The sequence below is a fragment of the Pseudomonas sp. D(2018) genome (assembly GCF_005502555.1).
In the GTDB taxonomy this organism is placed as follows: domain Bacteria; phylum Pseudomonadota; class Gammaproteobacteria; order Pseudomonadales; family Pseudomonadaceae; genus Metapseudomonas; species Metapseudomonas resinovorans.
Window position 1 is genome coordinate 55,229 of the sequence record NZ_SCOK01000002.1, and the last position, 55,332, is coordinate 110,560.

The 55,332-nt window shown below is 64.3% G+C and carries 55 protein-coding genes (2 of these 55 only partly in view); 27 read left to right on the top strand and 28 right to left on the bottom strand.

Annotated elements, in window-relative coordinates:
- Both FFS60_RS01925 and FFS60_RS01930 read right to left on the bottom strand, forming a co-directional pair.
- Window positions 1-711 carry the 5' portion of a C13 family peptidase gene (locus tag FFS60_RS01925; RefSeq protein ID WP_137820978.1) on the bottom strand. 1,017 nt of this gene lie to the left of the window's left edge, so 711 of the gene's 1,728 nt are visible here — the first part of the coding sequence; the start codon lies at window positions 709-711; the stop codon falls past the left edge of the window.
- An 84-nt stretch (window positions 712-795) separates the two neighbouring features.
- Window positions 796-1,251, bottom strand: coding sequence for a MaoC family dehydratase (locus FFS60_RS01930; RefSeq protein WP_028631394.1), 456 nt, complete (start codon window positions 1,249-1,251; stop codon window positions 796-798).
- 213 nt (window positions 1,252-1,464) lie between these two features.
- Between FFS60_RS01930 and FFS60_RS01935 the strand changes: the two genes are divergently transcribed.
- The 3 genes from FFS60_RS01935 to FFS60_RS01945 are packed head-to-tail and all read left to right on the top strand — an operon-like array spanning window position 1,465 to window position 3,140.
- The gene (locus FFS60_RS01935; RefSeq protein WP_028631395.1) at window positions 1,465-1,827 is read left to right on the top strand and encodes a CidA/LrgA family protein; all 363 of its coding nucleotides are present in this window, start codon (window positions 1,465-1,467) and stop codon (window positions 1,825-1,827) included.
- The gene (locus FFS60_RS01940) at window positions 1,824-2,540 is read left to right on the top strand and encodes an LrgB family protein (RefSeq protein ID WP_028631396.1); all 717 of its coding nucleotides are present in this window, start codon (window positions 1,824-1,826) and stop codon (window positions 2,538-2,540) included. Before FFS60_RS01935 ends, FFS60_RS01940 begins: the two co-directional genes overlap by 4 nt.
- A gap of 9 nt (window positions 2,541-2,549) precedes the next feature.
- Window positions 2,550-3,140, top strand: coding sequence for an LON peptidase substrate-binding domain-containing protein (locus tag FFS60_RS01945; RefSeq protein WP_028631397.1), 591 nt, complete (start codon window positions 2,550-2,552; stop codon window positions 3,138-3,140).
- 15 nt (window positions 3,141-3,155) lie between these two features.
- Here the strand turns inward: FFS60_RS01945 and FFS60_RS01950 are convergent, their stop codons facing one another.
- A complete protein-coding gene (locus FFS60_RS01950; RefSeq protein WP_028631398.1) occupies window positions 3,156-4,472 on the bottom strand; it encodes a bifunctional DedA family/phosphatase PAP2 family protein in 1,317 nt (438 codons plus the stop codon).
- Entirely contained in the window at window positions 4,469-5,179 is a 711-nt protein-coding gene (locus FFS60_RS01955) for a DNA-3-methyladenine glycosylase (RefSeq protein WP_137820979.1), read from the bottom strand. The genes FFS60_RS01950 and FFS60_RS01955 overlap by 4 nt, the downstream gene beginning before the upstream one ends.
- 115 nt (window positions 5,180-5,294) lie before the next feature.
- Here FFS60_RS01955 and FFS60_RS01960 point away from each other — a divergent pair, with 115 nt between their 5' ends.
- The gene (locus FFS60_RS01960; protein ID WP_137820980.1) at window positions 5,295-6,140 is read left to right on the top strand and encodes a class I SAM-dependent methyltransferase; all 846 of its coding nucleotides are present in this window, start codon (window positions 5,295-5,297) and stop codon (window positions 6,138-6,140) included.
- A gap of 4 nt (window positions 6,141-6,144) precedes the next feature.
- On the opposite strand, the gene FFS60_RS01965 is transcribed toward FFS60_RS01960, so the two are convergent.
- Entirely contained in the window at window positions 6,145-7,374 is a 1,230-nt protein-coding gene (locus tag FFS60_RS01965) for an alpha/beta fold hydrolase (RefSeq protein WP_137820981.1), read from the bottom strand.
- Between the two features lie 270 nt (window positions 7,375-7,644).
- Between FFS60_RS01965 and FFS60_RS01970 the strand changes: the two genes are divergently transcribed.
- From FFS60_RS01970 to lipB, 11 genes are all read left to right on the top strand, one after another.
- Window positions 7,645-8,910: a glutamate-5-semialdehyde dehydrogenase gene (locus tag FFS60_RS01970; protein WP_137820982.1), complete on the top strand. Its 1,266-nt coding sequence runs from the start codon at window positions 7,645-7,647 to the stop codon at window positions 8,908-8,910.
- The gene (nadD, locus tag FFS60_RS01975) at window positions 8,910-9,554 is read left to right on the top strand and encodes a nicotinate-nucleotide adenylyltransferase (RefSeq protein WP_137820983.1); all 645 of its coding nucleotides are present in this window, start codon (window positions 8,910-8,912) and stop codon (window positions 9,552-9,554) included. Before FFS60_RS01970 ends, nadD begins: the two co-directional genes overlap by 1 nt.
- A gap of 22 nt (window positions 9,555-9,576) precedes the next feature.
- Window positions 9,577-9,930: a ribosome silencing factor gene (gene rsfS, locus FFS60_RS01980; protein WP_028631404.1), complete on the top strand. Its 354-nt coding sequence runs from the start codon at window positions 9,577-9,579 to the stop codon at window positions 9,928-9,930.
- A gap of 12 nt (window positions 9,931-9,942) precedes the next feature.
- Complete coding sequence (gene rlmH, locus FFS60_RS01985; protein WP_028631405.1) at window positions 9,943-10,410, top strand: 23S rRNA (pseudouridine(1915)-N(3))-methyltransferase RlmH; 468 nt, start codon at window positions 9,943-9,945, stop codon at window positions 10,408-10,410.
- 9 nt (window positions 10,411-10,419) lie between these two features.
- Window positions 10,420-12,318, top strand: a complete 1,899-nt coding sequence (mrdA, locus tag FFS60_RS01990) for a penicillin-binding protein 2 (RefSeq protein ID WP_028631406.1) — start codon at window positions 10,420-10,422, stop codon at window positions 12,316-12,318.
- A complete protein-coding gene (gene rodA / locus FFS60_RS01995) occupies window positions 12,315-13,460 on the top strand; it encodes a rod shape-determining protein RodA (RefSeq protein ID WP_028631407.1) in 1,146 nt (381 codons plus the stop codon). The genes mrdA and rodA overlap by 4 nt, the downstream gene beginning before the upstream one ends.
- A gap of 35 nt (window positions 13,461-13,495) precedes the next feature.
- Window positions 13,496-14,485, top strand: a complete 990-nt coding sequence (mltB, locus tag FFS60_RS02000) for a lytic murein transglycosylase B (protein WP_171016474.1) — start codon at window positions 13,496-13,498, stop codon at window positions 14,483-14,485.
- A gap of 3 nt (window positions 14,486-14,488) precedes the next feature.
- A complete protein-coding gene (locus FFS60_RS02005) occupies window positions 14,489-15,499 on the top strand; it encodes a septal ring lytic transglycosylase RlpA family protein (protein ID WP_137820984.1) in 1,011 nt (336 codons plus the stop codon).
- A gap of 61 nt (window positions 15,500-15,560) precedes the next feature.
- Window positions 15,561-16,724, top strand: a complete 1,164-nt coding sequence (locus tag FFS60_RS02010; RefSeq protein ID WP_137820985.1) for a D-alanyl-D-alanine carboxypeptidase family protein — start codon at window positions 15,561-15,563, stop codon at window positions 16,722-16,724.
- A gap of 73 nt (window positions 16,725-16,797) precedes the next feature.
- The gene (locus tag FFS60_RS02015; protein WP_028631411.1) at window positions 16,798-17,079 is read left to right on the top strand and encodes a DUF493 domain-containing protein; all 282 of its coding nucleotides are present in this window, start codon (window positions 16,798-16,800) and stop codon (window positions 17,077-17,079) included.
- Window positions 17,079-17,705, top strand: coding sequence for a lipoyl(octanoyl) transferase LipB (gene lipB, locus FFS60_RS02020; protein WP_137820986.1), 627 nt, complete (start codon window positions 17,079-17,081; stop codon window positions 17,703-17,705). The genes FFS60_RS02015 and lipB overlap by 1 nt, the downstream gene beginning before the upstream one ends.
- Window positions 17,706-17,855: 150 nt before the next feature.
- Here the strand turns inward: lipB and lipA are convergent, their stop codons facing one another.
- The 6 genes from lipA to leuS all read right to left on the bottom strand — a co-directional run bounded on the left by lipA (window position 17,856) and on the right by leuS (window position 25,030).
- A complete protein-coding gene (lipA, locus tag FFS60_RS02025; RefSeq protein ID WP_028631413.1) occupies window positions 17,856-18,908 on the bottom strand; it encodes a lipoyl synthase in 1,053 nt (350 codons plus the stop codon).
- Between the two features lie 141 nt (window positions 18,909-19,049).
- A complete protein-coding gene (locus FFS60_RS02030; RefSeq protein WP_028631414.1) occupies window positions 19,050-20,366 on the bottom strand; it encodes a lytic murein transglycosylase in 1,317 nt (438 codons plus the stop codon).
- A gap of 65 nt (window positions 20,367-20,431) precedes the next feature.
- Window positions 20,432-20,590, bottom strand: coding sequence for an alternative ribosome rescue factor ArfA (arfA, locus tag FFS60_RS02035; RefSeq protein ID WP_036997976.1), 159 nt, complete (start codon window positions 20,588-20,590; stop codon window positions 20,432-20,434).
- A 71-nt stretch (window positions 20,591-20,661) separates the two neighbouring features.
- A complete protein-coding gene (gene holA / locus FFS60_RS02040) occupies window positions 20,662-21,699 on the bottom strand; it encodes a DNA polymerase III subunit delta (RefSeq protein ID WP_137820987.1) in 1,038 nt (345 codons plus the stop codon).
- Between the two features lie 40 nt (window positions 21,700-21,739).
- Complete coding sequence (lptE, locus tag FFS60_RS02045) at window positions 21,740-22,348, bottom strand: LPS assembly lipoprotein LptE (RefSeq protein ID WP_028631416.1); 609 nt, start codon at window positions 22,346-22,348, stop codon at window positions 21,740-21,742.
- A gap of 60 nt (window positions 22,349-22,408) precedes the next feature.
- Window positions 22,409-25,030, bottom strand: coding sequence for a leucine--tRNA ligase (gene leuS, locus FFS60_RS02050; RefSeq protein ID WP_028631417.1), 2,622 nt, complete (start codon window positions 25,028-25,030; stop codon window positions 22,409-22,411).
- A gap of 253 nt (window positions 25,031-25,283) precedes the next feature.
- On the opposite strand from leuS, the gene FFS60_RS02055 reads away from it, so the two are divergent.
- Both FFS60_RS02055 and FFS60_RS02060 read left to right on the top strand, forming a co-directional pair.
- Window positions 25,284-25,721: a hypothetical protein gene (locus FFS60_RS02055; RefSeq protein WP_028631418.1), complete on the top strand. Its 438-nt coding sequence runs from the start codon at window positions 25,284-25,286 to the stop codon at window positions 25,719-25,721.
- A gap of 24 nt (window positions 25,722-25,745) precedes the next feature.
- Window positions 25,746-26,507: a YdcF family protein gene (locus FFS60_RS02060; RefSeq protein WP_028631419.1), complete on the top strand. Its 762-nt coding sequence runs from the start codon at window positions 25,746-25,748 to the stop codon at window positions 26,505-26,507.
- Window positions 26,508-26,569: 62 nt separating this feature from the next.
- Here the strand turns inward: FFS60_RS02060 and lnt are convergent, their stop codons facing one another.
- From lnt to miaB, 5 genes are all read right to left on the bottom strand, one after another.
- Window positions 26,570-28,090: an apolipoprotein N-acyltransferase gene (gene lnt / locus FFS60_RS02065; RefSeq protein ID WP_137820988.1), complete on the bottom strand. Its 1,521-nt coding sequence runs from the start codon at window positions 28,088-28,090 to the stop codon at window positions 26,570-26,572.
- Window positions 28,091-28,199: 109 nt separating this feature from the next.
- Entirely contained in the window at window positions 28,200-29,039 is an 840-nt protein-coding gene (locus FFS60_RS02070; protein ID WP_028631421.1) for an HlyC/CorC family transporter, read from the bottom strand.
- Between the two features lie 21 nt (window positions 29,040-29,060).
- The gene (gene ybeY, locus FFS60_RS02075; protein WP_137820989.1) at window positions 29,061-29,525 is read right to left on the bottom strand and encodes an rRNA maturation RNase YbeY; all 465 of its coding nucleotides are present in this window, start codon (window positions 29,523-29,525) and stop codon (window positions 29,061-29,063) included.
- A complete protein-coding gene (locus tag FFS60_RS02080; protein WP_028631423.1) occupies window positions 29,518-30,534 on the bottom strand; it encodes a PhoH family protein in 1,017 nt (338 codons plus the stop codon). Before FFS60_RS02080 ends, ybeY begins: the two co-directional genes overlap by 8 nt.
- Window positions 30,535-30,626: 92 nt before the next feature.
- Window positions 30,627-31,967: a tRNA (N6-isopentenyl adenosine(37)-C2)-methylthiotransferase MiaB gene (gene miaB / locus FFS60_RS02085; RefSeq protein ID WP_028631424.1), complete on the bottom strand. Its 1,341-nt coding sequence runs from the start codon at window positions 31,965-31,967 to the stop codon at window positions 30,627-30,629.
- A gap of 134 nt (window positions 31,968-32,101) precedes the next feature.
- On the opposite strand from miaB, the gene FFS60_RS02090 reads away from it, so the two are divergent.
- Window positions 32,102-32,425, top strand: coding sequence for a DUF1820 family protein (locus FFS60_RS02090; protein WP_028631425.1), 324 nt, complete (start codon window positions 32,102-32,104; stop codon window positions 32,423-32,425).
- A 28-nt stretch (window positions 32,426-32,453) separates the two neighbouring features.
- Here the strand turns inward: FFS60_RS02090 and FFS60_RS02095 are convergent, their stop codons facing one another.
- From FFS60_RS02095 to FFS60_RS02115, 5 genes are all read right to left on the bottom strand, one after another.
- Window positions 32,454-33,002, bottom strand: a complete 549-nt coding sequence (locus tag FFS60_RS02095) for a tetratricopeptide repeat protein (protein WP_137820990.1) — start codon at window positions 33,000-33,002, stop codon at window positions 32,454-32,456.
- Between the two features lie 93 nt (window positions 33,003-33,095).
- The gene (locus tag FFS60_RS02100; RefSeq protein WP_137820991.1) at window positions 33,096-33,743 is read right to left on the bottom strand and encodes a hypothetical protein; all 648 of its coding nucleotides are present in this window, start codon (window positions 33,741-33,743) and stop codon (window positions 33,096-33,098) included.
- A complete protein-coding gene (hemL, locus tag FFS60_RS02105) occupies window positions 33,743-35,032 on the bottom strand; it encodes a glutamate-1-semialdehyde 2,1-aminomutase (RefSeq protein ID WP_028631428.1) in 1,290 nt (429 codons plus the stop codon). Before hemL ends, FFS60_RS02100 begins: the two co-directional genes overlap by 1 nt.
- 32 nt (window positions 35,033-35,064) lie before the next feature.
- Window positions 35,065-35,694: a thiamine phosphate synthase gene (gene thiE / locus FFS60_RS02110; RefSeq protein WP_137820992.1), complete on the bottom strand. Its 630-nt coding sequence runs from the start codon at window positions 35,692-35,694 to the stop codon at window positions 35,065-35,067.
- Window positions 35,691-36,488, bottom strand: coding sequence for a hydroxymethylpyrimidine/phosphomethylpyrimidine kinase (locus FFS60_RS02115; protein ID WP_028631430.1), 798 nt, complete (start codon window positions 36,486-36,488; stop codon window positions 35,691-35,693). Before FFS60_RS02115 ends, thiE begins: the two co-directional genes overlap by 4 nt.
- 252 nt (window positions 36,489-36,740) lie before the next feature.
- Here FFS60_RS02115 and FFS60_RS02120 point away from each other — a divergent pair, with 252 nt between their 5' ends.
- The 4 genes from FFS60_RS02120 (at window position 36,741) to amn (ending at window position 43,159) form a co-directional block, all read left to right on the top strand.
- Window positions 36,741-39,137 (top strand): hybrid sensor histidine kinase/response regulator, encoded by a 2,397-nt coding sequence (locus FFS60_RS02120; RefSeq protein WP_137820993.1) that lies wholly within the window; start codon window positions 36,741-36,743, stop codon window positions 39,135-39,137.
- Between the two features lie 121 nt (window positions 39,138-39,258).
- Entirely contained in the window at window positions 39,259-39,912 is a 654-nt protein-coding gene (locus tag FFS60_RS02125) for a TetR/AcrR family transcriptional regulator (protein WP_137820994.1), read from the top strand.
- The gene (locus FFS60_RS02130) at window positions 39,909-41,558 is read left to right on the top strand and encodes an acyl-CoA dehydrogenase family protein (protein ID WP_137820995.1); all 1,650 of its coding nucleotides are present in this window, start codon (window positions 39,909-39,911) and stop codon (window positions 41,556-41,558) included. Before FFS60_RS02125 ends, FFS60_RS02130 begins: the two co-directional genes overlap by 4 nt.
- Window positions 41,559-41,677: 119 nt before the next feature.
- On the top strand, window positions 41,678-43,159 hold the full coding sequence (amn, locus tag FFS60_RS02135; protein ID WP_036997565.1) for an AMP nucleosidase: 1,482 nt from the start codon (window positions 41,678-41,680) through the stop codon (window positions 43,157-43,159).
- 84 nt (window positions 43,160-43,243) lie between these two features.
- Here amn and FFS60_RS02140 read toward each other — a convergent pair whose 3' ends face one another.
- On the bottom strand, window positions 43,244-44,290 hold the full coding sequence (locus FFS60_RS02140) for an MBL fold metallo-hydrolase (RefSeq protein WP_137820996.1): 1,047 nt from the start codon (window positions 44,288-44,290) through the stop codon (window positions 43,244-43,246).
- Between the two features lie 165 nt (window positions 44,291-44,455).
- Here FFS60_RS02140 and FFS60_RS02145 point away from each other — a divergent pair, with 165 nt between their 5' ends.
- Window positions 44,456-45,022, top strand: coding sequence for a pseudouridine synthase (locus tag FFS60_RS02145; protein ID WP_171016475.1), 567 nt, complete (start codon window positions 44,456-44,458; stop codon window positions 45,020-45,022).
- A gap of 46 nt (window positions 45,023-45,068) precedes the next feature.
- On the opposite strand, the gene FFS60_RS02150 is transcribed toward FFS60_RS02145, so the two are convergent.
- The 6 genes from FFS60_RS02150 to FFS60_RS02175 form a co-directional block, all read right to left on the bottom strand.
- Complete coding sequence (locus FFS60_RS02150; RefSeq protein WP_028629709.1) at window positions 45,069-45,272, bottom strand: DUF2788 domain-containing protein; 204 nt, start codon at window positions 45,270-45,272, stop codon at window positions 45,069-45,071.
- A 175-nt stretch (window positions 45,273-45,447) separates the two neighbouring features.
- On the bottom strand, window positions 45,448-45,939 hold the full coding sequence (locus FFS60_RS02155) for an Lrp/AsnC family transcriptional regulator (RefSeq protein WP_171016472.1): 492 nt from the start codon (window positions 45,937-45,939) through the stop codon (window positions 45,448-45,450).
- 325 nt (window positions 45,940-46,264) lie between these two features.
- A complete protein-coding gene (locus tag FFS60_RS02160) occupies window positions 46,265-46,684 on the bottom strand; it encodes an MAPEG family protein (RefSeq protein WP_028629707.1) in 420 nt (139 codons plus the stop codon).
- Between the two features lie 59 nt (window positions 46,685-46,743).
- On the bottom strand, window positions 46,744-47,631 hold the full coding sequence (locus tag FFS60_RS02165; RefSeq protein ID WP_028629706.1) for a cation diffusion facilitator family transporter: 888 nt from the start codon (window positions 47,629-47,631) through the stop codon (window positions 46,744-46,746).
- Window positions 47,628-48,131: a DinB family protein gene (locus FFS60_RS02170; RefSeq protein WP_137820998.1), complete on the bottom strand. Its 504-nt coding sequence runs from the start codon at window positions 48,129-48,131 to the stop codon at window positions 47,628-47,630. Before FFS60_RS02170 ends, FFS60_RS02165 begins: the two co-directional genes overlap by 4 nt.
- A gap of 1 nt (window position 48,132) precedes the next feature.
- Complete coding sequence (locus FFS60_RS02175) at window positions 48,133-48,552, bottom strand: polyribonucleotide nucleotidyltransferase (RefSeq protein WP_137820999.1); 420 nt, start codon at window positions 48,550-48,552, stop codon at window positions 48,133-48,135.
- Window positions 48,553-48,679: 127 nt separating this feature from the next.
- On the opposite strand from FFS60_RS02175, the gene hrpB reads away from it, so the two are divergent.
- The 4 genes from hrpB to FFS60_RS02195 form a co-directional block, all read left to right on the top strand.
- Window positions 48,680-51,202, top strand: a complete 2,523-nt coding sequence (hrpB, locus tag FFS60_RS02180) for an ATP-dependent helicase HrpB (RefSeq protein WP_137821000.1) — start codon at window positions 48,680-48,682, stop codon at window positions 51,200-51,202.
- A gap of 369 nt (window positions 51,203-51,571) precedes the next feature.
- Window positions 51,572-53,089 (top strand): glycosyltransferase, encoded by a 1,518-nt coding sequence (locus tag FFS60_RS02185; protein ID WP_256658024.1) that lies wholly within the window; start codon window positions 51,572-51,574, stop codon window positions 53,087-53,089.
- Window positions 53,086-54,627 carry a glycosyltransferase gene (locus FFS60_RS02190; RefSeq protein ID WP_137821001.1) on the top strand — a complete coding sequence of 514 codons (1,542 nt, stop codon included), beginning with the start codon at window positions 53,086-53,088 and terminating at the stop codon, window positions 54,625-54,627. The genes FFS60_RS02185 and FFS60_RS02190 overlap by 4 nt, the downstream gene beginning before the upstream one ends.
- 110 nt (window positions 54,628-54,737) lie before the next feature.
- A protein-coding gene (locus FFS60_RS02195) for a class I SAM-dependent methyltransferase (protein ID WP_256658025.1) crosses the window boundary here: on the top strand, window positions 54,738-55,332 show its 5' portion. The gene runs 167 nt beyond the window's last position; 595 of the gene's 762 nt are visible here — the first part of the coding sequence; the start codon lies at window positions 54,738-54,740; its stop codon lies beyond the right edge, outside the window.

Genomic DNA, 55,332 nt, shown 5'->3' on the forward strand with positions numbered 1-55,332 from the left:
ATCGGCACCGATGAACTCGCCCTGGCCAATCAGGTTGCCTTCCTTGAAGGTACCGCTCCAGACATCGCCATCAGCACTGGTGAAACGCCCCTTGCCGTCGAACAGGCTGTTCTTGAATTCGCCGATGTAGTGGGAGCCGTCTTCGCCCTGGTAGGCGCCCTGTCCTTGCAGTTGTCCCTTCTTGAAGCGTCCGCTGAAGCGGTTGCCAGCCTCGTCGGTACGAACGCCTTCGCCGTCCGGCTGACCGGCGCGGAACAGGCCCTGGTAGTTGCTGCCGTCTGGCCATTCGAGGCTGCCGAAGCCTTGGTACTTGTCGTTGCGGAACTGGCCGCGATAGGTCACGTCACCCTGGCGCAGGGTGCCTTCGCCATCGAACTGGTTGCGGGCGAAACCGCCTTCGTAGGTGGTGCCATTGCCGTAGCCGAGGCGCCCTTGGCCGTGAAACAGGCCGGCCTTGAATTCGCCGGAATAGACCAGGCCGTTGGGGCCGTGCCATTCGCCCCGACCTTCCGGCTGGCCGTCCTTGAACTGACCTTCGAACCAGGTGCCGTTGTTGTAATCCAGGCGCCCAGGCCCCTGCAGTAGACCGTTGACCAGTTCGCCGCGATAACGGGAGCCGTCCGGCAGGCGGGCGTCCGGCGGGGTCAGTGGCTCTCCCTCTCCGCAGGCCGTGAGCAGCAGGGCGAGGGTCAGGGGCAGAAGCGGTTTCATTGGGTGTCCTTGTCCAAGCATCTGCCTTTCAGTGTGGCGCAAAAAAGCCCGCGATTGCGGGCTTTTTTACCGTTGGTCTCTGGCTCAGACGAAGCAGAGGCTCAGGGATTCGGCGATGTAGGCGGGCTTCTGCTGGCCTTCGATTTCGAGGGTGCAGAGGGCTTTGATCAGCCACTGGCCGGGGTTCTTCTCGGTGATGTCGATGACCTTCACGGCCAGTCGCACGCGGGAGTCCACCTTCACCGGCTGGATGAAGCGCACTGTGTCCAGGCCGTAGTTGACCACCATCTTCACGCCTTCGGGCAGGACCAGCAGGCCGTCGATCAACTTGGGAATCAGCGACAGGCTGAGGAAGCCGTGGGCGATGGTGGAGCCGAAGGGCGTCTGCTTGGCGCGCTCCGGGTCGACATGGATGAACTGGTGGTCTTCGGTGCACTCGGCGAACTGGTTGATGCGGTTCTGGTCAATGGTCACCCAGTCCGAGTGGCCCAGTTCCTTGCCAACGTAGTTCTTCAGTTCAGCTACTGGTACGAACGCCATGCGTCATCCTCCGTGGATGCAGTGTTGTAATTTTTGTAATCCGGGGGCTTTGCCCCTCCCTTGCGTGCAGGGCGTAGATCAGCATGTCGGGCGGGCCCGGTCAAGACGGCATGCCCCCTGCGAATGGCGGGTTATAGCGTGAGGGCAGGCAAGCCTATAATGCCCCGTCCCGGCCGAAGCCCGCCCGACCGGACCTGACCCATGGAGATTTTCATGCTGTTGCGCGGACTGACCTTGCTGGTGCTGTTCCAGCTGATCGGTAGCGGGCTCAATGCCCTGTTCCTGTCCATGCTGCCCGGGCCCATCATCGGCCTGGTGCTGCTCTTTCTCTATTTACTGGTGCGTGGCGAGGTGAGCGAGCCTCTGAGCCTGGCCGCCAGCAGCCTGTTGCGATACCTGCCGCTGCTGCTGGTGCCGCCGGCGGTGGGCGTGATGGTTTATGCCCAGGCCATCTGGGCGGACTTCTGGGCCATAGCCGGCGCTCTGGTGCTGTCGCTGCTGGCGGCGTTCCTCTTCTGCGGCTGGTTGATGCAGAAGCTGATCGATCGCCAGGTGCGCCGCCGGGAGGACGCATGAACCTCGACTGGCAAGCCGCGGTGCAGGCGGTGGTGCACCATCCGTTGTTCGGTTTCGGCGTGACCCTGGCGGCGTACCAACTGGCCCTGGCCGCCTACGAGAAGACCCGCTGGGTGTTCTTGCAGCCGGTGCTGCTGTCCATGTTGCTGCTGATCGGCGTGCTGCTGGCCTTCGGCATCAGCTATCAGGAATACCGTGAGAGCACCCAGTTGCTGACGGTCTTCCTCGGCCCGGCCACCGTGGCGTTGGCGGTGCCGCTATTTCTCAACCTGCGGCGGATTCGCCAGTTGTTCTGGCCAACCCTGCTGACGCTGGTGTTCGGCGGGCTCTTCGCTACGCTGTCGGTAGCTGCGCTGGGCTGGTGGTTCGGCACCGAGCGCATGGTGCTGATGACGCTGTTGCCGAAGTCGGTGACTTCGCCCATCGCGATGCTGGTGGCCGAGCAGCTCGGTGGGGTAGCGGCCCTGGCGGCCGTGTTCGTGCTGATCACCGGCGTGCTGGGCGCGATCCTCGGACCGGAACTGCTGCGCCGCTGTGGCGTGCGTCATCCCGCTGCCCAGGGCATGGCACTGGGGCTCACTGCCCATGCCGTGGGTACTGCGCGGGCATTGCAGGAAGGCGAGGAGTGCGGTGCTTTCGCCGCCCTGGCAATGAGCCTGATGGGCGTTGCCACTGCGGTATTGCTGCCGCTCGTCGTTGCCATGATTGCTTGAGGTCGATGCATGAAGTTGCCGTTGTTTCCGCTCAACACTGTGCTGTTTCCGGGCTGCGCGCTTGACCTGCAGATATTCGAAGCACGCTACCTGGACATGATCGGGCGCTGCATGAAGCAGGGCGAGGGCTTCGGCGTGGTCTGCATTCTCGAAGGCCAGGAGGTCGGCGAGGCGGCCAGCCGCTTCGCTGCCATCGGTTGCGAAGCGTTGATCCGCGACTGGCAGCAGCGCCCCAACGGCTTGCTGGGCATCCGCGTAGAGGGCGGCCGGCGTTTCCACGTCGGCAAGGCGGAGGTGCTACGTGATCAGTTGACCCTCGCCGAGGTGGAGTGGCTGGATGATGAGCCCGAGCGGCCGCTGCGTCCGGAACATGCTGACCTGGCGGCATTGCTCAATGCCCTGGCCGAGCATCCCATGGTCCAGGGGCTGGGCATGGGCGGAGTGGTGGAAGGGCAACAGGCGTTGGCTAACCAGCTGTCGTACCTGTTGCCGTTCCACATCAAGGAAAAACTGCACCTGCTGACCCTGGCCGATCCCGTTGAGCGCCTGGACTTCCTCCAGGGCTTGCTGGACCAGTTGCAGGGTGAGTCCATCGCTTAGGCGCTTGCCTGTCCCTCAATAGCTGTAGCGCGCCAGCGCATCCGGCAGGGCCCAGGTTGCGATGCCGCCCAACAGGGCCAGGCAGGCTGGCAGGATCAGCACCCATACACGTGGGTTCATGGCCGTCAGGGGCGCCGCGCGTTGCATCAGCGCCAGCCCGGCGGCCGCGATTCCGCCTGCCAGCAGACCGCCGGCGAGGATGTCCGTGGGCCAGTGCACGCCGAGATAGACCCGAGACAGGGCGATGGCCAGGGCCGGCAGGCTGGCCAGCAGGAGCCAGGTCAGGCGTAGTCTCCCGGGCTGGCCGCGGCCAGCGAGAATGCCCAGCACCAGGAAGAAGGCGAAGGCCGCTGAGCTGTGCCCGCTGGGGAAGCTGAAAGTGTTCAGCGGCTCGGCGAGAACCTCCGGCCGAGCCCGCGCAAAGAGATGCTTGAGTCCGGTGTTGGCCAGTGCCGTGGTCACCAGGGTGCCGATGGCGAAGCAGGCCGGGCGCCATTGACGCAGTACCAGCAGCAAGGTCGCGAGCAAGGCGCCGGCAAGGAGCTGGGTCTTGAAGTCGCCCACGCGGGTGACCAGCACCATCAGTTGGTCCAGGCTGGTGTGACGCTGTTCCTGGACCAGAGACATCAGCCCCTGATCCAGCGCTTGCAGATGTGGCCAGCCGATCAGCAGGGCGGCCAGGGCCAGCAGGCAGAGCCCAGCCGCCAGTGGATTGGCCGAGCGTTTCTCGCGCAGGGTGCTGTGAACGATCAGCCCGAGCATGGCCAGTACCACGACAATCACCACCCCCGCTTCGCCCCAGAAACCCTCCGGCAGCGGCAGACGCAGGGCCGCACCCGTGGCCCAGCCGGGCAGGAGGTAGGCCACCGCCCAGCCGGCGGCGGCGAGCATGCTGACGGCAATGAAGCGCGGGAAGGGCATGTCGAGCATGCCGGCCACCATCGGCAACATGGGACGCAGCGGGCCGATGTAACGGCCCACCAGCAGGCTGGCGACGCCGTATCGCTGAAAGTAATTCTCCGCGCCGCTGATCCACTCCGGGTGGTCGCGCAGCAGCGGTAGCCCGCGGATGTTCTGGTGGAAACGCCGGCCCAGGCCGTAGGAAATCAGGTCGCCCAGCAGGCCGCCGGTGTAGGCCAGGAGCAGGGTTTCCCAGAGTTCCAGGGCGCCGCTGCCGGCCATCACGCCGACGGCAAACAGCAGGGCGACGCCGGGCACCACAATGCCGGCGATGGCCAGGCACTCGATGCAGGCGATCAGGAAGATCGCCAGGCCCAGCCATTCCGGGTTGGCGCCTAGCCAGGTGGTGACCTGGTCGAACCATTGACTCATGGGTGTTTGTCCTCGATCAGCAGGTAGTCGCGTCCTTCGACCTGTCCGCGGCGCAGTGGGTTGCGCGAGCAATGGCGGGCGTAGGCAGCATCGACGAAGCGGTAGGGCAGGTGTTCATCGCGGCCGTGGGGAATGCCCAGGCGCGCGGTCTGGATGATGCGTGTCGGGCGCTCGCCAACGTCTTCGACGAACAGGCGTTGCCAGTCGAAGCGCTGGCCGTCCCAGACCGGTACCTTGAGGCCGAGAGCCTTGCACAGCAGGGTCTGGCCGGCGCAGAGGCGTTCGGCCGGGCGCGCCTGGCCCTGGGCGTCGGGGTTGTTGTGTTGCATGGTGGCCAGGGCGTCGGCGGGGGAAATGGCGTCGACCCACGGGTGGCCGGATTTGATCAGCACCGCGTTACCGGCGCCATGGGCGCTGAAGTTCAGTGAGTCGCCGCCACGGGCGTAATACATATAGATGTGTCCGCCATCGAGGAACAGCGCGCGGCGCTTGTTGGTGTAGCCGAGGGATGCGTGGCTGCCCTTGTCCACCAGGTAATAGGCCTCGGTTTCGATGATGCGTGCCGACAACCAGCGCCCGTCGACCCGGTGACGGATGACTTTGCCCAGCAGTTCCCGCGCGACGTGCTGGGCGTCGCGGTCGAAGAAGGCGTCGGGCAGTGGACGGGCGCCGGGCCAGGGCAAACTTAGGATGGGATCGCGGGACATGGGGCTGTCGCAGGGTCACGGGTCGGAATAGGCTCGCGATTATACGGAAGCATGCTGAGCCGAAGCTGAACGCCGGCGTCGGAATCGTCACGCAAAATAACAAGAGCCCGTTGCCATGTCCCGAGCTGCCCGTCTTGACAGTGCCCACATCACCCCCAGTGCGCACTACACCGGTTACGTGTGGTATCGCCACCACTTGGCCGAAGAGCCTTTCGTCACTTCATTTGGGCGATTTGCCCATGGCGTGCTGACGCCCATCAGTTGGGGGGCGCGGGTGGCGTTCGGGCTGGATGTCGAGCGTTTCCTCCTGCAGCGTCACCTGCTGATCGATGCTTTGTTGCGCGAGGCCATCGAGCAGCGTGGCGTGCGCCAGGTGGTGGAGATTGCCTGCGGCCTGTCTCCTCGGGGGCGGCGTTTTTGCTCCCGCTACCCGGAGCTGCGTTACCTGGAGGCCGACCTGCCGCCCATGGCCGCCCGCAAGCGCCTGCTGTTGCACGAGGAAGGCTGGCTGGATTCACGGCATCAGGTGCGCCCTGTGGATATCCTCGCCGAACAGGACGCGAACGACCTGCAGGCACTGTTCTCCGGGCTGAATCGTGACGAGCCGGTGCTGGTCATCACCGAAGGGCTGGTGAACTACTTCGAGCTGCCGGTGATAGAGGCCTTCTGGAGCCGGCTGGCAACGCAATTGCGCCAGTTCCCATCGGCCACTTACCTCACTGACCTCTATCCCGACCTGCGCGAGCATCCGCGTTACCGTCAGTTGCGTTGGGGCATCGACCTCGTCGGCCGTCTGACCCGGGGCCGGTACTACCTGCACTACCGGGGAGACGCCGCCATAGTCGAGGGGTTCGAAGGCTGTGGTTTCGGCAAGGTGAATGTGCATGACCCGAAGGAGCTTGAGTCGGCCCCGCTGGATGCCTGGCCTGCGCTGGTGCGGGTGGTGGAAGCTCGTACCTGATGTCTCAGGCATAGGCCACCGCCCGTGGTTCCGTTTGGACCACCTGGGATGCCAGCGCGTCGCTGGCCTGCGCGTCGGTGTGGGGAAAGACCAGGGCCAGGCTATCGCCTTCATGGCGCAAGGGAAGCGCATCCAGCGACGGCAGGTCGCCAGCTTGCAGTCGCCAGCCCCGATTCGGTAGATCGGTCGGCAGTTCGCCGCGCACCAGCCCGCCAAAGAAGCCCAGTTCGCTGACCTCCACATGGAACTCGCCAGCCTCGGCATGCAGCAGTCGGCCGCGCCGGTTCAGTGGTGCTACGCGTGCCTCCTGGCGTCGTTCCAGGTGATCCAGGCGGTTGCGTGCCAGGCGGGTCGCGCCGGGGTTCGCCAGCGGCAAGGCTACGCCCTGGAGAAAGGGGCGATAGAAGCTGGCGCAGGCTTCGCGTTGTTCGAACTGGGCCAGGTGATCGCCGTTGTGGATAAGGGCGCAGTCGGCATCGGCGCAGGCGGCGGCAAAGCCAGCATGTTCCCAGGGCTGGGTGAAATGATCGTATTCGCCGGCCAGGACCAGGGTAGGGCAGGCTGGGTGGTGATCGAAGCCGGAGAAGTCCAGCAGACGGCGGCTGTTCTGCCGGTAACGTTCGAGTTCCAGCGGTGAAAGGCGCTGCATCTGCCGCAAAAGAGCCTTTCGGAACACCAGCGAGATGCCGGTTTCCTCCAGGCGCAACGGGTTGATCAAACCGGTCAGGGCGCCTTGGGCGAAGTGCAGCACCTGGCCCTCGGACAGCAGTTCGAGTCCTTCTTCCAGCATGCGCCGGGCGCCAGGACGGCCGAATGCGGTGATCCCCGCGAGCAATAAGCGTGCGCAGCGTTGCGGATGGCGTACCGCGAACAATGCCGCCAGGGCCGAGCCATAGGACAAGCCAATGGGCATCAGCGGCGGCAGTTGGAATTCTTCGGCAAAGGCGGCGATCAGGTCGGCCAGTTGTTCAAGAGAGAGCTCCGGCGCGAGTTGCAGATTGCCGCCCTGGCTCGGCAGGTCGAGGAGGACCACCGGGTGGCGCGGCAGCAGCTCCTGCACCTCGGCACCGAAGGAGCGGAAGCTCTGGAAGGCGCCGCCAAGCATCAATATGGGTTCGCGCTTGTCCGTAACGTGCTGCGAAAAGGCCTGATAGTGCAGGGTCCAGGGGCCGATCTGGATGGTGCGGGGCGCGTCGGCCAGTTGTTGGGCGGCGAAGTCGGTCTGGTAACGCATGGCGGATTCTCCGGCGCCGGGGCGCTTCTTGTTCTTCTGCGACGACTGCAATTGGAAGGTAAACAGCGGAGACACTTTTGTTTACCCAACCTTCGGGCGGGCGTGTTTTCCGGGTGTCACCGTCCCAGCCGCGGCCCGCCTGGGCCGCGGCCTGCACCGTTACCGGTAAGGCCCGTGGAATGACCTGTCTACCATCCGCCCGGCGCCGCTGGGCGCGGGCGAGCGCGACCGCTATAATCAGCCGCTTTCCTTTCGCCAGAACCCGAGACCATGACCGAGTCCGTTCTCGATTACATGACCCGCCTTGGCCGCGCCGCCCGCGCCGCCTCGCGTGTGGCCGCCCGCGCCAGCACCGCGCAGAAGAACCGCGCCCTGCTGGCTGCCGCCGATGCCCTGGATGCAGCTCGTGCCGAGCTGACCGCCGCCAATGAGCAGGACCTGGCCAACGGCCGCGCCAATGGCCTTGACCCCGCCATGCTCGACCGCCTGGCACTGACCCCGGCACGCATCGACGACATGATCGAGGGCCTGCGCCAGGTCGCCACCCTGCCGGACCCCATCGGCGAGATCCGCGACATGCGCTATCTGCCGTCCGGCATCCAGGTGGGCAAGATGCGCGTGCCGCTGGGTGTGATCGGGATCATCTACGAGTCGCGGCCGAACGTGACCATCGATGCCGCCAGCCTTTGCCTTAAGTCCGGCAACGCCACCATCCTGCGCGGCGGTTCCGAGGCGATCCATTCCAACCAGGCGATTGCCATCTGCATCCAGAAGGGCCTGGCTGAAGCCGGCCTGCCGAGCGAGCTGGTGCAAGTGGTGGAAACCACCGACCGTGCCGCCGTTGGCGCGCTGATCAGCATGCCGGAATACGTGGACGTGATCGTTCCGCGCGGTGGCAAGGGCCTGATCGAACGCATCAGCCGCGAGGCCAAGGTGCCGGTGATCAAGCACCTGGACGGCATCTGCCACGTCTACATCGACATTGCCGCCGATCTCGACAAGGCCATTCGCGTGGCCGATAACGCCAAGACCCAGCGTTACGCGCCGTGCAACACCATGGAAACCCTACTGGTGCATGCCGGCATCGCCGCACGCGTGCTGCCGCCGCTGGCCGCCATCTACCGCGACAAGGGTGTTGAACTGCGCGGTGACGCCGCCACTCGTGCGCTGCTGGGCAATGATGTGCTGGAAGCGACCGAGGAAGACTGGCGCACCGAGTACAACGCGCCCATCCTCTCGATCCGCATCGTCGACGGCCTGGACCAGGCCATCGAGCACATCAATGCCTACGGCTCGCAGCACACCGACGCCATCATCACCGAGAACTTCAGCGATGCGCGGCGCTTCCTCACCGAGGTGGATTCCGCTTCGGTGATGGTCAACGCCTCGACCCGCTTTGCCGATGGTTTCGAGTACGGCCTGGGCGCTGAGATCGGCATTTCCACCGACAAGCTGCACGCCCGTGGCCCGGTCGGTCTGGAAGGCCTGACCAGCGAGAAGTATGTGGTCTTCGGCGACGGTCACGTACGCACCTGATGGGCAAGCGCATCGGCCTCTTCGGCGGCACCTTCGATCCCGTGCATATCGGCCACCTGCGGAGTGCCGTTGAAGTGGCCGAGCAATTCGGTTTCGACGAGTTGCGCCTGATTCCCAGTGCGCGCCCGCCGCACCGGGAAACACCTCAGGTGTCGGCATCCCAGCGCCTGGCGATGGTGCAGCTGGCAGTGACAGGTGTCGCGCCATTGGCAGTGGATGATCGCGAGCTCAAGCGCGAGCGGCCATCCTGGACCATCGAAACGCTGGAGTCCCTGCGCGCCGAGCTGGATGCCGAAGATCAATTGTTCCTGCTGGTCGGCTGGGACGCGTTCTGCGGTCTGCCGAGCTGGCACCGTTGGGGCGAGCTGCTGGACCATTGCCACATCCTGGTCCTGCAGCGTCCGGACGCCGACAGCGAGGCGCCGGAAACCCTGCGTGACCTGTTGGCCGCACGCAGCGCGGTCGATCCGCATTCCCTGCAGGGGCCTGCCGGGCAGATCGCCTTTGTCTGGCAGACGCCCCTGGCGATTTCCGCCACCCAGATTCGCCAATTGCTGGGGGAGGGGCGCTCGGTGCGCTTTCTCGTGCCCGACGCCGTATTGGCCTATATCCATGCGCACGACTTGTACCGTGCGTCGAACTGATTCACTGAGGTAGTTGAACCCGATGCAAAACGAAGAACTCGTCAAGGTCGCCATTGCGGCCCTGGAAGACCTGAAAGGTCAGGAAATCACCACCATCGACGTGCGTGGCAAGACCAGCATCACCGACTTCATGGTGATCGCCAGCGGTACCTCTGGCCGTCATGTCAAATCCCTGGCCGAAAACGTGCTGGAGAAGGTCAAGGAGCAAGGCGTCCGCGCGCTGGGTAGCGAAGGCCTGGACGGCGGCGAGTGGGCCCTGCTGGACCTGGGCGACGTGGTGGTGCATGTGATGCAGGTCGCCACCCGCCAGTTCTACGACCTGGAGCGCCTGTGGCAGGGTGCCGAGCAGAGCCGCGCCCACCACAGCCACGAGTAAGCGGGGCATCCCTTGCGTCTACGTCTGATTGCTGTTGGTACGCGGATGCCGCGCTGGGTGGAAGAGGGATGGCAGGAGTACGTCAAACGCCTGCCGTCCGAGCTCAGCCTGGAACTGGTGGAAATTCCCCTGACCACGCGCGGCAAGAATGCCGACGTGGCGCGGATGATCCGCCAGGAAGGCGAGGCGATGCTGGCCAAAGTGCAGCCGGGGGAACGCATTGTCACCCTGGAAGTCGAAGGTCGACCCTGGAGCACCGAGCAACTGGCGGTTGAACTGGACCGCTGGCGCCTGGATTCGCGCACTGTCAACCTGATGGTCGGCGGCCCGGAAGGGCTGGCGCCGGAGGTCTGCGTCCGTAGCGAGCAGCGCTGGTCGCTGTCGCCGCTGACGTTGCCGCATCCGCTGGTCCGCATCCTTGTTGGTGAACAGATCTACCGTGCCTGGACTGTGCTGTCCGGCCACCCTTATCACAAGTAAACCCTGTCCATGCCGCAACCGATCCGCCTGAAAGACCACGAGAAAGATGCCCGCCTGGTGCGTCAGCGCGTGATCGTGGGCGCCGTGGCAGTGCTGTTGCTGACTTGCGTGCTGATTGCCCGTCTTTATTACCTGCAGGTGATCCAGTACGAGTACCACTCGACCCTTTCCGAGAACAATCGCGTCCACGTGCAGCCGATACCGCCCACCCGTGGGCTGATTTTCGATCGCAATGGCGTAATCATCGCCGACAACCGGCCCAGTTTCAGTCTCAGCGTTACCCGCGAGCGGGCTGGCGACTGGAAAGCAACGCTCGATGTGATTGTCGAAGTGCTGCAGCTGACACCGGATGACCGTGCCCTGTTCGAGAAGCGCATGAGGCAGGGGCGGCGGCCGTTCGAGCCGGTGCCTATCCTTTTTGAACTGACCGAAGAGCAGATCGCCCGAGTGGCGGTGAACCAATTCCGCCTGCCCGGCGTAGAAGTGGTGGCGCAGTTGGTGCGGCACTATCCGCAGGGCGCGCACTTTGCCCACTCGGTGGGTTATGTCGGCCGCATCAATGAGAAAGAGCTGAAGCAGCTCGATCCGGTCAACTACAGCGGCACCCACCATATCGGCAAGACCGGGATCGAGCGCTTCTACGAAGACCAGCTGCATGGCGAGGTGGGTTACGAAGAAGTCGAAACCAACGCTCGCGGCCGCGTACTGCGCGTGCTCAAGCGCACCGACCCGAAACCTGGAAAGGACCTGGTGCTGACCCTCGACGTGCGTCTGCAGGAGGCCGCCGAGCAGGCCCTGGCGGGGCGTCGTGGTGCCATCGTCGCCATCGAGCCGTCCAGCGGCGACGTACTGGCGATGGTCAGTCAGCCGAGCTTCGACCCGAACCCGTTCGTCACCGGCATCAGCTTCAAGGCTTACGCCGAGCTGCGCGATTCCATTGACAGACCCTTGTACAACCGCGTGTTGCGGGGCCTCTACCCGCCAGGTTCGACCATCAAACCGATGGTGGCGGTCTCCGGCCTGGACTCGGGGGTGGTGACGCCGGCTTCGCGAGTCTTCGATCCGGGCTTCTACCAACTGCCGAACTACGACCACAAATACCGCAACTGGAACCGTTCCGGTGACGGCTGGGTGAACATGGAAACCGCGATAATGCGGTCAAATGACACCTACTTCTACGATCTTGCCCACAAGATGGGGATCGATCGTCTGCATGACTACATGAGTCGCTTCGGTTTTGGCCAGCGTGTGGCGCTGGACATGTTCGAAGAATCCGCGGGCCTGATGCCCTCCCGCGACTGGAAGCGCGCCCGCTACCGCCAGGCCTGGTACCCGGGGGAAACGCTGATCCTCGGTATCGGTCAGGGGTACATGCAGGCAACGCCGCTGCAACTGGCTCAATCGGTGGCGCTGATGGCCAACCGCGGCAAGTGGATCCGCCCGCACCTGGCCAAGACCATCGAAGGCCAAAGGCCGCTGGACCCCAATCCGATGCCGGACATCATCCTGCGTGACCCGAAGTTCTGGGATGCCGGGCGTATCGGTATGGAGCAGGTAGTCCATGGTGCCCGCGGCACGGCGCATAAGGTCGGCGCTGCGTCGGTCTACCGCATCGCCGGCAAGTCCGGCACCGCGCAGGTCGTAGCGATCAAGCAAGGCGAGAAGTACGACCGCTCCAAGGTCCAGGAACGGCATCGCGACCATGCGCTGTTCGTCGCCTTCGCCCCGGCCGAAGACCCGAAGATTGCCGTTGCGGTAATGGTGGAGAACGGCGAGTCCGGCTCGGGCGTTGCCGCACCTGTGGTCAAGCAGGTCATGGACGCCTGGCTCCTCGGTGAGGACGGCCAGCTGAAACCCGAGTTCCGCCCGCCGCAACCGCTGGCGGACCAGCAGAGCGCCATTCGATGAACAGCAACTTCGATCGCACCATCTCCCAGGAGGACGTGCTCAAGCGCCGAGCCACCCTCCTGCAGCGCCTGCACATCGACGGCTGGCTGCTGCTGATCATCCTGATGCTGGCGGCCGGTAGCCTGTTCGTCCTCTATTCAGCGAGCGGCAAGCACTGGGATCTGTTGATGAAACAGGCGAGCTCCTTCGGCCTGGGGATCGGGGCGATGATCGTCATCGCCCAGTTCGAGCCGCGCTTCATGGCGCGCTGGGTGCCGCTGGCATACGTGGTCGGTGTGGCCCTGCTGATAGCAGTGGAGGTCATGGGCCACACGGCCATGGGCGCTACCCGCTGGATCAATATTCCCGGGGTGATCCGCTTCCAGCCCTCGGAATTCATGAAGATCATCATGCCGGCGACCATCGCCTGGTACCTGTCTCGACACAACCTGCCGCCCAAGCTCAAGCACATCACCGTCAGCCTGGTGCTGATCCTGGTGCCTTTCGTGCTGATCCTGAAGCAACCGGACCTCGGCACCTCTCTGCTGATCCTCGCCTCCGGTGCCTTTGTGCTGTTCATGGCCGGCCTGCAGTGGCGCTGGGTCTTCGGCGCGGTGGCGGCGGTGGTGCCCGTGGCAGTGGCCATGTGGTACTTCGTGTTGCACGACTACCAGAAGCAGCGAGTGCTGACCTTCCTCGATCCGGAGAGCGACCCGTTGGGTACCGGCTGGAACATCATTCAGTCCAAGGCAGCCATCGGCTCGGGTGGGGTATTTGGCAAAGGCTGGCTGCTGGGCACCCAGTCGCACCTGGATTTTTTGCCCGAAAGCCACACGGACTTTATCATTGCGGTCCTCGGTGAAGAGTTCGGCCTGGTGGGCGCCTGCCTGCTGCTGTTGGTCTATCTGCTCCTGATCGGCCGCGGCCTGGTGATTACCGCCCAGGCCCAGACCCTGTTCGGCAAGCTGCTGGCGGGCAGTCTGACCATGACCTTCTTCGTATACGTGTTCGTTAACATCGGCATGGTCAGTGGACTATTGCCGGTCGTGGGGGTACCCCTTCCCTTCATTAGCTACGGCGGAACCCATCTGGTGACGCTGCTGTCAGGGTTTGGGGTGTTGATGGCGATCCATACCCATCGCAAATGGATCGCCCAGGTTTGAATCGAGTGAATGACTTGAAAGCACTGCGCAAGTTGATGCAGTTCGGGGCCACCGGGGTGGCCTTGGTCGGACTGCTGGGGGCAGCCGCACCGGCACTTTCCGGGGACTACGAAGGTTCGCCGCAGGTGGCCGAGTTTGTCGCCGAGATGACGCGCGACTACGGCTTTGCCGGCGAGCAACTGGTGGACCTGTTCCGTGAGGTGAATCGCAAACAGTCCATCCTCGATGCCATCTCCCGGCCCGCCGAACGGGTCAAACCGTGGAAGGAGTACCGGCCGATCTTCATCACCCCGGCGCGTATTCAGAAAGGCGTGTCCTTCTGGAACCAGCACGCCGAGGCACTGGCTCGCGCCGAGAAGGAATATGGCGTACCGGCCCAGGTGATCGTCGCAATCATTGGCGTCGAGACCTTCTATGGTGGGAACACCGGCAACTTCCGCGTGATCGACGCCCTGTCTACCCTGGGTTTTGACTACCCGCCGCGGGCCGATTTCTTCCGCAAGCAGTTGAAGGAGTTCCTCTTGCTGGCGCGCGAGGAGCAGGTCGATCCGCTGATGCTCAAGGGCTCTTACGCCGGGGCCATGGGGCTGCCTCAGTTCATGCCGAGCAGCTTCCGCGCCTATGCTGTGGACTTCGACGGCGACGGCCATATCGACATCTGGAAAAACCCGGTGGACGCCATCGGCAGCGTTGCCAGCTACTTCAAGCGCCATGGCTGGACAGCCGGTGGCCCGGTGGTCAGTCGTGCCCAGGTTCGCGGTGATCGAATCGACGAAGGGTTGACCCAAGGGCTGGACCCGGTGAAGAACGTCGGCGATCTTAGGACGCTGGGCTGGGCAAGCAGCGCCGCACTGCGCGATGATGTGCCGGTGACGGCCTTCAAGCTCGAGGGGGATGAAGGAGCGGAGTACTGGATGGGATTGCCGAACTTCTACGTCATTACCCGCTACAATCGCAGCGTGATGTACGCAATGGCAGTGCATCAGCTTTCCGAATTGCTGGTCAACGCAAGGGGCGGGCGTTAACCGATGCCACAACCGATAAGAGTCGCCGTTTACGGCGCCGTAGCATTGTTGCTGGCGAGTTGCTCGAGCAGTCGCGCACCCGAGCCGGTCCAGCCTGGCGGCCCGATCTCCGGCCCCGGTGATTATGCGCGCCCGCACAAGGATGGCGCGCCTTGGTGGGAGGTCGACGTCTCGCGCATTCCCGATGCCGTCCCCATGCCGCACTATGGCTCGTTCAAGGCCAACCCTTACACGGTACTTGGCAAGACCTACTACCCGATGAGCGACGCGCGTCGCTATCAGGCAGTGGGCACTGCCTCGTGGTACGGAACCAAGTTCCACGGCCAGGCCACGGCCAACGGCGAGGCCTATGACCTCTACGGCATGACCGCTGCACACAAGACCCTGCCACTGCCCAGCTACGTGCGGGTTACCAACCTGGATAACGGTCGCACGGTGATCCTGCGGGTCAACGACCGCGGGCCGTTCTACTCCGACCGCATCATCGATCTGTCCTTCGCCGCGGCGAAAAAGCTCGGTTACGCCGAATCGGGTACCGCCCGAGTCAAGGTGGAAGGAATCGACCCTCACGAGTGGTGGGCCGCTCAGGGGCGTCCGGTGCCGATGGTCCTCGCGCAACCGAAGATGGTTGCCCAGCCACAGCCGCAAGCCAAACCCCAGTCGGCCGTCCAGGTGGCCAGCGCGCCGATCGAGCAGTACACCCCGCCGCCGCAGCAACACGCCGCCGCGGTTCTGCCCGTGCAGATCGACGCAAAAAAAAACGATTCACTCGCAGCGTCTGGCCTGTATCTCCAGGTGGGCGCCTTCGCCAATCCGGACGCTGCGGAGCTTCTCAAGGCCAAGCTGAGCGGGACGGTGAGTGCGCCGGTCTTCATCAGCTCGGTCGTGCGCAACCAGCAGATACTGCACCGGGTACGCCTGGGGCCGATCGGAACTCAGGGTGAGGCCCAGCAGCTGCAAGACAGCCTGCGCCTGGCCAATCTCGGCCAGCCTACCCTGGTGAAGCCGGACTGACGGCTTCCTCAATTAGCCTGCAAGGGCCTGTTAGACCATTAGCTACTTCTCAGAGAGACGGATGAACATCTTCAGCTTCGCCAAACGCCTTTTACTGCCCGCAGCCCTGCTCATCGTCGCGCCGGCCTCCATGGCGACCCAGCAGATCGTCCCGTCGCCGCCCCAGTTGGCTGCCAAGTCCTATGTGCTGATGGACGCCCAGAGTGGCCAGGTGCTGGTCGAAAACAACGGTGACCAGCGTCTGCCGCCGGCCAGCCTGACCAAGCTGATGACCGCTTACATCGCCACCCTGGAAATTCGCAAGGGCCAGATCGGCGAGAACGATCCGGTCACCATCAGTGAGCACGCCTGGCGTACCGGTGGTTCGCGCATGTTCGTCCAGGTCAATACTCAGGTGTCCCTGAGCGACCTGCTGCACGGCATCATCATCCAGTCGGGCAACGACGCCAGCGTGGCCGTGGCCGAGCACATCGCCGGCAGTGAAGACGCCTTCGCCGACATGATGAACACCACTGCCGAGAAGCTCGGCATGACCAACAGCCACTTCATGAATGCCACCGGCCTGCCCAACCCGGAGCACTACTCCACCTCCCATGACATGGCGACCCTGGCCCGCGCGATCATCTACGAAGACCCGGCCCACTACGCCATCTACTCCCAGAAGGAGTTCTTCTGGAACAACATCAAGCAGCCCAACCGCAACTTGCTGCTGTGGCGAGACAAGACCGTCGACGGCCTGAAGACCGGCCACACCGACGAAGCCGGCTACTGCCTGGTGGCTTCCGCTGTGCGTGACAACATGCGCCTGATCGCTGTGGTGTTCGGTACCAACAGCGAGCAGGCCCGTGCCGCCGAGACCCAGAAACTGCTGACCTACGGCTTCCGTTTCTTCGAAACCCAGACCTTCTATCAGAAGGGCGCCGAGCTGGCGAAAGCCCAGGTGTGGAAGGGCGCTACCCGCGAAGCCAAGGCGGGCCTGGCCCAGGACCTGACCCTGACCCTGCCGAGGGGCCAAGCGAAGAAGCTGCAGGCCAGCATGACCTTGAATCCGCAGCTGATCGCCCCCATCAAGCAGGGTGACGTGATCGGCAAGGTGGAGGTCAAGCTGGAAGACCAGGTAGTCCACAGCGCCGACCTGATCGCCCTCGAGACCGTTGAGGAAGGTGGTTTCTTCCGCCGCCTGTGGGATAGCATCCGCCTGTTCTTCTTCGGCCTGTTCAATTGACCTACTGAGCCGCCGCCTCGTGCCTTACCAAGCCCGGGGCGTCCGCATCGCGGATCACGAGTCCGCCGCCGCCATGACCGACACTCCTGACGTACAACCTCCAAAAATCGAGTTCCCCTGCGAGCGTTACCCCATCAAGGTAATCGGCGATTCAGGCGAAGGCTTCGCCGACCTGGTGATCGAGGTCATCCAGCGCCACGCTCCTGACCTCGACTCCACCACCCTGGTGGTGCGTGACAGCCGCAATGGTCGTTTCCTCTCGGTACAGGTGCTGATCACCGCCACCGGCGTCGACCAGCTGCAGGCGATCCACATCGACCTGCGTGCCACCGGTCGTGTGCACATGGTGCTCTAGTGGCATCTGCCGAACTTGTCGTGCGCCATCTGGGGTTGGTGGACTATCTGCCGACCCTCGAAGCGATGCGACGCCTGACTGCCGAGCGCGACGAACGGACACCTGACGAAATCTGGCTGCTGCAGCACCCCCGGGTATTTACTCAGGGTCAGGCTGGCAAGGCCGAACATCTGCTCGCACCGGGAGACATCCCGGTGGTGCAGGTTGATCGCGGCGGCCAAGTCACCTATCACGGCCCCGGGCAACTGGTGGCCTACCTGATGCTCGACCTGCGCCGTCTCGGACTGGGCGTACGCGAGCTGGTCACGGCCATGGAGCAGAGCCTGGTCGATGTCCTGGCTGCCTATGGCGTCGAAGCCGCGCCCAAGGCGGATGCGCCCGGTGTCTATGTCGACGGCGACAAGATCGCCTCGCTGGGGCTGAGGGTCAGCCGTGGCTGCTCCTTCCACGGCCTGGCGCTCAATGTGGACATGGACATGTCGCCCTTCTGGCGGATCAATCCCTGCGGCTACGCCGGGTTGAAGATGGTGCAGCTCAAGGACCTGCTTGAGACGGCACCACCCTTCGAAGAGGTGGCTCAGCGCCTGGAACGTGCTCTACGCCAGCGGCTGGGCTACGCCAGCTAGGCTGCGCGAGGCGTCTCGAACACGCGGAAATGAAACGCCCCCCTCCCTTTGGGAGGGGGGCGAGTCTTTTATGGGCTTTCGGATGGCGCCTGATTGCTGGGTGAAAACACCCTTTCGCCGACTTGCCGTAGCGGGCGGCGAATCGCCAGCTCAGCTCAGGTTGAGTGCCGGAATGATGCTGACGTCGAGGGGCTGGCCCGGCACCGGAACCGGCGCTGCCAGGCCCAGGTTGTTCTTCTCGAACACCCGGTCTGCCCGGTAACTGGAGCGCACCAGCGGGCCCGCCGCGACTTCCATGAAACCCTTCTGCAGGCCGATATCACGGAAGCGGTTGAACTCCTCCGGGCTGACCCAGCGCTTGACCGGCAAATGGTTGCGGGTGGGCTGCAGGTACTGGCCGAGGGTGAGGATGTCCACGCCAATGGCGCGCAGGTCATCCATGGTCTCGATGACTTCCTCGTCAGTCTCACCCAGTCCGAGCATCAGGCTAGTCTTGGCCAGCACGTCAGGACGGTGACGCTTGGCATGCTCCAGCACGCGCAGGGTCTTCTCGTAGCCGGCGCGCGGGTCGCGCACCACATGGGTCAGCCGCTTGACCGTTTCGACGTTCTGCGCGAAGACCTCAAGGCCGGAGTCCACGACCCGTTCGATGGCCTGAAGGTCGCCGTTGAAGTCCGGGGTCAGGGCCTCCACGACCACTTGCGGCGTGCGCTCCTTGATCGCGCGCACGCAGGCGGCGTAGTGACTGGCGCCGCCATCATGCAGGTCGTCGCGATCCACCGAGGTCAGCACGATATAGCGCAACGCCATCAGCTCGACGGATTTGGCAGTGTTCTGGGGTTCTTCCTGGTCCAGCCAACCGTTGGGGTTGCCGGTGTCCACGGCGCAGAAGCGGCAGGCGCGGGTGCACACCGAACCCATCAGCATGATGGTGGCAGTGCCGTTGGACCAGCACTCGCCCATGTTCGGGCAGTGCGATTCCTGGCACACGGTGCTCAGGCGATGTTCACTGACATTGCGCTTGACCGCCTCGAAGCGGCTGCCGCCCGGCGCCTTGACCCGCAGCCACTTGGGCTTGGGTTCGAATACCTGCGCCTCGGCCGAGGTTCGGCGCTTCTGGCCATCCTTGATCGCGGTGATGCCCTGCGCAGTACGGAACTTTTCGCCGCTGGCGACGGGTTTGGAGGTGTCTGTATCGGACATGGGAAAACTGGCTCCGCTAGAGGCTCCGTGGGCTGCCGCAGGGGCAAAAAAGGGTGGCGCAGTGTATCACAAAGGCTTCTGCACGAACTGGCCGCCGTCCGGAAGCGAGCGCGCCGGAGGCTGCGAGGAAGGCGGGGGGGCTTAGCGCCCCTCGCGCAACTGCATGAGCAGTTCCAGGTTGGGGTAGCCGTCCGCTGGCCAGCCCAGGCGCTGCTGGTAGCCGCGAATGGCCTTGCGGGTGTTGGCGCCGATGATGCCGTCCGGCGCACCCGGGGAGTAGCCGGCGGCCGTCAGCGATTCTTGCAGTTCCACGCGCTCGCTGCGGCTCAGCGGGCGTTCGTCGCGAGGCCAATTGGCAGTGAGTTCGCCACGACCATCGAAGCGTTCGCCCAACAGGCTCACGGCAAGGGCGTAAGACGAAGAGTTGTTGTACTTGAGGATGGCGCGGAAGTTATCCAGCACCAGGAAGGCGGGGCCGCGATAGCCGGCAGGGAGCAACAGCGAGGCGGACTCCCCGGACAGGGATGCTGCTTGTGCGCCGGTCTGTACGCCCAGGGCTTGCCACTGTGCCACGGGCCTGCGGATGTCGGCGTCGGCCTGGGCATAGTCGAAGCCTTGGGGCAGTTGCACCTGCAGCGCGGCAGGCTGGCCCTTGCGCCAGCCGGAGGCTTGCAGGTAGTGCGCGGCAGAGGCCAGGGCATCGGCCGAGGAGCTCCAGATATTGCGGCGGCCGTCGCCATCGAAGTCCACCGCGTGACTGTTATAGGTGGTGGGGATGAATTGGGTCTGGCCCATGGCGCCGGCCCAGGAGCCCAGCATATTGGCGGGCTGGATATCGCCGTGCTGGAGGATCTGCAGGGCAGCGAGCAGCTGTGCGTGAGCGAACGCCGGGCGACGACCTTCGTAGGCCAGTGTCGCCAGGGAGCGGATTACCGACTTGTCGCCCATGAACTGGCCGAAGCTGCTTTCCATGCCCCAAATGGCGACCAGGGGCTCGCGGTCCACCCCGAAGCGCTGTTCGATAGCGTCCAGCGTGGCTGCGTGTTCGGTCATCAGGGCCTGGCCCTTGCGCACACGGTAGGGCGAGATGGCGCCTTCCAGATATTCCCAGACCGGCCGAGTGAACTCGGGTTGGCTGCGATCGGCGGAAATCACGCTGGGGTCTGGGGTGATGCCGGCAAAGGCTCGATCGAAAGTGTCGGGGTCTATGCCGCTGGACAGGGCTTCGCGACGAAAAGCGTCACGCCAGGCACTGAAGCTGACGGCCGGCATCACTATCGGGGCCTGGGCGGATAGTGCCGAGGTTGTGATGGGGGCGCTGGCGGGTTGGCTGACCTGGGGCTGTGGAGCGGAAGCGGGCTTCTGTGCCGGGGCGTCGGCGCAAGCGCTGAGCAGAGTGAAGGCAGAGGTCGCGGCCAGGCTGCGAAACATCAGGCTGGTGGCGGGAGCATCGAACATACGCGAGTCTCGAGGCAGACGAATCAAGCCGCGACCTTAACACGTCCGAGCCGATTTACGCCTACTCAGGCGGCCATAAGCGACGAAGCCTCCCAATCTTGGGAGGCTTCGCGGCGGTAACTTCCTTTGCCTTTCTGGGGCTTCTCCCGACGGCAGCGGAAGAGTGGCTGGGCTACCAGGGACTTTGCGCGTTCGGGCGCGCCTTGCTTGCGTTTCTTGGCCATGGCCGATCCTCGATTGCACCCGCACCACTGCGGGCGCGCGCATCATCGGCTTCTGTTCAGAAAATGTCCAGCTACTCGGCGGCCAGGGGCAGGCGTTGGCCGGCCAGCAGCAAGGCGAGACGGGCGAGGCCGTTCCAGGGATCACCTGGTGCCTGGCCCTTGATCTGCGCGTCAATGCGCTGGGCGTCCTGCAGCAATTGATTCCAGCGCGACGCCGGATGGCGCTGCAGGGCGCGGGTAACCAATGGGCGGCGTTTGTCCCACACGGGGGGGCGCGCGGCGGCAAAGGCCTTTTCCAGGGGGACGCCCTGGCTGTATTGCTGGGCCAGGCCAGCGAGCAGGCGCAGTTCGCGGGCCAGTGCCCAGAGGATTACCGGTGGCTCGACACCCTCGCCGCGCAAACCTTCCAGGGTGCGTAGGGTATGAGCGGGCTCGCCGTTGAGGGCGGCGTCTATCAGGCCGAAGACATCGAAACGGGCACTGTCGGCCACTGCTGCCTGGACGGTAGCGGCATCGATCTGCCCACCTTCGGCCACCAGCTTGAGCTTTTCGATTTCCTGGGCGGCTGCCAGCAGGTTGCCTTCGACCCGTGCGGCTATCAGGTCTACCGCTTCCTGGTTGGCGGCAAGCCCGGCCTGGGACAGGCGCTGGCGAATCCATTGCGGGAGGTTGTGCGCGTCGATGGGCCAGATCTGGATGAACTGGGTATCCGGCCCGTCGATCAGTGCCTTGGCCCACTTGGTCTTCTGGGTGCTGCCGTCGAGCTTGGGCAGGTTCAGCAGGAGAACGGTGTCTTCCGGCGGTCGTGCCAGGTATTCCAGCAGTGCGGCGGCGCCCTTGTCCCCGGGCTTGCCCGAGGGCATGCGCACTTCCAGCAGTCGCTTCTCGGCAAACAGCGAAAGACTGGCGCCGGCTTCCAGCAGGAGGCCCCAGTCGAAGTTGGCTTCGGCATTGAACACCTGGCGCTCGCTGAAGTCCCGTGCTCGGGCGCTGGCGCGAATGGCGTCACAGGCTTCCTGGCAGAGCAGCGGCTCGTCGCCGCTGACGATGTAGACCGGTGCCAGCGGGCCCTGCAGGTGTTTGCCCAGTTGTGCGGGATTGAGCTTCATAGGCGCAAATGACCGGGGCCGCTCGTGCGGCCCCGTGTACTCACTGGATGGGCAGTTGCAGCGGCGATTGCTGCGGTTGCTGGGCCTTCTCGGCCTGGCGCGCGGCTTCCAGCGCTTCGGCTTCGGCCTTGGCCTTGGCTTCTGCGGTCTGTTGCAGCTGGTCGAGTTGGGACGGGGTGATCAGCTGCAGGCGCATGAGCATCTGCTGGACCATTTCCTGGCGCATTTCCTGGCGCAGCTGTGCAGCTTCCTGGTCGGAACCGATCAGGTTGTTGCTGTCGTGCACGTAGTACTTCTGCACGGTCAGCTTGTCGTCCATCAGCAGCAGGTCGTTGTTGCCGTGGATTTCGTATTGCAGGGTCTGGGTCAGTTCGTACTCTGCGCTGCGGGCGCCAGTGGTGTAGGAGGCAGTGCGCTGGGATTCGTCCTCGCGGGCCAATACAAGGGTGTAGGGCGCGCCGGCGTGGACATTCACGCCGTTGTCTTCCAGTGCTGCGCGCACGGCCTTGACGGTCGGGCCGTACAGGTTGCGAGCGGTCACGTCCATTTCGGTCAGGGCGAAGCTGGCGTCGCCAGTGCCGCGCAGCTGAAAACCGCACGCACTCAGCAGTGCGGCAAGGCCCAGGACCAGCAGATTCCGTTTCATCATTTCTTGCTTTCCCCTTGCGAGCAGTCCGGCGCCGTTCCTGGAGGAGGGCGCCGGCTTCGATCAGTTGGCGACGATATTGACCAGTTTGCCTGGTACGACGATGACCTTGCGGATGGTCAGGCCGTCGGTGAAGCGCAGTACGTTTTCGTTGGCGCGCGCAGTGGCTTCCACCGCCTCGCGGCTGGCGTCGGCCGGCACTTCGATATGACCACGCAGCTTGCCGTTGACCTGAACCACCAGTTGCAGGCTGTCCTGCACCAGGGCGGCTTCGTCCACGGTCGGCCAGGTGGCGTCGATGGAAGCACCGGAGTGGCCCAGTTCGCGCCAGACCACGTGGCTGATATGCGGAGTGATGGGGGCCAGCAGCAGCGCTACGGTTTCCAGGCCTTCCTGCAGCAGTGCGCGGTCTTCAGCGCTGGCTTGCGGAGCTTTCTCTAGCACGTTCATCAGGGTCATCACGGCAGCGATGGCAGTGTTGAACTTGTGGTGCTGGCCAATATCCTGGCTGGCCTGCTTGATGGCCAGGTGGATGGCGCGGTGCACGGCTTTCTGTTCGTCGTTCAGCGCGCTGCGATCCAGGGCGGCCGGCAGACCCGCGGCGACATGCGCCTGGGCCAGTCGCCAGACGCGACGGAGGAAGCGGCTAGCGCCCTCGACACCGGAGTCGGACCACTCGAGGCTCATGTCCGGCGGCGAGGCGAACATCATGAACAGGCGGCAGGTGTCGGCGCCGTAGGCGTCGATCATGGCTTGCGGGTCGACGCCGTTGTTCTTCGACTTCGACATTTTCTCGGTGCCGCCGATTTCCACCGGCAGGCCGTCGGTTTTCAGGCGGGCGCCGATGACCTTGGCCTTGGCGTCGCGCTCGACTTCGACGTCGGCCGGGTTGAACCAGTCCTTGCCACCGTTGGCTGCAACGCGGTAGTAGGTCTCGGCCACCACCATGCCCTGGGTGAGCAGGTTCTTGAACGGCTCGTCGGAGCTGACCAGGCCTTCATCACGCATCAGCTTGTGGAAGAAGCGCGCGTAGAGCAGGTGCAGGATCGCGTGTTCGATACCGCCGATGTATTGGTCCACCGGCAGCCAGTGGTTGGCTGCGGCCGGGTCGACCATGCCCTTGTCGTAGTTTGGCGAGGCGTAGCGGGCGAAGTACCAGGAGCTCTCCACGAAGGTATCCATGGTGTCGGTTTCGCGCTTGGCCGCTGTGCCGCATTTCGGGCAGGTGCAGTTATAGAATTCGGGCATCTTCGCCAGCGGGCTGCCGGCGCCGTCCGGCACCACATCTTCCGGCAGGATTACCGGCAGTTGGTCTTCCGGCACGGGCACGTCACCACAGCTCGGGCAGTGGATGATCGGGATCGGGCAGCCCCAGTAGCGCTGGCGGCTGATGCCCCAGTCACGCAGGCGGAACTGGGTGCGGGCTTGGCCGAGGCCTTTCTTTTGCAAGGCCACTTCGATGGCGTCGAAGGCGCCCTGGTAGTCCAGACCGTCGAACTCGCCGGAGTTGATCAGTTGCCCGTGCTCGCCATAGGCGTCTTGCCACGGGGCGGGCGTTTCGTCGCCGGCAGCGGTGCGGATCACCGGTTTGACCGGCAGGTCGTACTTGTGGGCGAAGGCGAAGTCGCGCTCATCGTGGGCCGGCACGGCCATCACGGCACCTTCGCCATAATTCATGAGGACGTAGTTGGCGACCCAGACGGGCAGCTTGTCGCCGGTCAGCGGGTGTTCGACGAACAGCGGAGTGGGCAGGCCCTTTTTCTCCTGGGTGGCGATGTCGGCTTCGGCGACGCCACCGCGTTTGCATTCGTCGATGAAGGCTTGCAGCTCAGCGGCCTTGTCGGCCGGCAGCTTCTGCACGGCCAGGGTGGCCAGCGGGTGCTCGGCGGCGACAGCGACGTAAGTGGCGCCCAGCAGGGTGTCCGGACGAGTCGTGAAGACTTTCAGTGCCCCGGCCTGGCCAATGCTGGATGGGTCGTAGGGGAAGCTGACTTCCATGCCGCGGGATTTGCCAATCCAGTTGCGCTGCATGGTCTTGACCTGCTCGGGCCAGCCGTCCAGGTCGTCGAGGCTGCTCAAGAGTTCATCCGCATAGGCGGTGATCTTGAAGTAGTACATCGGGATCTCGCGCTTCTCGACCAGCGCACCGGAGCGCCAGCCGCGGCCGTCGATGACCTGCTCGTTGGCAAGGACCGTCTGGTCTGCCGGGTCCCAGTTGACGGTGCCGTTCTTGCGGTAGATCACGCCTTTTTCGAACAGTTTGGTGAACAGCCACTGCTCCCAACGGTAGTAGTCGGGCTTGCAGGTGGTGACTTCACGGGACCAGTCGATGGCCAGGCCCAGGCTTTTCAGCTGGGTCTTCATGTAGTCGATGTTTTCGTAGGTCCACTTGGCCGGTGCGACGTTGTTCTTCATGGCGGCGTTTTCTGCCGGCATTCCGAAGGCGTCCCAGCCCATGGGCTGCAGCACGTTCTTGCCCAGCATGCGCTGATAGCGGGCGATCACGTCGCCGATGGTGTAGTTGCGCACGTGCCCCATGTGTAGCTTGCCGCTCGGGTAGGGGAACATCGACAGGCAATAGAAGGTGTCCTTGCCGGGCTGCTCACTCACTTCAAAGGATTTATGCGCGTCCCAGTGGGCTTGCGCGGCGGCTTCGATTTCGCGGGGCTGATACTGTTCGTGCATGGCTACTGGCGCTGGAGGATGGGGTTCCTCGGGTCCGGGGGCGCTGGCCTTGGCCACGCTGCCGGACCCTGGAGGAAACAGAAATTCAAGCGACGTAGCATACATGACCCCTGTCGGCCTAGGGAAACCCTGAATGCACGGCCGGCGTCCGTCGGCAATCCCCGCGCCGTTTGTCGCTGGCACCTTGCAGCGGAGAACCGAACGCTAAGCTTTTCATAAGCAACGCAAGCGTTTACGCAGTTCGAGGTGTTGGATGGGTGAGTTGCGGCGGACGGACTCAGGGAGCGGGCTCTACGAGCGGTTGTTACACCGGCTGGCCCTGGCGCTGGATGAAGCGGATACGGCGGTTCGCTTGCGCGACGAGGAACCGCTCGAACTGGAGCTCAAGGGACTGACTCCTGCCGAGATGGAGTTGATCCGCGCCTATCTGGATCGCGACATGCGCTGGTTGCGTGGCTGGCATGCCGCCGCCGAGGAGCTGGCGGCCATCGAGGAGTTGCCCCGTCGATCGCCGCGTGCCGACAGTGGCCCACCCAAGAGCTTCGCCCTCAAGCCTAAACCCCAGTTCAAGCGCCGCCAGCAACTGTGCTGCGCCATGTGCGGTACGCCGGCCATCTGGCAGCGCGGCCAGGGTGTGCCGGCCTGCATGTCCTGTGGGTCACAGCTTTTCCGCACGTCCAATCCCCGTTAGGCTCCGGGCACCCTGGAGGTGCCCATGCCGATTCGCTACATCATCAAGCAATTCCTGCTCCCGCCCGGTGGCCTGCTGCTCTTGCTGCTGCTGGCCTGGTGGTTGCGTCGGCGCATGCCGCGCCTGTCTCTGGCCTGTTTCATTACGGGGCTTGGGGGGCTCTGGCTGATGAGCCTGCCGATCGTGGTCGAATGGTCGGCCAAGGCGCTGGAGCGCGAGCCGCCCCTGGCCATGGCGGAGTGGGCTCAGTTGGCTGGGCGGGTGGACGCCATCGTTGTGCTGGGTGGTGGCCGTGAACAGGCCGACCCGGCCTGGGGTGCGGATCAGCCTTCGCCCATGGCCATGGAACGCCTGCGCTATGCCGCGCGTCTGGCCCGTGCAAGTGGCCTGCCGCTGTTGACCAGTGGCGGCCTGCACTATGGCGAACCGCCCTCCGAGGCGCGGATCATGGCCGATACACTTGGGCGCGATTTCGGCCTGGAGGTGCGCTGGCAGGAGGGGGAGAGTCGTACTACCTGGGAGAACGCCACCTACAGCGCCGCGCTGCTCCAACCTGCCGGGGTGCGCCGGGTTCTGCTGGTGACTCAGGCTTCGCACATGCCCCGGGCCCGCTGGAGTTTCGAGCGGGCGGGGTTCGAGGTGGTGGCGGCGCCCGTGGGTTACCTCGGCGTACCCAATGGCCGCCCGCTGGGCGGCTGGTTGCCGGAGTCCAAGGCCGTCTGGCAGAGCGGAATGCTGCTGAACGAGGTCGTCGGACTGCTGGCCTATCCACTGGCCTATGACTGAGAGGGCCGTGTTCCTTGTCGGGTGTGAGTGCGTTCACGCCCAACAAGGAGCGGCCAGTGCCGTTAAACCGTCTTGGCGATGCGGCTGGCCAGCAAGGCCCAGGCGAACAGCAGGCCGCAGAGAATGACCAACGGCCAGGCGCGCCACTGCAGGTAGGGCGTCATGCCCTGCATGGGCAGGACTTCGCCGTAGAGCACGCCTTGCTGGAACTGCGGGATGCCTTCGGTGACCTGGCCGAACGGGTCGATCAGTACGGTTACGCCGTTGTTGGTGGCGCGGATCATCCAGCGGCCGGCCTCCAGGGCGCGCATCTGGGCCATTTGCAGATGCTGCAGCGGGCCGATAGAGGTGCCGAACCAGGTGTCGTTGCTCACCGTCAGGAGGATGTCGCTCTGGGCGGCCAGTCCGGCAGCGAATTCCGGATAGACCACTTCGTAGCAGATGTACGGGGCGATGCGGTACCCCTTGGCCATCAACGGCCCCTGGCTGGAGTCGCCGCGGGCGAAGTCGGACATGGGCAGGTCGAAGAAGGCGATCAGCCCGCGCAGCACTTCCTGTAGCGGCACGTATTCGCCGAACGGCACCAGCTTCTGCTTGAGGTAAGTCCCTTCGCCCTGGCCGACCACGGTGATGCCGTTGTAGTAGCGCTTCTCGCCCCGTTCATTGTTCTGGCGGATCGGTACGCCCGTGATAAGGGCGGACTGTCGATCAGTGGCGAAGCGATTCATCACACCGAGGTAGCCCTCGACGAATTCCTTGAGCACTGGCACGGCGGTTTCCGGCCAGATGATCAGGTCGGCCTTCTGCGCGCTGAAGGTCATGTCGCGGTAGAGCGCGAGCTGGGCGTTGAGTTGCTCCGGGTCCCATTTCAGGTTCTGTTCGATGTTGCCCTGCATGGCGGCGACCTTCAGCGGCGCGCCGGCAGGCTGGGTCCAGGCGTGGCCCTTGAGTGCCAGGCCGCCGACCCAGGGCGCGATCAACAGCACGATGCCGGCACCAAGGAACGCGGGACGGCTGCGCAGGCGAGCAAGGTTCACCAGCACGGCGGCGGACAGTGCCAGCGCGAAGGACACCAGCCAGACGCCGCCCACCGGCGCAAGGCCGGCGAGCGGGCCGTCGAGCTGGCTGTAGCCGGCGTAAAGCCAGGGGAAGCCCGTGAGGAACCAGCCGCGGAAGGCTTCCTGGGCCAGCCATAGGGCGGCGAACGCCAGGGTGTCGGCCAGGGCTGCTTCGCTGCGACGTATCCAGCGAGCCCAGACCAGTGCGGGCAGGGCGAAAAACAGGGCGACACCGGCGCTGAATCCGATGGTAAGGAAACTCGCCAGCGGCACCGAGGCGGCGCCGTAGTCGTGAATGCTGACGTAGATCCAGCTGGTACCGGTGCTGAACAGGCCAAAGCCATAGCACCAGCCGCGCCAGAAGGCTGCCTTGGGTGCCAGGTCGCGCAGGCCAAGGTAGAACAGGGCCAGGGACAGCAGTTCCAGGGGCCAGAAGTCGAAGGGGGCGAAAGCCAGGGGTGTGAGGGCGCCGGCGGCCAGGGCCAACAGGTTGCCCGGCCAGCCGGGGCGAGTGATCCAGTTCATGCTCGGTCCTTGGGCGGATAGGGAGCTGGAATAGCGAGCGAGCGGAGCCTTTTTCCGGCTCCGGGCGCGATTATCCACGGGCGCCCCTCCGCTGTGGAGGGGGCGCGTATCAACGGGAAAGCGGGGAAAGGCGCAGCAGATGAATGCGGCGGCTGTCCGCGTTGAGCACGCGGAAGCGGAACTCGCCGATCTCGGTGGTTTCGTTGCGTTTGGGTAGATGGCCAAAGGCACCCATGACCAGACCGCCTACGGTGTCGAATTCGTCCTCGGAGAATTCCGTCTCGAAGAACTCGTTGAAGGCATCCACCGGAGTCAGCGCCTTGACGATGAAGTCGCCACTGGGCAGCGGCTTGATGTAGCTGTCTTCCTCGACGTCGTGCTCGTCCTCGATATCGCCGACGATCTGCTCCAGCACGTCCTCGATGGTCACCAGGCCGGCAACGCCACCGTATTCGTCGATGACGACGGCCATGTGGTTGTGGTTGGCGCGGAACTCCCGCAGCAGCACGTTGAGGCGCTTGGATTCGGGCACGAACGTGGCCGGGCGCAACAGGTCCTTGATGTTGAACGACTGGCCGTTGTCCTGAAGGATCAGTGGCAACAGGTCTTTGGCCAGGAGGATACCCATGACGTCATCCAGGCTTTCGCCGACGACCGGGTAGCGGGAGTGAGCGGCGTCGATGATCGACGGGAGGAACTCCTTGGGCGTCTGATTGGCCCTGATGCTGATCATCTGCGAGCGCGGCACCATGATGTCGCGTACTTGCAGATCAGCGACCTGTATGGCGCCTTCGACAATCGACAGCGCTTCGCTGTCGAGCAGTTTGTTCTGGTGGGCTTCGCGCAGCAGCTCGAGGAGCTCCTGGCGGCTTTTCGGCTCATGGGCAAAGGCCTGGGTCAGCTTTTCCAGCCAGGACCTGTGCCCGTTGCTCGATCGATCTTCGCTCATATGTCCTTTGCTCGGTGCTTCTTATTGGTCTTCGTCGTCGCGGTAAGGGTCGGGGTGGCCAAGTTCAGCCAGCAATTCCCGTTCCAGTGTTTCCATTTCCTCGGCTTCCGCATCTTCGATGTGGTCGTATCCGAGCAGGTGCAGGCAACCGTGGATCACCAGGTGCGCCCAATGTGCCTGAAGGGCCTTGCCCTGTTCGGCTGCTTCCCGTGCCACCACCGGCGCGCAGACCACCAGGTCGCCGAGGAGCGGGATATCCAGCAACTCGTCCGGTGCATCGGCAGGGAAGGAGAGCACGTTGGTAGCGTAGTCCTTGTGTCGCCAGGTGCGGTTCAGTTCGCGGCCTTCGGGCTCATCCACCAGTCGGATGGTCAGCTCGGAGTCGGCGCTGCGCTGGCGCAGGGCCAGCTCGCACCAGCGACGGAAGTCCGCCTCGCTCGGCAGGCCCGGGGCCGTGCTTGCGAGTTGCAGGTCAAGTTCAAGCATTGTCGTTTATCGCGCCCGGGTCGTTGTCGGCCGGCTTGGCCTTGGCTGGCTGCTGGCGGCTGTCGAAGCGGTCGTAGGCTTCCACGATGCGTTGCACCAGCGGGTGGCGCACCACGTCCTGGGACTTGAAGTGGGTGAAGCTGATGCCCGGAACATCGCGCAGCACATCGATCACATGGGTCAGGCCGGATTTCGTGCCGCGCGGCAGGTCGATCTGGGTGATGTCGCCAGTGATCACGGCGGTGGAACCGAAGCCGATACGGGTCAGGAACATCTTCATCTGCTCGAGGGTCGTGTTCTGACTCTCGTCGAGAATGATGAAGCTGTTGTTAAGGGTGCGGCCGCGCATATAAGCCAGCGGGGCGACTTCGATGACCTGCTTCTCGATCAACTTGGCTACCTGCTCGAAGCCGAGCATCTCGTAGAGTGCGTCGTACAGCGGGCGCAGGTAGGGGTCGATCTTCTGCGAGAGGTCGCCAGGGAGGAAGCCGAGCTTTTCGCCCGCCTCGACCGCCGGTCGAACCAACAGGATGCGTCGCACTTGCTCGCGTTCCAGGGCGTCCACGGCGCAGGCGACTGCCAGGTAGGTCTTGCCGGTGCCGGCCGGGCCGATGCCGAAATTGATGTCGTGATCGAGGATCGATTTCACGTAGCTCTGCTGGTTGGCACCGCGGGGGCGGATGTTGCCTTTGCGGGTGCGCAGTGTCACGGCTTCGGTCCTGGGGCTGGCTTCTTCCATTCCCGTCTCGCGGAGGAAGAGGTGCACCAGGTCGGGCGACAATTCGATGGCTTCGGTTTCGCGGTAGAGGCGACGCAGGAGGTTTTCCGTGGCGCGGGTGCGTTGAGGGTCGCCAACCAGTTCGAACTGGTTACCTCGGTTACGGATCTCGATTTCCATGCGTTGTTCGATCAAGCGCAAATGCTCGTCGAACTGGCCGCAGAGATTGGCGAAGCGGCGGGCTTCAAAGGGTTCCAGGGTGAAGCGGTGCAAATCCAGGGAGGCGTTCAATGTCGTGTGTTCGCCCTTGGGCGGTAGGAGTGGAGTGACATGAAGAATAACCCCGGGGGCCCGCCTGGAAAAGCGCGGACCCCGAAGGTCGATCAGTGCGGGGCTTCCTCGAGCAGGCTGCCGCGCAGGGAGTGGGGCAGGGCATCGTCGATGCGCACATCGACGAACTGGCCGATCAGACGCGGGCTGGCGCTGCGGAAGTTGACGATGCGGTTGTTTTCGGTGCGGCCCTGGAGCATGCCCGGGTCCTTCTTGGAAAAGTCGCTGACCAGGATGCGCTGGATGCTGCCAACCATTCGTCGGCTGATCTCGAAACCCTGCTGGTGGATGCGGCCCTGGAGTATCTGCAGGCGCTGCTTCTTCACCTCTTCCGGGGTGTCATCCACGAGATCGGCTGCCGGGGTGCCCGGACGCGAGCTGTAGATGAAGGAGAAGGAGAAATCGAAGCCGACGTCTTCCACCAGTTTCATGGTGGCTTCGAAGTCCTTGTCGGTCTCACCAGGGAAGCCGACGATGAAGTCCGAACTGATGCAGATATCCGGTACCGCGGCTTTCAGCTTGCGGATGCGCGACTTGTATTCGAGTGCGGTGTGGTTGCGCTTCATGGCCGCCAGGATGCGGTCGGAGCCCGCCTGCACTGGCAGATGGACGAATTTCACCAGCTCTGGCACTTCGGCGTGGGCCTGGATCAGCGCGTCGGAGAACTCCAGCGGGTGCGAGGTGGTGTAGCGGATGCGGTCGATCCCCTCGACGGCGGCGACCACGCGGATCAGCTCGGCGAATTCGGCGATGCGCCCATCATGGGTCAGGCCGCGATAGCCGTTGACGTTCTGGCCCAGAAGGGTCACTTCGCGGACGCCGTTCTCGGCCAGGTGGATGACCTCGGCCAGTACGTCGTCGAATGGACGGCTGACTTCTTCGCCGCGGGTGTAGGGCACGACGCAGAAGGTGCAGTACTTGCTGCAGCCTTCCATCACCGAGACGAAAGCGCTGGGGCCATCGACACGGGGCTCGGGCAGGCGGTCGAACTTTTCGATCTCGGGGAAGCTGATGTCAACCTGGGGTTTGCGGGTGAGGCGTGCGGCGTCGATCATTTCCGGCAGGCGGTGCAGGGTCTGCGGGCCGAACACCACGTCCACGTAGGGCGCGCGCTCACGGATGGCGGCGCCTTCCTGGCTGGCCACGCAGCCACCGACGCCAATCACCAGTTCCGGGTTCTGCTGTTTCAGTTCGCGCCAACGGCCAAGTTGCGAAAACACCTTCTCCTGCGCCTTCTCGCGGATTGAGCAGGTGTTGAGCAGAATCACGTCGGCTTCTTCCGCGCGTTCGGTGACCTCCAGTGCCTGATGTTCGCCGAGCAGGTCGACCATGCGCGACGAGTCGTACTCATTCATCTGGCAGCCGTGGGTTTCGATATAGAGCTTCTTGGCCATGCACTTCAGATCAGGTGGTTCGAAGAACCGCGCATTATAGTCGCCATCCCCCTGCGTTCCTAGCGCCGGCTGCCTGATGGCTATGCTATGATCTGCGCCCCCGAAAACGCCCCGCGACGACCCGCCGAACCGCCATGAGCAAGTCCACCCCAATCTACAAGGTGATCTTCCTGAACCAGGGCCAGGTGTACGAGATGTACGCCAAGCAGATCTACCAGAGCGATCTGTGGGGCTTTCTGGAGGTGGAGGAATTTGTCTTCGGCGAGCGCACTCAGGTAGTCGTCGACCCCAGCGAAGAGAAGCTCAAGGCCCAATTTGAAGGCGTCGTGCGCAGTTTCCTGCCGATGCATTCGATCATTCGCATCGACGAAGTGGAGCGCCTGGGCACGCCGAAGATCAGCGAAGCGAAAGGCAGCGGCAACGTAATGCCATTCCCCATGCCGATGCCGGAGAAGTAAGCGGGTATCGGTATGTGTGCCGCTGCCGTCAGGGCAGGGGCGAGAAAGGCGAGCCGCCGTCAGCGGCCTGCAGTTCCAGCAGGTAGTTGCGGAAGATCTGTCCCAGTACCTGGGTAGCGATTTCCAACTCATCACTACGCATCTGCGCGGCCACCAGGTCGGCGCTGTCCATTGCCTCGTCCGAACCGTTCACTGCGGCCATCTTCAGCACGATGTACGCCTGCACGTTGTTGGCCTGTACGCCTTCGCCCCGGAAGAACATGTTGCCCAGGCGCAATTGGGCCACGGCATGACCATTGAGGGATGCTTGCTCGAACCATTGCAGGGCCTGGGCCAGGTCGCGTGGGGTGCGTTTGCCGTCGTAGTAGAACTCGCCGAGCTCATACTGGGCTTCGGCGTCGCCACCCTTGGCGGCCTGTTGGCAGGCGGAAATGGCTTCCGAGAGGTTTTCCGGCAGGCTGTTCAGGTTGCAGCGGCCGGTTGCAGGGATCAGCAGGGAGTTACCGCCGGCATTGGCCAGCAGCGGCAGGAAAAGCAACAGGCAGCCCAGAATAAGGGTGCGGCCGGTGCGGTTCATGGGGATCACAGCGCCTCGGAAGCAGTGCAGGCATCATGCCCGGTCGGCGAGAAACGCGCCGACCGTCACATTATGAAATAAGCCGGGGCGATCTTACAAAGCCTTTACTTTGTTTGCGTTTGTCTCGGTGCCGCGAAGGTGCAGCAGCAGCCAGGCTAGAAGCGGATAGGCGGGGGTGAGCAGGGCGTGGAACAGGTCGACTCGGCGTAACGGACCGATAAAGCCGTCAGTCCCCACGATCAGCCCAGCCGCCAGGAACAGACCAATGGTCGCCAGTGCCGCCAGCAGCGGCAGGAGCTGCTCCGGTAGCCGGCCAAGGCTGGCCAGTAGAATCAGGGCGAAGGCGGCGAGACTCAACAGGAGGCGGTATTCGCTCAGCAGCCCGAAGCGCCGGGCCAGTTCGAAGAAGACGCACAAGCCGATCACCAGGCGACCCCAGCCAGCGCGACTCCCGATAGTGCCCCTTGCGAAGGCGAAGATCGCCAGGGCGATCAACGGTAGCGCGAGGAAGGTCCCGGCCTGGCTGAACAGGCTGTGGATTTCGTGCCAGGAAGGAACAAGCGAGAAACGCACCACCCCGCACAGGGCTGCGGCGGCCGGGATCAGCAGTCCGAGCAAGGCGCAGAACCAGGCCGGCCGCTCTGCTTCGGCGAACGTCTTGCCCGCTCGGACCAGCGCGAAGGCGCTGGCCAGGCAGGCGAGGGCGAGAATGCCGTCGGAGAGGGCCGTGCTGTACTGCATCAGGCCTGCTTGAGTTTGGCGAAGGCGCGCTCGGCGGCGTCCAGGGTGATCGCCAGTTCCTTGTCGCCGTGGGCGATGGAAGTGAAGCCCGCCTCATAGGCGCTTGGCGCCAGGTACACGCCGCCGTCCAGCATCAGGTGGAAGAAGCGCTTGAAGCGTTCGGCATCGCTGGCCATTACGTCCTGGAAGGTGATGATGTCGTCGGCGCCGCTGAAGTAGAGGCCGAACATGCCGCCCACCTGGGTGGTCACGAAGGGGATGCCGGCGGCATCCGCGCGCTGCTGCAGGCCGTCGAGCATGCGGGTGGTGTAGTCGGTCAGCTCTGCGTGGAAGCCAGGGCGGCTGATCAGTTTCAGGGTGGTCAGGCCGGCGGCCATGGCCAGCGGGTTACCGGACAGCGTGCCGGCCTGGTAAACCGGGCCCAACGGGGCGATGCACGACATGATTTCGCGCTTGCCGCCGAAGCAGCCCACCGGCATGCCGCCGCCGATGATCTTGCCGAAGGTGGAGAGGTCCGGGGAGATGCCGTAGTGGGCCTGGGCACCGCCGAGGGCGACGCGGAAGCCGGTCATCACTTCGTCGAAAATCAGCACCACACCGTGCTTGTCGCACAGGCTGCGCAGACCTTCGAGGAAACCCGGGGCCGGCGGCACGCAGTTCATGTTGCCGGCCACCGGCTCGACGATGATGCAGGCCACCTCGTTGCCCACTTCGGCCAGGGTCTTTTCAACCGCGTCGATGTCGTTGAACGGTAGGGTCAGGGTGTGCTGGGCGAAGGCCGCCGGCACGCCGGGGGAGCTTGGCACGCCTAGCGTCAAGGCGCCGGAGCCGGCTTTCACCAGTAGGGAATCAGAGTGACCGTGGTAGCAGCCTTCGAACTTGATGATGCTGTCGCGGCCGGTGTAGCCGCGCGCCAGGCGAATGGCGCTCATGGTGGCTTCGGTGCCGGAGCTGACCATGCGCACCATCTCCATGGACGGCACCAGGGAGCAGACCAGATCGGCCATCTCCACTTCCAGCGCGGTGGGCGCGCCGTAGGACAGGCCGTGTTCCAGTTGCTTGCGCACCGCGTCCAGCACGTCCGGATGGCTGTGGCCGAGGATCATCGGGCCCCAGGAGCCGACGTAGTCCACGTAGCGCTTGTCATCCTCGTCCGTTACGTAGGCCCCGATCGCATGCTTGAAGAACAGCGGGGTGCCGCCGACGCTCTTGAAGGCGCGGACCGGCGAATTGACACCGCCGGGGATGTGTTTCTGGGCGTTGGCGAACAGGGTTTCGGAACGGGACATGGGCAGGACTCTCTTTACAAGCGAATTCGGGTTCAGGCGGCGTCGAACAGGGCGCTGAAGGCGTGGGCGCGGCGTTCTACTTCAGCGGCAGAATCTGCGCCGAACAACGCGTGGACCACTGCCACCATGCTGGCGCCGCGGGTGATCAATTCGGGAGCGTTATCCAGGGTCACGCCGCCGATGGCGACAATCGGCGACTGGAAGCGCTGCTTTGCCTGGTCCAGCAGGTCCAGGGTGGCAGCCGGTGCGCCCGGTTTGGTCTGGGAATTGTAGAAGCGGCCGAAGGCGATATAGCTGGCGCCTTCCTTGATCGCTGCGGCAGCCAGGTCGAGGCTGGCGTGGCAGGTGCCGCCGATGATGGCCTGGCGGCCGAGCAGGGCGCGGGCTGCTGCCAGGGAACCGTCACCCTGGCCCAGGTGCAGGCCGACGCCCAGGCGTGCGGCCAGTTCAGCGTCATCATTGATGATCAACTGGGCACCGTAGCGAGTGCAAAGCTCGCCCAGTGCCTCGGCCTCGCGCAGGCGGCGGGCGTCGTCACTGGATTTGTCGCGATACTGCAGCAATTTGGTGCCGCCCTTCAGTGCGGCCTCGACATAGGGCAGCAGCTTGCCGCCGGCCAGCAGTTGGCTGTCGGTTATGGCGTAGAGACCGCGCAGTTTCATGGGCAGAAGTCCAACGGCAAGCGGCGCGGCACGTACTGGCCATGGCCGGGTTGTTCGGCGTCACGCAGCGTGCGCCAGGTGTAGTCGAGCGCGGTGCGAACGGCGCTGGACAGTTCCTCGCCCAGGGCCAGGCGGCCGGACAGGGCGCTGGCCAGGGTGCAACCCGAGCCGTGGTAGCTGCCGGGCAGGCGCTGGCAGGTGAAGGTGTGGCGCTGACCGTCCTGGGTGTAGAGGCGGTTGTGCACTTCGGTCTCGTCGCCGTGGCCGCCGGTGATCAGCAGGTTGCGGCAGAAGGGCAACAGCTTCTCCGCGCATTCGTCCGGTGTGCCTTCCGGCAGTTCGGCGAGGATGCGCGCTTCCGGCAGGTTCGGGGTGGCGATGGCGGCCACCGGTAGCAGGCGTTCGCGGATCGCGTAGCCCACCTCGTCCTTGCCCAGTGCACCGCCGCCTCCGGCACGCAGCACCGGGTCGCAGACCAGCGGAATGCCTGGCAACGACTGCATGATTTCCAGTACGGTTTCGACCATCTGCACCGAGCCGAGCATCCCCAGCTTGACGGCGGCCACCGGCAGGTCGGCGATCACGGCATGGGCCTGGGCCAGCACCCATTCGCGATCCAGAACGCGGAAGTCGGAAACGTTGACGGTGTCCTGCACAGTCAGGGCGGTCACCGTCGGAGCGGCGTGGCAGCCTTGTGCGATCAGGGCTTCGATATCCGCCTGGAGGCCGGCGCCACCACTGGGGTCGTGGCCGGAAAGGCAGAGGACTACGGGGCGAGAGTTGGTCGTTTTCATGGTCGGCGAGCTTACCATTAAACACCTCGCCGAGCCGCACCGGCGGCGCTTTGCCTCAGGGGTGTTCAGGGTGGCTTTGTTCTTCAGTCTGTAAGGCCCGGAATAGAGCTGTTTCGGCATGATGGCAATGTGCAGCTTTCAGCCGCCTTGCGCTGTGCTAGAGTGCTGTTTTTGAACAACCTGGCCCCGGGTGGCGCGCCGAATAAGGAGGTGGGGCTCCCGGACGCGGTCAAGAGGCCATTGCGGGGCTGCATGCGTATCCTCCTTTTCCTATCTCTTTGCCTGCTCGCGGGGCTGGCCAATGCCGTGGAGTTCGACGAGCAGCTGCGCAGTCTTCCGCTGGGCAAGCACATGGACGTGTTCGAAGACGTTCGTGGCGATGCCGAGATCGACGACATCACGTCCCCAGCCCTGGCCAGTAGCTTCCGTCGCAATGACAAGTCCGTGCTCAATGCCGGTTACTCTCGCTCAGTCTTCTGGCTGCGGGTCGACCTGACCTACCGCCCGCTCGACCGGGGTGGCCAGCAGGACTGGCTGCTGGAACTGGCTTACCCGCCGCTGGACCACCTCGACCTCTACCTGCCTGACGGCCAGGGTGGTTACCGCCTCGCCCAACGCACCGGCGATGCGTTGCCGTTCAACAGCCGTCAAATCAAGCAGAACAACTACGTCTTCAGCATCAGCCTGCAACCCAATCAGACCAGGCGTATCTATCTGCGGCTGCAGAGCGAGGGTTCCATCCAGGCGCCGCTGACGCTCTGGTCGCAGAAAGCCTTCCTCGAGGAACAGCCGGAACGCATTTATGTGCTCGGCATCATTTATGGCGTGCTGCTGGTGATGCTGTTCTACAACCTGTTCATCTTCCTCAGCGTCCGCGACACCAGCTACCTCTACTACATCCTCTATATCGGCTCTTTCGGGCTCTACCAGATATCGGTCAATGGCGCGGGCATCCAGTACTTCTGGCCGGACAACCCTTGGTGGGCGAATGCGGCGACGCCTTTCCTGATTGGTTCGGCGGCACTGTTCGGCTGCCAGTTCTCCCGTAGTTTCCTGCATACCGCCGACCACAGCCCCTGGATGGACCGCGCCCTGCTGGGCCTGATGGCCCTGGGCGGACTGGCAATGGTCTTGGCGTTGACCGCCAGCTATGGCCTGGCCCTGCGTCTGGCCACCTCCCTGGCGCTGATCTTCACGGTGGTGATTTTCGCCGCCGGTGTGCTGGCCTGGCTGCGCGGGATGCGTGTAGCGCGCTATTTCATCATTGCCTGGAGCGCCTTCCTCGTTGGCGGCGCCATCAACACCCTGATGGTGCTGGGTTACCTGCCGAACGTCTTCTTGACCATGTACGCCAGCCAGATCGGCTCGGCACTGGAGGTGGGTCTGCTGTCCCTGGCCCTGGCCGATCGCATCAACGCCATGAAGGAAGAGCGTGCACGCATCCTCCTGGACGCCGGCCGCAAGCTGGAAGCGCTCAACCAGGAACTGGCCAACAGCAACCGCCTGAAAGACGAATTCCTCGCCACCGTCACCCACGAGTTGCGCACGCCGATGAACGGTGTCATCGGTTCCCTCGAGCTGATGCAAACCCTGCCACTGGACGACGAACTGGAGCAGTACCAGCGCACCGCCTCCAGTTCAGCGCGGGACATGATGCGGCTGGTCAACGACATTCTCGCCATGACCGAGCTGCAGGCCGGCAAGCTTTACCCGCGGCGCGAGCCGTTCAGCTTGCGCGGTCTGGTGGACAGCCTGCGGGTGCAATACGCCCCCCGCGCCGAGGAAAAGGGGTTGATGTTCGACCTTACGCTCGACCAAAAGCTGCCGGACACTCTCGAGGGTGATGCCGGCAAACTTGCCCAGGCGCTGGGCTACCTGCTGGATAACGCCATCAAGTTCACCAATCACGGCCGAGTCGGCCTCAAGGTCAGTGGCGAGGAACCGGCCAACGGCAGTCTGGCGTTGCGCATTGAGGTCACCGACACCGGCATTGGCTTTGCCACTCCACCGGATGGCCTGATCTATCGGCGCTTCTACCAGCTCGACGGTTCCATGACCCGCGAGTACGGCGGTCTCGGCATCGGTCTTGCGCTCAGCCAGCAACTGGTGGCGTTGCTCGGCGGCAAACTTTCCCATCAATCCCAGTCCGGTCGTGGCAGCACCTTCAGCCTGGACCTGAGCCTGGCATTGCCGGCCCAGGCCCTGGTCGTGCCGGCGCGTCGTCCCGGTGGTCAGCCACAACGTCGACCGGAGCAATGCACCGTGCTGGTGGTGGAAGACAACGCCATCAACCAGTTGGTGACCCGCGGCATGCTGCTCAAGCTCGGCTACCGCGTGCGCACCGCGGACAACGGCGCCGAGGCCCTCGAACAGATCCGTCGCGAGCCCATCGACGCCGTATTGATGGACTGCCAGATGCCGGTGATGGATGGGTTCGCTACCTGTCGCGCCCTGCGCGCCATGCCCGGCTGTGCCGATCTGCCGGTGCTGGCCATAACCGCGCACAGTCATAGCGGCGACCGCGAACGGTGCCTCGCGGCTGGCATGAGCGACTACATGGCCAAACCGGTGAAGTTCGAGGAGCTGCGCGCCCTGCTCAACGACTGGCTGCTGTGCAAGCCGGTCGAGGCTGCAAGGTCGTTGAGCTGATCGCTTCGGCAGGCGTATGGCTTTGGGTGGCGGCGCATATGTCACCAAACGCGGCATTTCTCCCGCTTTCTGCAAGGTCTGAATCCTGATTCACTGAAAGAAGTGAATCAGGATTCAGATCATGGCTTATCGCACCACCGCTTCCCGAATCGACCGTGATCAGGCGCTGCGCAGCCGCATTCTCGCGTGTGCCCATGCACGGGTGGTGGAAGGCGGCTTCGCCGCGCTGACCATGCAGGCCCTGGCCGAGGACGCCGGTATCGCCACCGGGAGTCTCTATCGCCATTTCGGCAACAAGGGCGAGCTGGCGGCTGAGGTGTTCGCCAAGGCCAGCCAACAGGAAGTCGACAGCCTGGCCGAGGTGCTGCGTGGCGAAGGACCGGCCGCCGAGCGCCTGGCGCGGGGCCTGCGCCAGTTCGCTGCGCGCGCCTGGCACAGCCAGCGGCTGGCCTTTGCCCTGATCGCCGAACCGGTCGACCCCGAAGTGGACGAGAAGCGTCTGCTCTACCGCGAGGCCTACGCCGAACTGTTCTGCCAACTGTTGGCGGAAGGCCAGGCGCGTGGTGAGTTCCAGGTGTCATCCATATCCCTGACCGCTGCCTGCCTGGTCGGCGCTATCGCCGAGTCCCTGGTCGGCCCGCTGTCGCCTCCGGCCCGCGCCCTGCGCGAGTCCGGTCATGCGTCGGACGACCTCGAGGCCGTCTGCACCACTCTCGTCACTTTCTGCCTGCGCGCCTTGGGCGCCAGTCAATCTGCCCCTGGAGACTTGCGATGAGCCTGCACGAGTTCGCTGAAACCCATGAAGTTTTCAACCAGGTGCCGCCACTGGATGGCGCCAACCTTTATCGCGTCGACCTCCCGCTGCAGGAGTGGGTGCGTCGTTACCAGGGTGGTTGGGCCGAACAGCGCCTGGATACCTATGGCGCCTTGGCCGGCGGCTCACTGATGGCCGCGGGTTTTCTCGCCAATGAGAACAAGCCGGTGTTCAAGAGCCACGACCGCTATGGCCACCGTGTCGACCTGGTGGAGTTCCACCCGGCTTACCACGAGCTGATGCGCGCTGCCATCGAGCACGGCATTCCGTCCATGCCCTGGACCGATCCGCGTGCCGGTGCCCAGGTTGCTCGCGCCGGAATGAGCTACTTGCACAGCCAGGCCGAAGCCGGCACCGGCTGCCCGCTGACCATGACCTTCGCCAGTGTGCCCGCCCTGCGTCTGCAGGCGGACATCGCCGAGAAGTGGCTGCCGAAGATACTGTCCACCGAGTACGACCCGCGCAACCTGCCCATCGAGCAGAAGACTGGCGCCACCATCGGCATGGCGATGACTGAGAAGCAAGGCGGTACCGATGTCCGTGCCAATACCACCCGTGCCCACCCGGTGGGCATCCCGGGGCCGGGCCAGGCCTACGAGCTGGTGGGGCACAAGTGGTTCTGCTCGGCGCCCATGTGCGACGCCTTCCTTACCCTGGCGTACACCGACAAGGGGCTGTCCTGCTTCCTGCTGCCGCGTCACCGTCCGGACGGCAGCCGCAACGAGTTCTACATCCAGCGCCTGAAGAACAAGCTGGGCAACTGGTCCAATGCCTCCAGCGAGGTCGAGTACCGTGGCGCCCTGGCCTGGATGGTGGGTGAAGAGGGCCGTGGCGTACCGACCATCATCGAGATGGTGGCCCTGACGCGCTTCGACTGCATGATCGGTTCCAGTGCCTTGATGCGTCAGGCGTTGACCCAGGCCGCCCACCACTGCGCCTACCGCAAGGTCGGCGGACGCGTGCTGGCTGAGCAGCCACTGATGCAGAACGTGCTGGCCGATCTCGCGCTGGAAAGCGAAGCCGCATTGGCCCTGACCATGCGCATGGGCCGCGCCCTGGACAGCGCCCACGACGAACAGGAAGACAAGTTCGCCCGCCTGGTGACCGCCGTGGGAAAATACTGGATCTGCAAACGTGCCCCCGCGATGATCAACGAAGCCGCCGAATGCCTGGGGGGCGCGGGCTACGTGGAAGACACCATCCTGCCGCGCCTCTACCGCGAAGCACCGGTCAACTCCACCTGGGAAGGCTCCGGCAACGTGCAGTGCCTGGACGTACTGCGTGCCCTGTCCAAGGAGCCCGGCGTGCTCGACGTGCTGTTTGCCGAGCTGGGCGACGGCCACGGCGATGCGCGACTCGCGTCCTTCATCGGCAACCTCAAGAAGGGCTTCGCTGATACCGGCGATATTCAGTACCGCGCCCGCCAGCTCACCGAAGACGTGGCCGTAGCACTGCAGGCCAAGCTGCTGCTGGAGGCCGGCAACGCCACTGTCGCCGACGCCTTCATCGGCAGCCGCCTGAATGGTTACGGCCGCGTCTACGGCACCCTGCCGCGCGGCGCCGACGTGGAGGCCCTGGTGGCCCGGGCTACACCGCATCTGGCGTGATCCCAAGGTTCCTCCACCCGCCGTGCGGCGGGTGGAGTGAGCGGTGAGGCAACCTGCCGAATCGTTCTATGCCTTTATCTGTCCAAGCAGGCAAGATAGGTCCAGAGCGAATAGAAAGGATGCCGACCGTGAGCCGCGAACCGAACGATTTTGTAATTGCCGAAACCGCCGAGGAAGCTGTCGATCGCCTCGCCGAGCTGCACAGGCAGGCTACCGGAGCCCTCAGTCAGGCGCTGAAGCGCTACATCAAGGAACGCATCGAGCCGGATGCCGAGCAGCGCGCGCTGTTCCGCTACCCGCTGCTGCGCATTACCTATCGCTGCCAGGGCGAAGTGCCCTCCACCACTCGCGCTTACGCCAAGATCCAGGTGCCGGGCAACTACTGCGTTACCGTCACCCACCCGGACGCCTTCCGTAAGTATTTGCTGGAGCAGTTGCGGCCGCTGATGCATGACTTCACCGTGCTGGTGGAAGTGGGGATCAGCCAACAGAACATCCCGTATCCCTACGTGGTGGAGCAGGGCGACGAACTGGCCGGATCCGGGGTGACCGCCGCCGAACTGGCGCGCGTGTTCCCCAGCACTGATCTTTCCGCCGCCACCGACGGCGTGGCTGATGGCCTTTACGATTGGGAAAACGCCGACCCGCTGCCCCTGGCGCTGTTCGACGCCGCGCGCGTGGATTTCTCCCTGCGCCGCCTGGTGCACTACACCGGTAGCGACTGGCGCCATGTGCAGCCGTGGATTCTGCTGACCAACTACCACCGCTATGTCGACCAGTTCATCCGTCACGGCATCGATCAACTGCGCGAAGATCCGCGCTTCGTGCGCATGGTGCTGCCGGGCAACGTGGTGGTGGAGCGCGGTATGGATGAAGGCGAGATGCAGGCCATCGTCGACGGTGTGGTCTGGCACCGCTACCAGATGCCGGCTTACCACCTGATCGCAGCCGATGGACACGGGGTGACCCTGGTGAACATCGGCGTCGGGCCGTCCAATGCCAAGAACATTACTGACCACCTGGCCGTGCTGCGCCCGCACTGCTGGTTGATGATCGGCCACTGTGGCGGCTTGCGGCAGTCGCAGACGATTGGCGACTACGTGCTGGCCCACGCCTACATGCGCCGCGACGGCATCCTCGATCGGGTGCTGCCGCCGAATATCCCGCTGCCGGCACTGGCCGAAGTGCAGCAGGCATTGCAGGAAGCCGCGGCACAGGTCACCGGTGAACGTGGCGAAGACCTCAAGCGCCGCCTGCGCACCGGTACCGTGCTCACGTATGACGACCGCAACTGGGAGCTGCGTTGGGCCCAGGAGCGACCGCTGATCAACCTGTCGCGGGCGGTAGCGGTAGATATGGAAAGCGGCACGATTGCGGCCCAGGGCTACCGTCTGCGGGTGCCCTACGGCACCTTGCTGTGTGTCTCCGACAAGCCGCTGCACAGCGAGATCAAGCTGCCCGGCTCGGCCAGTGCCTTCTACCAGCGCGCCGTCAGCCAGCACCTGCGCATTGGCATTGCAGCCCTCGACCTGCTGCGTACTCAGTTGAACGCATTGCACTCGCGCAAACTGCGCAGCTTTGATGAGCCGCCATTCCGCTGATCGACGCGGCGTCCTGATTGTCCAGGGCGCGAATTCACTCGCGAAACGAACGAAGAAGGGCCGCGCAGTGCGGCCCTTCTTCATTCAATCGGTCAAGGCTGGAATCAACCACTGATAGCCCGGAGTCGGCACACGGAAGACGTCGGCGTCCACCTGCCAGTCGGCAAGTGCCTTGGTCAGGTCGCGGGGCGGGGCGAACTGACCTTCATCCGTGAGGTTGAAGGTGCCGAAGTGGATGGCCAGGCTGCACCCGGACTCCAGCTGCTTGTGGGCTTGCACGGCGTCGTCCGGGTTCATGTGGTTGTCGCGCATGAACCAGCGCGGCGCGTAGGCCCCGATGGGCAGGGCGGAAAAACGCATCGGCCCGAAGCGTTCGCGGATCAGGCGAAACTCTGGTCCCAGGCCGGTATCCCCGGGGAACAGGAAGGGGCCGTCCGGTGATTCGATCACGAAGCCCATCCACAGCGTTTCGTTGGTATCGCTGCGGGTTCGCGCCGACCAGTGCTGTACCGGCACCGAATGCAGTTTGAGGCCGCCCGCCAGCGGCAGTTCCTGCCACCAGTCCAGTTCGGTGACCTGCTTGAAGCCGGCTTCGCGAATCAGCACCCCGTTGCCCAGCCCGCTGACCACGGTGGCCAGAGGGAAGCGCTCCACCAGCGCACGCAGGCTTTCCAGGTCCAGGTGGTCGTAATGGTTGTGACTGACCAGGATCAGGTCGATGGGCGGCAACTGGTCCAGCCCCAGGCCCGGCGGGTGATGGCGCCTGGGGCCGACGAAGCTGAAGGGGCTGACCCGCTGGGACCAGACCGGGTCGGTGAGGATATTCAACCCGCGATGCTGGATCAGCAGGGTGGCGTGGTTGATGTAGGTGACCCGCAACTCGTCGCCCTCAACCCGAGTCGGCACTTCGGGTGGGACGGCCGGGCCGGGCTGGTCGAGCCAGTCCGCCTGCTTCTCGCGGCTGAACTGCCAACGCAGGAAGGCGCGCAAGTCCTTGTGCGGTTTGGGTTCCACGTTGCGAAAGCGCCGGCCGTCGAAGTTGTCCGAGGCCCGACCGCGATAGGGTGAGCGGTGATAGCCCGCGAGGGTCATCAAGTTGATCAGCCAGATAGGACGCAGGGCACGCGACATGGCGTTCTCTCTTGCGGCAGGGAAGCACTCAACCTAGCATGCCTCTCCCATTCCCAGACCGCCAACCCGTTTCCAGGCATGTCGCGTCCAACTCGCCCCACCCGTCCCGCTTCCCGTCGCCCCAGTCCCGCTTCCCGTCGCCCCAGTCCCGCTGCTCCTCGTCGCGTGGCCAAGGCGCCGCCGGCCGAACCGCGCCTGGTGCTGTTAAACACACCCTTCGCCGTGCTGACCCCGTTCAGCGACGGGGAGGGCCGCGCGACGCTCAAGGACTACATCCCCATCCCCGGTATCTATCCCGCCGGGCGGCTGGACCGTGACAGCGAGGGCCTGCTGCTGTTGACCAACGACGGCCGCTTGCAGGCGCGCATCGCCGACCCGAAGCATAAACTGGCAAAGACCTACTGGGTGCAGGTGGAAGGTGAGCCCAGCGAAGAGCAGCTCCGGCAATTGCGCGAGGGCGTGGAGCTGAACGACGGGCCGACCCTGCCGGCTGAAGCGCGGCGGATTGAAGAGCCGCAGCTATGGGAGCGCAACCCGCCCGTGCGTTTTCGCAAGAGCGTGCCCACTGCCTGGCTGGAGCTGGTGATTCGTGAAGGGCGCAACCGCCAGGTCAGGCGCATGACTGCAGCGGTAGGGCTGCCTACCTTGCGCCTGGTACGAGTGCGAATAGGCCCCTGGAGCCTCGATGGGCTGGGGCTGGGGGAATACAGGGAAGTGCCGGCCCAGCTCTGACCGGCTTGCTGAGCCCGCCTTGGCTGACGGGCTCGGGCGTTGCGACTCAGATACCTTCCAGGCCGCCAATTACCAGCGTCTTGATGACGAAGCCCAGCACGCCCAGGCCGAGGGCCAGGAACAGGATCATGGTGCCGAAGCGTCCGGCCTTGGACTTCTTGGCCAGGTCCCAGACGATGAAGGCCATGAAGGCCACCAGGCCGGCGATCATCGCCGTCATCATCAATTCTTCGAATTTCTCCGGGCTCATTTCACACCTCGTGGACTGAATACAGGCTGCACCCGCTCGGCCGAAGGGCCGGGCGGAAAGCGGGGCGGTGCGCTTGTGATTCTGTGAGCCGGAGGGCTCTTATGAGGCGGGGCCACGCGGGGGTACAGCAAAGCGCGAGGATTATACGCCAAGCCATCCGCCGCGCGAGGGCCGTTCAGCCGCGCAGGTGGCCCAGGGGGAGCTCCGTGCTGCTCAGTACCTGGTTGAGCACGAAGCTCGAGCGCACGCTGGTCACCCCTTCGATTCGGGTCAGTTGCCCGAGCAGGAACTGTTGGTAGTGGTCCATGTCCGGCACTACCACCTTCAACTGGTAGTCCGCTTCCATACCGGTGACCAGGCTGCACTCCAGCACCTCGGGACATTGGCTGATCACTTCCTGGAAGTGCTCGAAGCGCTCCGGCGTGTGCCGGTCCATGCCGATCAGCACGTAGGCGGTGAGGCTGAGACCCAGCTTCTTGCGGTCCAGCAGGGCGACCTGGCGAACGATATAGCCGTCATCCTCCAGTTGCTTGACCCGTCGCGAGCAGGGCGAAGGGGACAGCCCTATGCGCTCAGCCAGCTCCTGATTGGAGATGCGCGCGTCGCGCTGCAGTTCGGCGAGGATCTTGAGGTCGTAGCGATCGAGCTTTTCCATTGCGGCCGCCATTATTTGATTGGATTGCGATATATCTTGCTGTCTTAGTGATTAATTGCGCAAGTGGCACTGTATTGAGCAATGTTAGCAATCATTTGTCGTGCGCCTGGACGTAAGATTTCTCTCAGTTTCACGGCCCGGACAGCAAGTCCACCCGACCCGCCCAATCAGGTGCGTCGGCGCCGCCGATCCAACCGGATCGAGCAGGTCCCCGGGTCCGCGCTGCCCAATCAGGCGGGCGATGAAAGCGGCGACACAATCGCCAGCACAGGACGAATTTCCCGAAGGGGACCCGCAGTATGGGGTCCCCTTTTTTCTTGCGCGTATGAAGCGGTTGTCAGGCCAACCCTGCCAGCTTCAGCAGCCACCAGGCCAGGATCGCGACCTGTACGAAGAACCCGGCAAACCTCAACCAGACGAAAAGCGCGCTGGTGCTGATCAGGTGCATGCAGCTCTGGAACAGTCGGGCGCCGAGAAGCAGGCCAGCGAGCGGGTCGGTGATTGCGGTTTGCCCGGCAGCGATGGCGTAAAGAAGTACGGCCGCCTGCATCGGCAGGTTTTCCAGGGCATTGGCATGGGCGCGTACCAGACGCTGGCCGAAAGCTCCGGGGGTATTGCTGCCGTCAGCGGCGAAGGCGTTGACCTTCATCCGCCCAGCCAGTACCAGCAAACCGCGCTGGTTCACCATCAGGAAAACCAGCAGCAGGCTCCACGCCACCAGCCCGAGCAGGGCGGCGGCGGATAGGGACGGGGGCATTGCAGACTCCTCGTTATTGTTATGGAAGGAGGCAGTCTAGGAGTTTTAGAGCAATTGCTCTAGTCGTGCTTCACCACTTCGCTGGGGTCGGCATGCACCAGCACTTCGGCACGAGGGTACTGCGCTGTGATGGCATCCGCGGCCGCTTCGCAGAGAGCGTGGGCACGGGAAAGCGTCAGCTCCCCTGGAAGCTCAAGGTGCAGTTGCACGTACCAGTGGTTGCCGGAAATCCGCGTGCGCAGGTCGTGTGCGCCAAGCACGCCGGGGACCGCGCACGCCAGTCGGTGCATGTCGGCGCTGATCGCCGGCGTCAGTTCCTCGTCCATCAACACCGAAATCGATTCCCGCGCGATGCTGATGGCACTCCAGAGGATGTAGCCGGCGATACCCAGGCCGAACAGCGCATCAGCCTGTTGCCACCCCAGGTTGGCCAGCACCAGGGCGAGGAGAATCCCGCCGTTGAGCAGCAGGTCGGAGCGGTAATGGAGGGAGTCGGCGCGGACAGCGGTGGAGCCGGTAGCGAGGATCACCCTCCGTTGCAAAAGGAGCAGTGCAGCGGTGAGGGCCAGTGACAGGATCATCACGCCGATACCGAGCATTTCCGCCTCGAGCGGCTGCGGGTCATTCAGGCGCTCGTAGGCCTGGGCCGCCACCAGCACGGAACTGACGCTGATGAATAGCGCTTGTGCCAGGCCGGCCAGGGCTTCGGCCTTGCCGTGACCGTAGCGATGGTCGTCATCAGCCGGTTTCAGGGCGTAGTGCACCGCAAGCAGGTTGAGCAGGGAGGCTGCGCTATCCATCAGCGAATCGGTCAGGCCGGCGAGCAGGCTGACCGAGCCGCTCATGGCCCAGGCGATGGCCTTGGCTATGACGAGGATGATGGCGACGGCGAGGGAGGCTCGGGTGGCCAGGCGCAGCAGTTGCGCGTGCCGGCGGGGTGAGGTCATGCCGACTCCGGCTTGAAATAGATGAAGTCCATGGCCGGCGTCTCCAGGCCCATGGCCGAAATCGCGGCGGAGGCCTGGCCGCGGTGGTGGGTACCGTGGTTGACCAGGTGGGTGACGATATCTGCCAGAGAGCGGCGCTGGGATTCGCCGCGCATATTGCGGTAGTTAAGTGGACTCAGCAGGGCGTTGCCCTCCAGTCCGGCCAGCTGCACCTGCCAGGCCTGCACGCCCGCCGCCAGGCAAGCGGCAAGTTCGTCGCGCCCATTGGCCACTTCCACGTCCAAGCGGTCAAAGGGCGGAGGCTCCTGGCGTACCCGCGCCAGCCAGATGCGATCCACTGCCGCCAGATGGTTCAGGGTCCCGTGCAGGCTGCCGAAGAACAACCCGCACGGCGCGCGTAAGGCCGCATCATCCACGGGCCGCAGGCTCTCCAGCAGGCGCCGGTAAGCCCAGCCGTGGTAGGCCAGCAGATGCTGGAAGTGCCTGGCCAGTGCGTCCATTTCAGGCGGCTGGGCGCAAGCCCAGGGCGGCCAGTTGCTGCAGGTTGCCGCTGCGATGAAGCAACTGCGGGTTGTCCAGTGGCAGGTCATGGCCGGTTTCGCGGGCGATGATCGATTTCAGGCGTACCGGGTCGACCTTGCCGTCGGCGCCGATGGCCTCCTGCAGCTTCTCGGGGGCGACCTGGGCATTCTGGCCCCCGGGCAGGTAGATGGCCCCGGTGGCGAAGTCGACGGCGAAGGCAATCAGGCCAGGGATCACGAAGAAGAGAATGCCGATGGCATCCATGGCTGCTACGGCCGGGTCGATCTTGCCTTCGATCTGGCCGCGACGATCCGGGTAGAACAGGGTGCCACAGGCGGTGAGCTGGGTGAGCAGGGCGGCGGCGACGGCGCCGCCGATCCAACGGGAAGCAATGCGCATAAGCATCTCCTGGTCGAAAGATCGCAACTATATCAAGGCTGTTGTTGCAAAACTGCCTGACATCGCCAAGACCCCGGCAAGGAACTGGCAGTTCGCCGGTATACTTTCGCGCCAGTCTGGAGCGCCCATGAATCCGTTACCCATCGATGCCGTCCTGCCCGCCTTGCGGGCCGCCCTGCAATCTCGCAACGAAGCCGTACTGGAGGCGCCGCCCGGGGCCGGCAAGACCACGCGCGTGCCGCTGGCGTTGCTGGACGAGCCCTGGCTGGCCGGACAGAGCATCCTGATGCTGGAACCCCGCCGCCTGGCTGCCCGCGCCGCAGCTGAGCGTCTGGCGAGCGAGCGGGGTGAGACGGTGGGCGAAACCGTTGGTTACCGCATCCGTATGGAATCCAAGGTCGGCCCGCGCACCCGTATCGAGGTGGTTACCGAGGGCATCCTTGCGCGCCGCCTGCAGGACGACCCGGCACTGGAAGGCGTCGGCCTGGTGATCTTCGACGAGTTCCACGAGCGCAGCCTCGATGCTGACCTGGCCCTGGCGCTTTGCCTGAACGGACGCGCCCTGCTACGCGACGATCCGCCGCTGAAGGTGCTGCTGATGTCCGCCACCCTGGAAGGCGAGCGTCTGTCGCGTCTATTGGATGAGGCGCCGGTGGTGCGCAGCGAAGGTCGCATGTTCCCGGTGGAGCAGCGTTGGGGCCGACCCAGCCAGCCGGGGGAGGCGCTCGAGCCAAAGGTGGTGCAGACCGTGCTTCAGGCCCTGGCCGACGAACCCGGCAGCCTGCTCGTGTTTCTCCCCGGCCAGGCGGAGATCCGCCGCGTCGCCGAGCAATTGGTAGAGCGTCTCGACGGTCGCCCCGACATCCTGCTCTGCCCGCTTCACGGCGAACTGGACCTGGCGGCCCAGCGCGCGGCCATCGAGCCAGCCCCGGCGGGCAAGCGCAAGGTGGTGCTGGCTACCAACATTGCCGAAACCAGCCTGACCATCGACGGCGTGCGCGTCGTGGTGGATGCCGGCCTGGAGCGGGTGCCGCGTTTCGACCCGGCCAGCGGCATGACGCGCCTGGACACCCAGCGGATTTCCCGCGCCTCTGCGACCCAGCGCGCCGGCCGTGCGGGACGCCTGCAGCCGGGTGCTTGCTATCGTCTCTGGTCCGAGGCCCAGCACGAACAAATGGCCGCCCACGGCAGCGCGGAAATCCTCCAGGCCGACCTTGCCAGCCTGGCGCTGCAACTTGCGCGCTGGGGCGTCGGGGACCCCAATGAACTGGCCTGGCTCGACCCGCCGCCCAGTGCCGCCTATGCCCAGGGACGTGATCTGCTGCAACGCCTCGGCGCTCTGGCTGAGGACGGCAGCCTGACCCGCCATGGCCAGGCCATGGCCGAGCTGCCTGCCCATCCGCGCATTGCCCACCTGCTGCTGCGTGGCCAGGCCCTGGGGCTCGGCGGCCTGGCCTGTGACCTTGCGGCGCTGCTGGGCGAACGCGACATCCTGCGGGGCGGCGGTGCTGATCTACATAGCCGCCTCGCCCTGCTGGCGGGTGGCGATCGGGCCGCACGTGCTACCCGTAGCGGCGTGCAGCGAACCCGCCAACTAGCGCGGCAGTTCCGCTCCTACCTGCGTGGCCCGGCCAGTGACCCTGTGGCCGATCCGGATCACCCGCGCTGGCTCGGCTGCCTGCTGGCCTTCGCCTACCCCGACCGTATCGCCCAGCAACGTCGGCCAGGCGGCGCCGACTACCGCCTGGCCAATGGTCGAGCGGCCACGTTCGGTGAGCCGGATGCGTTGATGAAGGAGCCCTGGCTGGTGATCGCCGACCTCGGCAGCCGTCAGGGCCAGCGCGAAGAGCGCATCTACCTGGCCGCCGATCTCGACCCGGTGCTGTTCGACGGGCCCTTGGCCGAGCAGGTGAGCCATCAGGACCTGCTGGACTGGGACGAACGCGAAGGCGTGCTGCGTGCTGAAAGGCAGATCAGAGTCGGCGAACTGGTACTGGCCCGAGAGGCCTTGGCCGCGCTGGACGAGGAAGCCCGTTCGCGGGCGCTGCTCGGCCTGGTACGACGCAAGGGGCTCGAGCTGTTGCCCTGGACCCCGGAACTGCGTCAGTGGCAGGCGCGTGTAGCGCTGCTGCGCCGCCTCGACCTTGCCGACAAGGGCAACAGCGAGTGGCCGGACCTCTCCGACGGCGCCCTGCTGACCAGTCTGGAAGACTGGCTGCAGCCCTGGCTGGGCAAGGTCAGCCGCCTCAGCCACTTTTCCAACCTCGACCTTGCCGGCATCCTTCAGAGCCTGCTGCCCTGGCCGCTACCGCAACGCCTCGACGAACTGGCGCCACGTACCCTGGAGGTACCCTCCGGTTCACGCATCCGAGTGGACTACAGCGATGAGATGCCGGTGCTGGCGGTGCGATTGCAAGAGCTGTTCGGCCTTGCTGATACCCCCCGCATCGCCGGTGGCCGCCAGGTCGTCAAACTGCACCTGCTTTCTCCAGCTCAGCGCCCGGTGCAGGTGACCCAGGATCTGGCCAGCTTCTGGCGCAACACCTACACGGACGTGAAAAAGGACCTCAAGGGGCGCTACCCCAAGCACTACTGGCCGGATGATCCTCTGGTAGCCGAGCCGACCGCGCGGGCAAAGCCGAGGAAGTGAGCCTGCGTTTGCTGCTTGGCAGCTGCCGTGGGCTATCCCGCCTATGGAGTAGCGCCAGGCTTGGAAGGTGCTGGTTTCAGAGGCGCCTGATTCACTGCGCCAGTGCGCATCGAAGCTAGCTGATTTATCTGCAATTCCGGTCGGTGAAATGGGTTGAGCCAGGAGCGATTCCGGTTCGCAATCGGTACTTGCAAGTCACGTTTTGGGCGCGTACTGGCGTACCAGTTCGCTAATTCCGGCCGCTGCCGCTTCCTGCTCTCACACGACCATTCAGTCAGCTGTTTGGCCCTTGCCAGAGCGGTCAAGAACTGTTGGTATGCGCAGCTATTCCCTATGACAGGTCATTCACAGGCCTGAACAACAATAAGAGTGGCGCAGGACGGATTCTGCGGAAGTACTATGAATACGCTCATTCTCATCGGCTCCAAAATCAATCAGGACAGCATCCAGCACTCGCTTGGCAAGCCTGAATACAGCTACTTCTTCCTGATGAAGGAGTTCATTCCGGCACTCCAGCGATTGGGCACTGTCGTCGAGGTCAAGAACCTGGACGAAGTCGACGCCCTCTACGACCTGCACAGTGCTCAGGGACGCAAGGTCATCTTCCTCAGCTTCAGCCCGCCTCAGCAGACGCCATTGGGCCTGCGCTGCCCGACCGTCCCGGTATTCGCCTGGGAGTTCGACAGCATTCCCGATGAGCCCTGGGGTGGCGACCCGCGCAATGACTGGCGCTATGTTTTTGAACGTATCCAGGGTTGCATCGCCACCAGCAGCGAGGCCGCCGATCTGGTCCGTGCGGCGACGCAGGGCCGATTACCGGTCCTCGCCGCCCCCGCCCCGGTATGGGAGCGTTTCGGCGAGAACGAATGTCACCAGGGCCTGTTGCCCCGGCAAAGTCCTCGCCATTTCTCTTTTCCCGGCGTGATCATCGACAGCCCAATTCTCGGCCTGAGTGCTGACGGGCTGGTGCGCAAAATAGAGCCGGCCGCTGCTCCCGAACCGGTTGTCGAGGCCGTGGCGCAACCGGAGATGGAGCAGGTTTCCGAACCGGCGGTGGTATCGCGCTGGGCGGAATACCGTCGCATCAGTCAGGTCCTGTTTTCAGACTGGTGGCTGGAGTTCACCGGGCGACCCAGGAAGGTCGAGGAGCCCGTGGCGATCGTAGCGCCGCCTCCCGTGGCCGTCGCGGCCACCAACCTGCAGGTCGAGGGCGTGGTCTATACGACCGTGCTCAATCCGGCTGACGGCCGCAAGAACTGGATCGACCTGATCACCGCCTTCTGCTGGGCCTTCCGCGACGAGCCTGGCGCCACGCTGGTGGTGAAAATGACGCACCACAACCTGGAGCATTACCGGGTAGTGCTGATGACCTTGCTCTCGCGCCTGGCGCCTTTCTCCTGTCGCGTGGTGGTGCTCCACGGTTTTCTGGAGGATGACCAGTACCGCCAACTGGTGGACGCCAGCGACTATTACGTTAACGCCTCGTCCTGCGAGGGGCTGTGTCTTCCTTTGATGGAGTTTCTCTGCGCCGGCAAACCTGCCCTGGCGCCGCGGCATACGGCAATGGCGGATTATCTGGACTCGAGTCTGGCCTTCCTCGTGCGGGGCGCGCTGGAGCCCACCTGCTGGCCGCATGACCCGACCGGGATGCTCTCCAGTCACCGTTATCGCCTTGATTGGCAGTCCCTGATGGAGGCCTTCCGGGCCAGCTATGCCCTGGCCAGGGACGACGCCCGCGGTTACCAGAAGCTTTCCGCTGCAGCGTTGAGGCGAATGAAAGCGTTCTGCGCCTTCATGCCAGTGACCGATGCGCTCGGCGCGTTCTTCGAACAGGTGGTCGATGACTCGCGTGGCGTGGAAACCAGAGTCCGGAGCGTGGCCAGATGAGACTCCTGGTTTACTCCGAAGTTGGTGCGGCACAGATCGCCAGCAGCCTGGGGCTTCCCGACTACAGCTATTACTTCGTACTGAAGGAGTTCCTCCCGGTCCTCCAGGAACTGGGCGAGGTCATTGTGGTGGAGCGGCCTTTGAACGAGGTCGATCCGCTCTATGACGAGGCGTGCGCACGCAACGAGAACTGCCTTTTCCTTAGCTTCACGCCTCCGCACAAGACCCCGGCGGGACTGCGTTGCCCAACCATCCCGGTCTTCGCCTGGGAGTTCGACTCCATTCCGAACCAGTCCTGGCTCGACGATGAACGACAGAACTGGGCAACCGTGATTGCCGAATGTGGACAGGCCATCACCCATTCGCAACTGACCGTGCAGGCGGCCCGCGCAGAGTTGGGCGAGGACTTCCCGGTGGTGTCGATTCCAGCGCCCGTTTGGGACCGATATGCCGGTATCCGTGATACCGCTCCGGCGCAGCACATGGAGAGCCGCATCCAGGTGCGCTCGGGTGTGTTGATGGATAGCCACGACCTGTCTCTTACACCCTACATCCCCAATGTCGACGCTGTGGCCAGGGCCGTTGCCAGCGCCCGCGAGCGTGAGCGCGCGGCTCGTCCCCAGGAGGCCCTCGTGCCGTCTGCCGTGCCCCTAGCTGCTCCGCAATCGCGTGTGCGCATCACAATGCGCTATCTGGTCGAGTGGTACCGCCTGGTCTTTCTTGACCTTCTGCGGCCTTCGCGAGGCGTTCCGGCGGTACGAGCCGAGCCTGAGAAAGTGGAAGTACCACTGGAGCCGACCAACCCGGTAGAGCCGGGCGGACTGCCCGAGGTTCCCGGCGAGGTCGCCGAAATGCCCGTCTGGTCGCCGGCCGAGTACAGCTTGCAACTCAGCGGCGTGGTGTTCACGGCGGTTTTCAACCCTTATGACGGCCGCAAGAACTGGGTCGACATGCTAACTGCGTTCTGTAGCGCGTTCCGCGATACCCCCGATGCCACGCTGCTGTTCAAGCTCGGACACCGTGACTATCAATCGGCCATGAACGACATGCTGATGTGTATGGCCCGAATGCCGGCATTCAAGTGTCGTGTTGTTCTGCTGCATGGATTCCTTGAACGCGCCGATTACGATCAACTGATCCGTTCGACTGCGTTCGTCATCAACGCTTCCCACGGCGAAGGGCAGTGCCTGCCTCTGATGGAGTTTCTCAGTTGCGGCAAGCCCGCGGTGGCACCGCAGCATTCGGCGATGGCGGATTACATTGACGATCAGGTGGCCTTTGTCGTTGATACCTGGCTGGACGCAACCGCCTGGCCGCATGATCCTCGCCTGGCTTACCGTACCCTTCGCCACCAGATTGACTGGGCCTCCCTGGTGAAGGCCTATCGCGATGCATATCGTTGCTACATCGATACTCCTGAGCGGTACCAGCACATGGCCGCCACGGCCATCGAGCGCATGCATGCGCACTGTTCCCGAGCGACTGCCAAGGAACGGTTGTTAGCGTTCATCGATCACCGCGCGGAGGCCTGCACATGAGTCTGTTCAGATCCTGGCTGCGAAAACTGGGACGGCGACTCGCCGGGCCTGATCCGCTGCCCACCGACGAGCGGGTCCGCTCCTTGGATTGTGGATTGGTGGATGCGGTCATGGCCGGCTGGTTCCAGAACCACAGCAATGAATTGTTCCGCGGCTTTCCGATCAGCCCCGACGATGTGGTGCTGGATGTGGGCTGTGGCGCTGGCGGCGCCACTCTGTTCTGTGCTCGACGTGGTGCCCACGTGATCTTCACCGACTCCGACGCAGGCAAGATTGCGGCCTTGGAGGAACGAGTCAGAGACAGTGGCGCGCGCAAGGTTGAGGGCTGGGTTTCCGATAGCCTGCCGCTGCCGGTGGCGGATGGAGAGGCTAGCCGGGTCGTGGCGCTGGAGATGCTCGAGCATGTAGAGCAGCCGGGCGCGATCCTGCGCGAGCTGTTCCGTGTCGGCCAGCCAGGCGCGCTGTACTTCCTTTCGGTTCCGGCGCAGGTGAGCGAGGAGTTGCAGCGCCCGTTGGCGCCCGCCGCGCATTTTCAGGCACCGAACCACATAAACGTGTTCTCCGAGGCAGCATTCGCCCAGTTGGTGACTGACGCCGGGTTGGTGATCGAATCCCGGCATTCCTACGGTTTCTACTGGACGCTGTGGATGATGCTCTACTGGACGCTTGCCCGCGCGGAGGGGCGTTCCTTCGACGGCGCGACGC

Bases quoted from the DNA above. Each gene is read 5' to 3' on its own strand.
- lptE (WP_028631416.1), bottom strand. From the start codon at position 22,348: ATGATGAAACGGAATCTGCTGGTCCTGGGCCTTGCCGCACTGCTGAGT.
- FFS60_RS01945 (WP_028631397.1), top strand. From the start codon at position 2,550: ATGAAGTTGCCGTTGTTTCCGCTCAACACTGTGCTGTTTCCGGGCTGC.
- FFS60_RS01970 (WP_137820982.1), top strand. From the start codon at position 7,645: ATGACCGAGTCCGTTCTCGATTACATGACCCGCCTTGGCCGCGCCGCC.
- miaB (WP_028631424.1), bottom strand. From the start codon at position 31,967: ATGGCCAAGAAGCTCTATATCGAAACCCACGGCTGCCAGATGAATGAG.
- FFS60_RS02165 (WP_028629706.1), bottom strand. From the start codon at position 47,631: ATGACCTCACCCCGCCGGCACGCGCAACTGCTGCGCCTGGCCACCCGA.
- FFS60_RS01955 (WP_137820979.1), bottom strand. From the start codon at position 5,179: ATGTCCCGCGATCCCATCCTAAGTTTGCCCTGGCCCGGCGCCCGTCCA.
- FFS60_RS02175 (WP_137820999.1), bottom strand. From the start codon at position 48,552: ATGCGCATTGCTTCCCGTTGGATCGGCGGCGCCGTCGCCGCCGCCCTG.
- arfA (WP_036997976.1), bottom strand. From the start codon at position 20,590: ATGGCCAAGAAACGCAAGCAAGGCGCGCCCGAACGCGCAAAGTCCCTG.
- mrdA (WP_028631406.1), top strand. From the start codon at position 10,420: ATGCCGCAACCGATCCGCCTGAAAGACCACGAGAAAGATGCCCGCCTG.
- FFS60_RS02170 (WP_137820998.1), bottom strand. From the start codon at position 48,131: ATGGACGCACTGGCCAGGCACTTCCAGCATCTGCTGGCCTACCACGGC.
- nadD (WP_137820983.1), top strand. From the start codon at position 8,910: ATGGGCAAGCGCATCGGCCTCTTCGGCGGCACCTTCGATCCCGTGCAT.
- FFS60_RS02160 (WP_028629707.1), bottom strand. From the start codon at position 46,684: ATGCCCCCGTCCCTATCCGCCGCCGCCCTGCTCGGGCTGGTGGCGTGG.
- hrpB (WP_137821000.1), top strand. From the start codon at position 48,680: ATGAATCCGTTACCCATCGATGCCGTCCTGCCCGCCTTGCGGGCCGCC.
- leuS (WP_028631417.1), bottom strand. From the start codon at position 25,030: ATGCACGAACAGTATCAGCCCCGCGAAATCGAAGCCGCCGCGCAAGCC.
- FFS60_RS02150 (WP_028629709.1), bottom strand. From the start codon at position 45,272: ATGAGCCCGGAGAAATTCGAAGAATTGATGATGACGGCGATGATCGCC.
- lnt (WP_137820988.1), bottom strand. From the start codon at position 28,090: ATGAACTGGATCACTCGCCCCGGCTGGCCGGGCAACCTGTTGGCCCTG.
- amn (WP_036997565.1), top strand. From the start codon at position 41,678: ATGCCGACCGTGAGCCGCGAACCGAACGATTTTGTAATTGCCGAAACC.
- FFS60_RS02130 (WP_137820995.1), top strand. From the start codon at position 39,909: ATGAGCCTGCACGAGTTCGCTGAAACCCATGAAGTTTTCAACCAGGTG.
- FFS60_RS02125 (WP_137820994.1), top strand. From the start codon at position 39,259: ATGGCTTATCGCACCACCGCTTCCCGAATCGACCGTGATCAGGCGCTG.
- FFS60_RS02015 (WP_028631411.1), top strand. From the start codon at position 16,798: ATGACCGACACTCCTGACGTACAACCTCCAAAAATCGAGTTCCCCTGC.
- FFS60_RS02010 (WP_137820985.1), top strand. From the start codon at position 15,561: ATGAACATCTTCAGCTTCGCCAAACGCCTTTTACTGCCCGCAGCCCTG.
- FFS60_RS02155 (WP_171016472.1), bottom strand. From the start codon at position 45,939: ATGGCGGCCGCAATGGAAAAGCTCGATCGCTACGACCTCAAGATCCTC.
- holA (WP_137820987.1), bottom strand. From the start codon at position 21,699: ATGAAGCTCAATCCCGCACAACTGGGCAAACACCTGCAGGGCCCGCTG.
- mltB (WP_171016474.1), top strand. From the start codon at position 13,496: ATGCAGTTCGGGGCCACCGGGGTGGCCTTGGTCGGACTGCTGGGGGCA.
- FFS60_RS02115 (WP_028631430.1), bottom strand. From the start codon at position 36,488: ATGAAAACGACCAACTCTCGCCCCGTAGTCCTCTGCCTTTCCGGCCAC.
- FFS60_RS02100 (WP_137820991.1), bottom strand. From the start codon at position 33,743: ATGCAGTACAGCACGGCCCTCTCCGACGGCATTCTCGCCCTCGCCTGC.
- FFS60_RS02120 (WP_137820993.1), top strand. From the start codon at position 36,741: ATGCGTATCCTCCTTTTCCTATCTCTTTGCCTGCTCGCGGGGCTGGCC.
- FFS60_RS01960 (WP_137820980.1), top strand. From the start codon at position 5,295: ATGTCCCGAGCTGCCCGTCTTGACAGTGCCCACATCACCCCCAGTGCG.
- FFS60_RS02190 (WP_137821001.1), top strand. From the start codon at position 53,086: ATGAGACTCCTGGTTTACTCCGAAGTTGGTGCGGCACAGATCGCCAGC.
- FFS60_RS02055 (WP_028631418.1), top strand. From the start codon at position 25,284: ATGGGTGAGTTGCGGCGGACGGACTCAGGGAGCGGGCTCTACGAGCGG.
- thiE (WP_137820992.1), bottom strand. From the start codon at position 35,694: ATGAAACTGCGCGGTCTCTACGCCATAACCGACAGCCAACTGCTGGCC.
- hemL (WP_028631428.1), bottom strand. From the start codon at position 35,032: ATGTCCCGTTCCGAAACCCTGTTCGCCAACGCCCAGAAACACATCCCC.
- rodA (WP_028631407.1), top strand. From the start codon at position 12,315: ATGAACAGCAACTTCGATCGCACCATCTCCCAGGAGGACGTGCTCAAG.
- FFS60_RS02070 (WP_028631421.1), bottom strand. From the start codon at position 29,039: ATGAGCGAAGATCGATCGAGCAACGGGCACAGGTCCTGGCTGGAAAAG.
- FFS60_RS01950 (WP_028631398.1), bottom strand. From the start codon at position 4,472: ATGAGTCAATGGTTCGACCAGGTCACCACCTGGCTAGGCGCCAACCCG.
- FFS60_RS02030 (WP_028631414.1), bottom strand. From the start codon at position 20,366: ATGTTCGATGCTCCCGCCACCAGCCTGATGTTTCGCAGCCTGGCCGCG.
- FFS60_RS02060 (WP_028631419.1), top strand. From the start codon at position 25,746: ATGCCGATTCGCTACATCATCAAGCAATTCCTGCTCCCGCCCGGTGGC.
- ybeY (WP_137820989.1), bottom strand. From the start codon at position 29,525: ATGCTTGAACTTGACCTGCAACTCGCAAGCACGGCCCCGGGCCTGCCG.
- FFS60_RS02005 (WP_137820984.1), top strand. From the start codon at position 14,489: ATGCCACAACCGATAAGAGTCGCCGTTTACGGCGCCGTAGCATTGTTG.
- FFS60_RS01930 (WP_028631394.1), bottom strand. From the start codon at position 1,251: ATGGCGTTCGTACCAGTAGCTGAACTGAAGAACTACGTTGGCAAGGAA.
- FFS60_RS02095 (WP_137820990.1), bottom strand. From the start codon at position 33,002: ATGAACCGCACCGGCCGCACCCTTATTCTGGGCTGCCTGTTGCTTTTC.
- FFS60_RS02140 (WP_137820996.1), bottom strand. From the start codon at position 44,290: ATGTCGCGTGCCCTGCGTCCTATCTGGCTGATCAACTTGATGACCCTC.
- FFS60_RS02090 (WP_028631425.1), top strand. From the start codon at position 32,102: ATGAGCAAGTCCACCCCAATCTACAAGGTGATCTTCCTGAACCAGGGC.
- lipA (WP_028631413.1), bottom strand. From the start codon at position 18,908: ATGTCCGATACAGACACCTCCAAACCCGTCGCCAGCGGCGAAAAGTTC.
- rsfS (WP_028631404.1), top strand. From the start codon at position 9,577: ATGCAAAACGAAGAACTCGTCAAGGTCGCCATTGCGGCCCTGGAAGAC.
- FFS60_RS01935 (WP_028631395.1), top strand. From the start codon at position 1,465: ATGCTGTTGCGCGGACTGACCTTGCTGGTGCTGTTCCAGCTGATCGGT.
- FFS60_RS01965 (WP_137820981.1), bottom strand. From the start codon at position 7,374: ATGCGTTACCAGACCGACTTCGCCGCCCAACAACTGGCCGACGCGCCC.
- FFS60_RS01940 (WP_028631396.1), top strand. From the start codon at position 1,824: ATGAACCTCGACTGGCAAGCCGCGGTGCAGGCGGTGGTGCACCATCCG.